Source organism: Trabulsiella guamensis ATCC 49490 (assembly GCF_000734965.1).
Taxonomy (GTDB): domain Bacteria; phylum Pseudomonadota; class Gammaproteobacteria; order Enterobacterales; family Enterobacteriaceae; genus Trabulsiella; species Trabulsiella guamensis.
The window spans coordinates 171,230-214,713 of the sequence record NZ_JMTB01000117.1 but is presented as its reverse complement, the minus strand read 5'-3'; the positions used below and the strand labels follow the sequence as shown (position 1 = coordinate 214,713).

General features: G+C 48.7%; 34 protein-coding genes and 1 pseudogene (1 of these 35 cut by a window edge). 21 read left to right on the top strand and 14 right to left on the bottom strand.

What is annotated here, in order from left to right; all coding sequences use genetic code 11:
• Positions 1-1,911: ESPR domain-containing protein (locus tag GTGU_RS25510; RefSeq protein ID WP_156964225.1), on the bottom strand; the 1,911-nt coding region annotated here is incomplete at its 3' end.
• 1,028 nt (positions 1,912-2,939) lie between these two features.
• On the opposite strand from GTGU_RS25510, the gene GTGU_RS21420 reads away from it, so the two are divergent.
• Together GTGU_RS21420 and GTGU_RS21415 are read left to right on the top strand one after the other, a co-directional pair.
• Complete coding sequence (locus GTGU_RS21420) at positions 2,940-3,710, top strand: winged helix-turn-helix domain-containing protein (RefSeq protein ID WP_038162150.1); 771 nt, start codon at positions 2,940-2,942, stop codon at positions 3,708-3,710.
• On the top strand, positions 3,697-4,179 hold the full coding sequence (locus GTGU_RS21415) for a hypothetical protein (protein WP_038162147.1): 483 nt from the start codon (positions 3,697-3,699) through the stop codon (positions 4,177-4,179). Before GTGU_RS21420 ends, GTGU_RS21415 begins: the two co-directional genes overlap by 14 nt.
• A 181-nt stretch (positions 4,180-4,360) precedes the next feature.
• Here the strand turns inward: GTGU_RS21415 and dosP are convergent, their stop codons facing one another.
• Positions 4,361-6,790 carry an oxygen-sensing cyclic-di-GMP phosphodiesterase DosP gene (gene dosP / locus GTGU_RS21410; RefSeq protein ID WP_051857411.1) on the bottom strand — a complete coding sequence of 810 codons (2,430 nt, stop codon included), beginning with the start codon at positions 6,788-6,790 and terminating at the stop codon, positions 4,361-4,363.
• A gap of 35 nt (positions 6,791-6,825) precedes the next feature.
• Positions 6,826-8,229, bottom strand: a complete 1,404-nt coding sequence (locus GTGU_RS21405; RefSeq protein ID WP_038162229.1) for a diguanylate cyclase — start codon at positions 8,227-8,229, stop codon at positions 6,826-6,828.
• Between the two features lie 1,511 nt (positions 8,230-9,740).
• On the opposite strand from GTGU_RS21405, the gene GTGU_RS25130 reads away from it, so the two are divergent.
• On the top strand, positions 9,741-10,259 hold the full coding sequence (locus GTGU_RS25130; protein WP_169741194.1) for a CaiF/GrlA family transcriptional regulator: 519 nt from the start codon (positions 9,741-9,743) through the stop codon (positions 10,257-10,259).
• 232 nt (positions 10,260-10,491) lie between these two features.
• Here the strand turns inward: GTGU_RS25130 and GTGU_RS25125 are convergent, their stop codons facing one another.
• From GTGU_RS25125 to GTGU_RS25115, 3 genes are all read right to left on the bottom strand, one after another.
• Complete coding sequence (locus GTGU_RS25125; RefSeq protein ID WP_072012040.1) at positions 10,492-11,112, bottom strand: phosphate propanoyltransferase; 621 nt, start codon at positions 11,110-11,112, stop codon at positions 10,492-10,494.
• Between the two features lie 164 nt (positions 11,113-11,276).
• A complete protein-coding gene (locus GTGU_RS25120) occupies positions 11,277-11,486 on the bottom strand; it encodes a CPCC family cysteine-rich protein (protein ID WP_425427529.1) in 210 nt (69 codons plus the stop codon).
• A gap of 488 nt (positions 11,487-11,974) precedes the next feature.
• Positions 11,975-12,610, bottom strand: coding sequence for a DUF2913 family protein (locus GTGU_RS25115; protein WP_038162137.1), 636 nt, complete (start codon positions 12,608-12,610; stop codon positions 11,975-11,977).
• Between the two features lie 2,456 nt (positions 12,611-15,066).
• On the opposite strand from GTGU_RS25115, the gene GTGU_RS21385 reads away from it, so the two are divergent.
• On the top strand, positions 15,067-15,684 hold the full coding sequence (locus GTGU_RS21385; RefSeq protein WP_038162134.1) for a hypothetical protein: 618 nt from the start codon (positions 15,067-15,069) through the stop codon (positions 15,682-15,684).
• 982 nt (positions 15,685-16,666) lie between these two features.
• Here GTGU_RS21385 and urtE read toward each other — a convergent pair.
• From urtE to atzF, 8 genes are all read right to left on the bottom strand, one after another.
• Entirely contained in the window at positions 16,667-17,365 is a 699-nt protein-coding gene (urtE, locus tag GTGU_RS21380; RefSeq protein WP_038162131.1) for an urea ABC transporter ATP-binding subunit UrtE, read from the bottom strand.
• 2 nt (positions 17,366-17,367) lie between these two features.
• Positions 17,368-18,159 (bottom strand): urea ABC transporter ATP-binding protein UrtD, encoded by a 792-nt coding sequence (gene urtD, locus GTGU_RS21375; RefSeq protein ID WP_038162128.1) that lies wholly within the window; start codon positions 18,157-18,159, stop codon positions 17,368-17,370.
• Positions 18,152-19,228 carry an urea ABC transporter permease subunit UrtC gene (gene urtC, locus GTGU_RS21370; protein WP_038162126.1) on the bottom strand — a complete coding sequence of 359 codons (1,077 nt, stop codon included), beginning with the start codon at positions 19,226-19,228 and terminating at the stop codon, positions 18,152-18,154. Before urtC ends, urtD begins: the two co-directional genes overlap by 8 nt.
• Positions 19,228-20,802 (bottom strand): urea ABC transporter permease subunit UrtB, encoded by a 1,575-nt coding sequence (gene urtB, locus GTGU_RS21365; RefSeq protein ID WP_038162123.1) that lies wholly within the window; start codon positions 20,800-20,802, stop codon positions 19,228-19,230. The genes urtC and urtB overlap by 1 nt, the downstream gene beginning before the upstream one ends.
• 94 nt (positions 20,803-20,896) lie before the next feature.
• Positions 20,897-22,168, bottom strand: a complete 1,272-nt coding sequence (urtA, locus tag GTGU_RS21360; RefSeq protein ID WP_038162120.1) for an urea ABC transporter substrate-binding protein — start codon at positions 22,166-22,168, stop codon at positions 20,897-20,899.
• A gap of 66 nt (positions 22,169-22,234) precedes the next feature.
• A complete protein-coding gene (locus GTGU_RS21355) occupies positions 22,235-22,936 on the bottom strand; it encodes a GntR family transcriptional regulator (RefSeq protein ID WP_038162117.1) in 702 nt (233 codons plus the stop codon).
• 11 nt (positions 22,937-22,947) lie between these two features.
• Entirely contained in the window at positions 22,948-26,565 is a 3,618-nt protein-coding gene (gene uca, locus GTGU_RS21350; RefSeq protein ID WP_038162114.1) for an urea carboxylase, read from the bottom strand.
• A complete protein-coding gene (gene atzF, locus GTGU_RS21345) occupies positions 26,558-28,360 on the bottom strand; it encodes an allophanate hydrolase (protein WP_038162109.1) in 1,803 nt (600 codons plus the stop codon). The genes uca and atzF overlap by 8 nt, the downstream gene beginning before the upstream one ends.
• 1,647 nt (positions 28,361-30,007) lie before the next feature.
• Between atzF and GTGU_RS21340 the strand changes: the two genes are divergently transcribed.
• From GTGU_RS21340 to GTGU_RS21260, 17 genes and pseudogenes are all read left to right on the top strand, one after another.
• Entirely contained in the window at positions 30,008-30,400 is a 393-nt protein-coding gene (locus tag GTGU_RS21340; RefSeq protein WP_038162106.1) for a lipoprotein, read from the top strand.
• Between the two features lie 69 nt (positions 30,401-30,469).
• Positions 30,470-31,528: a class I SAM-dependent methyltransferase gene (locus GTGU_RS21335; protein ID WP_038162103.1), complete on the top strand. Its 1,059-nt coding sequence runs from the start codon at positions 30,470-30,472 to the stop codon at positions 31,526-31,528.
• Positions 31,529-31,597: 69 nt separating this feature from the next.
• Positions 31,598-32,320, top strand: a complete 723-nt coding sequence (locus GTGU_RS21330; protein WP_038162101.1) for a beta-ketoacyl synthase chain length factor — start codon at positions 31,598-31,600, stop codon at positions 32,318-32,320.
• A complete protein-coding gene (locus tag GTGU_RS21325; protein ID WP_211252878.1) occupies positions 32,299-33,132 on the top strand; it encodes a lysophospholipid acyltransferase family protein in 834 nt (277 codons plus the stop codon). The genes GTGU_RS21330 and GTGU_RS21325 overlap by 22 nt, the downstream gene beginning before the upstream one ends.
• On the top strand, positions 33,113-33,370 hold the full coding sequence (locus tag GTGU_RS21320) for a phosphopantetheine-binding protein (protein WP_038162095.1): 258 nt from the start codon (positions 33,113-33,115) through the stop codon (positions 33,368-33,370). The genes GTGU_RS21325 and GTGU_RS21320 overlap by 20 nt, the downstream gene beginning before the upstream one ends.
• Before the next feature lie 13 nt (positions 33,371-33,383).
• Positions 33,384-33,635: an acyl carrier protein gene (locus tag GTGU_RS21315; RefSeq protein ID WP_038162092.1), complete on the top strand. Its 252-nt coding sequence runs from the start codon at positions 33,384-33,386 to the stop codon at positions 33,633-33,635.
• A 6-nt stretch (positions 33,636-33,641) separates the two neighbouring features.
• Positions 33,642-34,223 carry a COG4648 family protein gene (locus GTGU_RS21310; RefSeq protein WP_038162089.1) on the top strand — a complete coding sequence of 194 codons (582 nt, stop codon included), beginning with the start codon at positions 33,642-33,644 and terminating at the stop codon, positions 34,221-34,223.
• Positions 34,220-35,581 carry an AMP-binding protein gene (locus tag GTGU_RS21305; protein WP_038162086.1) on the top strand — a complete coding sequence of 454 codons (1,362 nt, stop codon included), beginning with the start codon at positions 34,220-34,222 and terminating at the stop codon, positions 35,579-35,581. The genes GTGU_RS21310 and GTGU_RS21305 overlap by 4 nt, the downstream gene beginning before the upstream one ends.
• Positions 35,568-35,921 (top strand): ApeI family dehydratase, encoded by a 354-nt coding sequence (locus tag GTGU_RS21300; protein WP_038162084.1) that lies wholly within the window; start codon positions 35,568-35,570, stop codon positions 35,919-35,921. The genes GTGU_RS21305 and GTGU_RS21300 overlap by 14 nt, the downstream gene beginning before the upstream one ends.
• Positions 35,912-37,604, top strand: a pseudogene (locus GTGU_RS21295) (glycosyltransferase family 2 protein). Before GTGU_RS21300 ends, GTGU_RS21295 begins: the two are co-directional and overlap by 10 nt.
• Before the next feature lie 3 nt (positions 37,605-37,607).
• Entirely contained in the window at positions 37,608-38,030 is a 423-nt protein-coding gene (locus GTGU_RS21290; protein WP_038162082.1) for an acyl-CoA thioesterase, read from the top strand.
• Positions 38,027-38,632, top strand: a complete 606-nt coding sequence (locus tag GTGU_RS21285; protein WP_038162078.1) for an outer membrane lipoprotein carrier protein LolA — start codon at positions 38,027-38,029, stop codon at positions 38,630-38,632. The genes GTGU_RS21290 and GTGU_RS21285 overlap by 4 nt, the downstream gene beginning before the upstream one ends.
• Positions 38,601-40,922, top strand: a complete 2,322-nt coding sequence (locus GTGU_RS21280; RefSeq protein ID WP_038162075.1) for an MMPL family transporter — start codon at positions 38,601-38,603, stop codon at positions 40,920-40,922. Before GTGU_RS21285 ends, GTGU_RS21280 begins: the two co-directional genes overlap by 32 nt.
• Positions 40,922-41,503, top strand: coding sequence for a DUF3261 domain-containing protein (locus GTGU_RS21275; protein ID WP_084222833.1), 582 nt, complete (start codon positions 40,922-40,924; stop codon positions 41,501-41,503). The genes GTGU_RS21280 and GTGU_RS21275 overlap by 1 nt, the downstream gene beginning before the upstream one ends.
• A 1-nt stretch (position 41,504) precedes the next feature.
• Positions 41,505-42,674 carry a beta-ketoacyl-[acyl-carrier-protein] synthase family protein gene (locus GTGU_RS21270; protein ID WP_038162069.1) on the top strand — a complete coding sequence of 390 codons (1,170 nt, stop codon included), beginning with the start codon at positions 41,505-41,507 and terminating at the stop codon, positions 42,672-42,674.
• Positions 42,671-43,147 carry a hotdog family protein gene (locus GTGU_RS21265; protein ID WP_038162066.1) on the top strand — a complete coding sequence of 159 codons (477 nt, stop codon included), beginning with the start codon at positions 42,671-42,673 and terminating at the stop codon, positions 43,145-43,147. The genes GTGU_RS21270 and GTGU_RS21265 overlap by 4 nt, the downstream gene beginning before the upstream one ends.
• Positions 43,144-43,484 carry the 5' end (the start) of a 3-ketoacyl-ACP reductase FabG2 gene (locus GTGU_RS21260; RefSeq protein ID WP_038162063.1) on the top strand. The gene runs 391 nt beyond the window's last position, so the window shows 341 of its 732 coding nt (coding positions 1-341); it begins with the start codon at positions 43,144-43,146; its stop codon lies off the right edge, out of view. Before GTGU_RS21265 ends, GTGU_RS21260 begins: the two co-directional genes overlap by 4 nt.

Genomic DNA, 43,484 nt, shown 5'->3' with positions numbered 1-43,484 from the left:
AGTACCCGAGGATGAAGCAATTCCGCCGCCGAAGGTATACAGACCTGTTCCGTTTGCACCGTTAAGGTTGATGGTACCGCCGTTATTCACGATACCTGAAGTGGCATTACTGTAGATGGCAGCATTACGCAATGGTGCGTTACCTGCGGCAACAGGGTAATTACCATTGTCGGTAATCACACCATCTTTACCCACAGTGACATTCACATTAGTACCGGTGGCGAAGATACCATAGCTTTGTTGCATGCCAGAGCCAATAATGATATTACCATCGTTAACAACGGTACTGTCACTATCTGCTTTGATTGCACTTTCACTAAAAGCGTGATTAACATCACTACCACCTCGTAAGAGAGGGTCTGAAGTTATATCCTTTGATGCTGCACGCCCAAGGTAAATAACGCCAGCGTAACCATTACTACTACCTGCAGCCCCCGCATTGATGAACGTTCCACCACTAGATATATAAACTACTGATGGGGCAGTATTTGCTGTAGCATTTGACGCGTCAATTGTCCCCCCCCAGTTGACTGCACCGTTGTTTGTTGCAGTAGCGCCGTTATTTACCTGTAGCCAGGTTGGTGAAGTGTTATAATTACCGACTCCATCAAGATTTACTGTGCCATAATTATTAAGTGTCGTTCCATTACCAGTATAGCTGTCACGTGATGTGTTCGTTGCGCTCTTTACCTCCAAACCATTATTAATAATATGTCCACCTGAATCCGCCGCCATCGCACCTGTATTACCAAACTTCACAGTTATCGCGCCATCATTGATAATAGTACCGCCATTAGAGGCTCTAAGCATCAATGCTCCTGATAAATTATCTGCACTCAGCGCCCCAGAAGAAGACACATGACCAAGAGCATTAGTACCATTAGCATATATAACGATCTGATTTCCTAAAGGAGCTAATAAACTATCGTCAGAGGCTATCGTTGGAGGAGTTACCTGATACGCTAAAATCTGATTTGAATATGCAAGAGACAGTGCATTATTATAATTGTTTTGAGCAGTATTTCCCGCTCCAAGCTTACCGGCAGCCAGTTGTTGTTGTAACCATGAGTTATAAGCCTGCAGGTCTGCCATATTATTAACAGTCTGATTTACAGAACTGCCATCAGAAAGCCGAACAGAAAATGAACCTGAGAAAACCGTATTGTTTAAGTTGATCACATATGGTTGTAATACTTCACTAGATGGGGCCATATTTGCAAATGTGACAGTATTTGACGAATTCCAGTTAGCCGTCCCATTTGTTATATTGACAAATATAGTATTCTTCGCCGTGGAACTACCAATAACGCCAGTTGCATTCATATTAAATGTCCCGCCACCAGATATAGCGGCGATCCCGGAGTCATAAAATTGTCCGCCACCAGCCGGAGTAGGCATATAAATACGATGCCCATTATTATCAAGTGCAAGAGAAAATGACGAACTATTATATGTTTTAATAGCAGAGGACACATTTGTATTTGGATCAGTTACAGTAATACCAGTAGTAGCCCCTCCCAGATTTATATAGTAAACCGAGCTTGGGTCTATTGACCCTGTCGCATAACCTGCATTATACAATTGCCTTATATTCATATCTTGAAAGGAATAGCCAACTGCATTTCTAAACAGTACTGCTGTATTAAGATTATAATTATCTGTATCATCAATGGAAAAAACCATACCACCATTGTTGGCTGTTTCTGGGGTATAAATCACGTTACTACAATCATTCGTGCCACACGGTGTAGTTGAAGCTGTTACAGCTGATGATGCAAATCCGGTCAGTCCCAGTACAACTGCTGCAGCGACAGCTGTCCGCCCACGTTTACCACGCGCTTTTGCAAACTCAGGAACGGCGACCCATGCCTGAGACGATTCGTTCCAGATGACTCTGTATGTCTTGTTCATATTAATCTCACTTACAGCATATCCTGGTGTAGATAATTGTTAATAATCAGTAAGAGTGAAATTAAGAAAGGCTTAATGCCTGGTGTTAGTGACCTGACACATGCCACTTGTTCCAGCTCTGACTAGTGACTTAGTGTCTCTTTAATACATCGCTGCTTATTATTTTTAAATATCCAGACGATACAGTCTCACGTCTAAAGCTGACTAATCCTAATGCATTAAATATTATTCCTAATCTAATAGAGATTAGCCTCTGATTGTTTATGACTAAAAACAAACCAATGCACGAACAAATAAAGACCATCCATATCACTTTGATTAATGGAGCGGACAATATTGCAAATGTGAATCTCCAGGATGGTTTTATGAATATCTATGCATTTTAAAATATAAAGCATCCATCAAATAACTTATATTTAAGATGTATAGCGAATTGTTTTTTTAATCACATTTACTATGTCAATAATTATTTTAACTCAGACCACGCTGATAGTCCTTTCCCTATGCATGTAACTCGGAGAATATTTAAACGATTTTATTAATTTACCATGATGAGAGAAAGTCAAAAAAATAATGAATAGCATTTCTAAGCGCATAAAAGAAAATATAAAGATGCATACACACTATAGATACCCTGACATTGCTCTGAATCTGTTGATACAACTTGTTCAGGTTTGTCTGACAGTGATATTTTCAATGAAACTGACACACGGCTCTACAAGATTGAAAATCCCATGGTTTAAATATAATACGGAAAACATGCTGATAACCACACCGTAGCAGGACGTATTACCACAAAGAAACAAAGGATATCTAATGATTACTTTCACTATTCACATAGTTATAACCAATTAATTACTAATGATTTTCCATTCATGACCACCAAAAGAACAATTGTTTAAACCACACACCTCAAAAATATTTTCTCTTGTGTACCACAATGGTATATAATGAATTGTATATTTTATGCACTTCTTTTAATACAAAACATAGCACAATACTCCGAATACTTGTCTGGTGGCACCATAATGAAAGGTTATCTTATAAATAACAAAATCGAGTTCTGGCCTGAAGATAATCTTCTTGTATTACACGCCGACCAGCGTGTTAACTACAATCTTACAGCACCCGCGTCGAGATGCTTTTTATTTTTATTGCTTAAAGCGCCGGAAATTGTCCCACAGAATGATATTTATAAAGCTGTCTGGGAAGACGAAAGCATTCTTGTACCACCCAATACATTGTACCAGAATATTGCTTCAATACGCCGTGGCTTAAAAACGCTATCTCAGGATGACAATATTATTATCACGATCCCCAAAAAAGGGTTTCAGATCCCCTCCAGCATCAATATACAGGAAATGACTTTACAGGATGCAATTACAGAGATCACAGCTTCGCCAACGACTCAAAGTCCGGTCAGAAAGCCAGTCTTAAAATCAAAAATTAGCGCATTAATATTTTCACTAATCTGTGTCCTGGCTTTAACTTTAGTTTTCTTCACTCTATATATTCCTGATAAAGCGAAAAATAACTTCTTTGCAAGTTTCGAGTTCGTTGGAAAAAAAAATGGATGTAGTTTTTTTCATAACAGCAATACGGCCGATATTAACTGGGAAAGAGAACTAACTTATACGGGAATAAAATTGAATTGCGATGCATTCCCGTGGGTATACATGACATCCTATAAATATACTCCATCCATATCAATAATTGGATGCAATAAACCATTTCAGAATAAAAATATCAGTTGCGTTTCATTTTTCTTCCGCGAGGTAAATGAAAATGAAAAAAAATGAAAAAAAGAAATATTCCTTGCTGTTAATAATTATTACTTTTATGATTTCAGCCTCCGCCTATCTATTTAATATCAACAAAAAAGAAAAATATGTCAATTGCATCGCCAGAATGGTTTATGTTCAGGGAGCAATAACACAACATCTTACTTTAAGCTTTATGTTTAACCGGGATGATTTATCAGGAGTTGTTCATATTGAGGGGGTACAACTTCAGAGCAATGTAAGTGAAGGATTTATAAATAGAAATATACATTTCAGTTATAAAAAGAATGAAGAGAATTTCATCCTAACCGCTACTGAAGTCAGAACGATTAAGGGTGAAAGTTTAAGCCAGGATGAAATCCAGAGAACCTTCCCGGCATTTTATTCAACAGCGAATAGCAAAATCACTTACACTATATCAGGACAAAAAAATGAAGGATATCTCTTTTTAATTGCAGGAACCCCGCGCTTCTTTTGTGAGAAGTAGACAAATGTTAACCAACATCCAGTGTCAGTCTGTAATTAATACAGACTTACATTGAGATATGAACAAGGGTTGATAGCGAATGACAGAAAGAACCCGTCGGAAAGGTTCGTCAGACGATTACTTTGAACTCCCACTTTCAATGTCACCACGCCCCGGCACAGCAGATGGCATAAGGTAGTTTTCAGAACTCATTTTCCGCATACAGCGTCAGCCAGTCAGGTACCATATCTGCCGGTAATGGACGAGAAAAATAATAACCCTGTATGACAATTTCCGAAGTACCGATTTTTTTCAGTAACTCAAGTTGATCTTTTGTTTCCACTCCTTCAGCAACTACAGACATCCCCATGCTTCTGCCAATACCAGTGATAGCTTTCACCAGAACAGCCACTTTCTCATCATACTGGAATCTGTCGATAAAACTTTTATCTATCTTAAGCTCTGTAACCGGCAGTCCTGTCAGACGCGAAAGACTTGAATATCCTGTACCAAAGTCATCAATAGACAGCCCCACGTCCAGGTCACGTATCTCCTGAATTCGCTTAAGAATACCGCTGTCGAACTCAAGCATGGCACTTTCTGTTATTTCAATGGTCAGCATATTACCAGGAAGATGATATTCCTTCAGAAGTCCGGCAATAACAGAAGGTAAATACGGACAACGGAAATTAAGTGCAGACAAATTGACAGATACCGAATGAATGCGGACACCGCTAAGTTTCCATTCGGCCATCTGCCTGCAGGCCTCTCTGATAACCCACTCCCCCAAAGCCTTAATGTCTCCTGTCTCTTCGGCCATAGTAATAAATTTATAAGGAGGCACTTCACCATAAGAAGGAGAATGCCAGCGGGCAAGAGCTTCAAAACCATAAACCGTATTATCGTCAGCACAAATCTGAGGCTGATATTCCAGCCTCAGCTCATTTCCTTCAATCGCCTCTTTCAGCGCTCGTTTCATCAGGATCCTCTCCCGGACCATTCGGTCAGTTTCATGATTGAAGAACTGCCAACGATTTCCTCCTGTAGCCCTGACATGCTCCATGGCCATTTTTGCACCGGATAACAATTCATCACGTGAACATTCCGGATAATGACTTATTCCGATACTGAATGTGATGCTGAAAGTATTTCCGCCAAGTACTACTGGTTTTTCTGCTATCTTCTCGAGATCCTGGGCAATCTTCGAAGACAATATAATGTCACATTCAGGCACAACAAGGATAAACTGTATTCCTTCTGTCCGGCTCAGGAAATATCCTGGTTCAAGAACTGACTGCAGCCGTATCACCATCAACAGCAACAGCTGATCAGCGACTGCGTACCCCATGCTGTCATTTATTTCGCTGAAATTATCGATACAAAAACTAAATGTCGAGAGCTGACTGACTGATGTGCTTTCAAATAATCGGTCAATATAATGATTTAAACTACTTCTGTTTGGTAACCCTGTTAGTGCGTCGGTTTGGATCAGGCGCTCTATTTGCTGCCGCTTTTCTTCCTGTTCCAGCGCGAGCACACAAAGGTGTGCACTGATGTCTGCGATCCGTGCAGTGTATAAATCAGCTTGTGTGTCATCACTGAAATTCAGTACCAGCTTTCCCATCAGTTGGTTATTATATGAACGAAGAGTCCATGTTTTCCTTTTTTTCCCCTGAATACCTTGTGGTCCATTATGACCACCGGATGAAGACGATTCCCCCCATAAGAGCAGTTGTTCACCTGAGTAAAAATACAATAACGCGGTACATCCATGGATAAGTGACTCAATACGACGACAAATTGCATCGCCTGTTTCCATCATGGATAAACTGCTGATTAAAATTGCAAGGATGTCCTTTTCATATTCGCGGATCTCACGTTCCCTTGTAATATCGGTCAACGCTAACACCTGGTTACGTAACTTCCCGTCGCCATCCGATACCGGATCTATTTGAGCTGAAAACCACATAACTGCCCCATCAGCACAACTGACAGGTATATCTTCCTGAAACCAGTCATTCTGTTTCAGTAATCTGGTGAAGCGGTCACTTATATTTTTATATTTCTTTTGCACAGGAAGCAGCGCCATTGCCTTTTTTCCGACAATGTCCGGAACAGAAAGGCCGGTAAGTGTGGTAAACGCTTTATTGACCTGAAGTATATGATGTTGAATGTCAAGCACTATAATCGGATGTACTGTATGATTAACAGCCAGCAGTAGCAGGCGGTTTTGTTCACGGGCTGCCACCTCATCACTGACATCCCTGGCCATAGCCATGTAATAGATCCTGCCGTTAACATCCACTTTAGAAAGGGAAAAAACAGCCCAAACTTTTTTGCCATCACTGCGTTCCAGCTGTAACTCCCTGTTCATACCGACAACGCGTGATTCAGCCCCCTCACGGTGACGCTGTATCCAAACTTTGTGATTGTACTGTAGTGATGGTGGCAACAGGATTTTCATATCCTGACCAACAACCTCTTCTCTGGAGAATTGCCAGAGCTTTTCTGCCGCTGGATTGAAAAAAACAATTCTGTTTTTTTCATCAACAAGTACAACAGCTATAATAGTCTGTTCAAGAGCAGGGAATAAAATATGTCCTGCATCCTTTATTATCTTCACTGGTTTCATACATCACCCCGGTTCCTGACATCAGCGCGTATGTTTCATCTGTCTTTATCAGCAGTATTACTATGCGGCCGCCATAACTCGACTCTGTTACGTCCAAGTGATTTAGCGCGATAAAGTGCTTCATCCGCTGACTGGATTAATCTTTCATAATCTGGATGCCCGTTGAACATTGCCGCGCCAATCGAAAGTGAAACAGATAATAAACTGCCATCAGGGGTATTCACTGCCTGCTTTTCAACTTTGCTGCGTATGCGTTCAGCCAGTCGCAAAGTTTCCGTTTCTGAAACTTCTGTCAGAACAATGAGAAACTCATCTCCCCCATATCTGAAAACATAATCACTGCTACGGACACTGTCATAAAATGCCTGTGAGACTTTTCGGAGCAACTCATCACCGATGTTATGTCCATACCCGTCATTAATTTCTTTGAAGTAATCAATATCAATGATAAGTACAGACAGAGGACAACCAGCCCTGTTAGCATGTACAATTTCTCGCTTAAATATTGTTGGCAGAAAACGTCTGTTAAGAAGCCGGGTAAGCACATCCATTCCGATCTCATGTCGTGAAACATCATCAAAGAGATCACGTAATAATGTTGTTATCTGGGAAAGGCTGTTATGTACCTGAAGTACATAGTTGATAAGCTTTTGCTTTTTTGAAGGTGATTTAGACTCATTCTTGATACTCTGAACAAACTCATCCAGTTCCAGCATCAGTTTTGAGATAGAACTGATACCAGTCAGACCACTGAAGTAATGTCGCCCCTTATGGTTAAACCAGAGACCAAATTCAGACCTGCTGAATGACTGGATACTACAGACTTCAGCGTCAAGCATGATTTTATAGACAATTTCGACTTCCCATGCCAGCAGACTTGATATCTGTCGTTCTTTTTCTTCTTCAGCATTCTCTAACAAAGAAAAAACCCGATAATTCTCATCCTCCCTTGATGACTGCGTATCACTGAATGAGAATGTACGAGACATCACCTCCATAGCGATATCGATACTTTCTGTCGTAAAGCCATGAAGTTTAAATTTTTCTTCTGCTGAACATTCCATGTCATTAATCAGCGGGAAAAGAAATTTTTTGAGCACCCTCGCACCCATCTCAACAACTTGTACAGGAATTCCTATCCTCGCATGCATTTGCCCGACATGCTGTTGCATTGCGATAAGCTGGTCTACATTCTCAGTGGTACCTGAGAGCACTTCTGTCACCCACTTTGCCAGTGCTTTTTTCAGGTGTCGTTCGACTTGTTCATTAGTCAGGAACTCTTCAGCCTGGGGGTCTGTCAGGACTGTATCATAAAATCGTTTGCTTATGGCTGAAGCATTTTTTGTAGCCAACTTTTGAGAAAGTGTAAGTACTCTTTTTTCAGTACGTGAAATCAGTACTGTCCATTCATGCTTCATTTTTTCAAGGAATGTCTGCATGCTGATAACCCTCACAACAACATAAATTTTATAAGATATGGCAAACCACTTTGCCAGACATAACACCCAACTTTTCTTTTTGTATTTATCACTTTCAGTTCTAAATTATGGTCATGATCTATTAAATATTCAACGCCAATCACCTTCATTAAAACATATACACAGTATAACTGTCATAGTAGCAATACCTATGTTCATAATATAATCTTCTGATGCTTTCTCCCCTATCCTCATAAGTGGCACAAGAGTATTAGTATTCTTACTTAAGTTATTCACTCAGTACAGCGAGAACCACCAGGATTACTCCAGCATACATTGAGAATAACCCACGCGATTAAATAATACACTCTGATAGTAACCATTCTGATAGCATATATATCAACATGATAAGGCCTCATTCAGGCTTGTTGAAAAAAACAACACTATAATGTTTCACATTAACAATTCCCGATATTATTTAACCATCCCATTGGGTATCGTCATGAGATATATTGAAAAAAAGATGAAGTATTTCTGCAAGTTGGTCAATACAATACACCATAAATATAATCCATGCACTTTCTCGACATATGGATTATTCTCACTGCCCTGATTCAGTATTCTCATTTACTGAATCGGCATATTAGCTCAAAATTAACCATGTATCCTGACTAAAGTCAAAATCATGAACTGAGAGTTAACCATGAAGATAATATCACTTTGCAACTACACTGAAATCGGAATTTACAACTTATTTATAAATAGTAAGTTGCCGGTCAGTGTTTTTGAAGAGAGTATTATCGCCATCGCGTTCACCTGGAATGACCTGCATTATGTCATTAAGGAAATTAATAATATTGAACCTCATGCCACAGGTAAAAGCCATCGTATTCACTTCTATCTTTCAACTCAACTTTATGATTATTATGAGTTTATTACATTTCTCATCACATGTAATTGCTATCTAAAGTTCCTGAAAATACAGTCTTTATATAAAAAAAACATAATCCACCCGCAAACAAACTGGATAAACAACCAATATAAAACACATAAAGTAAAATTCTCTAAATCAGAAATTTCTTATCTCAACGCAATTGCAGCACTTACTGCCGAGCGCATAAATAAAAAAAGATTGACATTGCCATACTTTTATTATAATGACATTTATATTGGACGAATGCGATATAATATAATTAATAAGCTTCGCATGAAGAGAAATAGATTTATATTATATAAAATGAGCGACATTATACTTGACAGAATAGCAACTGACTCTGCGTAATCATATAAATCAATCGCTTCGTTTTGATGTTGCTGATTATGTATATATCTGATTTATGCTAAGTGAAAAATGTATAAATTGATGTTATTCAGTAATAATATTTTATACCTCAACAGAGTCAAATATATGCAATAACACGACAACTTATTATGATTAAGTTTTATACATATATAAATATCAACAGACACGTATGGAGTACGGATGTTATTGTATATTAATATCCATCCATACATACAGTAACGCGATAATATTGAGCAAATTAGCAGAAAAGGGTTTTTATTTGATGGATAGAAAACGATCAGCATCTCCCAGAAAACCACAACCTTTCCGTACTCCACCTGAACTCAATGAAGAATCTTATGCCGGGCTTCCATTGTACATGCTTATTGCTCACTGGGCTCTGCTAAGAGGTGTTCCGGTTACAGTCAGAGATGTCCGTCTCGCCTTTGATATAACCCTGCGAAGAGCAAGTGACTTACTGGAATACCTGACAGAACAAGGTTCCAGAGTCGTCGAGGCAGAGTGCTACCTTGTTCCGTCACCACGTGGAGGTAAATGTATGTGCAGGGCATTTCGGGTAATTAGTATTAATGGAAAACTTGCGCGAATACATTCTATTTCCCCCCCTCATAATCGCGAGACAAACAATCAGTTAACACCTCTGGCTAACGCTGAGGATGAAGAATTACAGGATCTCCGTCGCTGGATTGCTCAGCGCCGGACTGGAGAAACTGTTCCTGAAGCTTTACAAAGCCCAGGAGATAAATAAATCATCTCAATTCTGTGTAAAATTACTTTATACGTAAAGCTGTCACATAAATAAATTAACTTTCAACACCACATCAATTTAATACAGGTAAATATGGAATGAGTATATATCCAAGTATACTTACTATATTCTCCTGGTAGTTATACTTACGTAGTTTACTTTGTATACATTAACTTCAGACTGGTTTCTATATTATTATGACATCCTCATTTATCTGTTATGAAAGTAACTTCTAATAAGCAAGTGTCACTAGTGACCCATTTTTCAGACCTGCAGCATTTGCTTCTTCTGTGTCAATGTGTAATTCAAGTTGAAAATCTTCATGAACTCGTACAATAACCTCATTAAAAGTCAGTTGACGATCACCGCCACTGCATACCTTCACTCTTTGTCCATCAGAAACATTCAGCAAGATGGCATCCTTTGGTGACATGTGTATATGTCTCCAGGCGCAAATTACCTGTGAATTAAGCATCACATGTCCCGCTGGTCCAATCAATAACGCACTAGCCGAATTATCCAGACAACCTGATTCTCTAACCGGGGCACTTATGCCGATAGATAAACAATCTGCACGTGAAACCTCCAGTTGTGAGACATCACGACAGGGTCCTAAGACACGAACATTAGTCAGAAAGCCTTTTGGTCCGGCGACATTGACACATTCATGTGCAGCAAACTGACCATGCTGGTTCAGAGACCTGAATGGCCTCAGGACATGATTTTTTCCAAACAACTCCTCTACATCATGCTGTGACAAATGTACATGCCGGTTAGACACACCAACTGGTATCAACGGAACAAAATTATCCCGGCAAGTGAGGTTTTGATCATGCAGCAAGTTAGTTTCCATCGTTTATTCCTTTCGCCAATACTCACTTATATCCTTGTTTTTCTCCTGACTGCCGTACAACATAAAACGAAAAGCAACAAGCAGAATCTTTTCAGGTAATTATGCTAACTTTTTTCACATACTTCTGACACGGGATTCTGTCCTTGCCACTGGCCAGCATGTCATTACATATTATTCTTATCTTTACCAGATGCTTTAAATATTTCTTTTGCCTCGTTCAGACTCATTGAGTTTGCCCCTTCTGAATAATCAGGGTCTGAAGACTGAACTGGATCATCCTGCCACTTGCATACACAGCATATCTGATAATGCCCTTTTTTATCTAAAGTTCGTTCACCACAACAGGGACACAAATAACGTTTTTCTATCATCATCTCTGTACTCTATGTTTTGGCTGAGTTAAACACTGCTCTGCACAATCTATTAAAACAGGCAACCATGCGATATATAATAAACTAACACTAAATTATTTACAGAGCCGTTCTTCCAGACTCATGCAACTAAAACTGAATCCTGCATGCTTTGCTGCCATATAATTCAATACATGCAACATATTTTTAACAAAATATTTTCCACAATAACCTTGAGAAAACCGTATGCTTTCCGTATCAGATGTTTTACATGATCGTTCAAGATTGAGTCATTAAAAATCATATTAATTATAAACATTTTTATAATAACATGAAATAAAGATACGTTATCCAGTTAGTTGAGCATTCCTGGCAACTGCTTGCCAATTCTTATGGCATCAAATAGTTTATTTTAAAACACCCCCCCCCAAAAAAGCAAAGCAAAAAAACAGCAATATTCTTTTACTATTTGATTATACAGAAGTTAATCAGATCGAGTAGTCTGCAACGTCTTATTGTATTTCAAACGCCACCTTTGGCCTCAGTGTGATAGTACACCATCCATGAGATTGTTCTTTAATGGTATATGAAAGAGCATATTTTTCCAGCGTCTCGCTTACTATGGCGATATGCCCCATAACCCAAAAATCAATTGGCCTTTGCAACCACCCTTCTACTGAAAAGTGTTGCACTAATTCAGATTTTTTCACCAGAAGTACCAGCATACCTGAAAACTCTGCTTGAAATGAATATGGTACCCACTCATTATCAGCCATAACAACGTTTTGCCAGCCCTGAGATTTCAGATATTCAATTGCATACGTCAGCCTGAATAAGTCAGACTGCTGATTGACAGCTTCAGAGCAGGACTTCCAGAGATAGACCAAACGATCATACAGGCACGCACTGTACCCTCGCTTACGCCCAAGAAGCAGTAACCCCTCAATGTCCTGCGCAACAGAACGTGGAAAACGACGTTGTTTCTGCGCTACTGTAAGCCATCTCATGAGAAAAATATGGATTGCCAGCGGAGTAAGCGCCTGACCGTCTTGTTGAGCAAGTCGCAGGCTGATCTGCGCACACCAAGCCAGATTTGCCAGGTCAGCAATGGTTTTTTCCGGATGTAATTGAGGGCTGTTTTTTTTCATCGGGTACTTGCATAACAATTTTAAAGATGATAACAAAAATTACTATCTCTGTTCGAATCGATATTACATGAATAAAGTCAATAATGAAAGTATAGTTCACAGTTTCGTTATTACAGAAATATTCGCCAGAAGCATTACATCATCAAAACTCATCATGTGCATCACAATAAAGCAAGATATTTCCCCGTTAAACCAGCAAAAATACTTACCACACATGAATGAAATATACATCCACAACACCCTTGCATAGGTATATATCACAGTGCAATTTCAAAAATACGACTCTTATTATTTTTTAACCAGGCTCCTATACAGCCAAAATAGTATTAAGAGAGCCACTTATAAAAAAGCCCATCATAGTTGACGGGCAAATCAGGAAATGACTGCAATAAGAACACTAAATTTCAGAACTACTCCACTGCAATATGGATCCGGATATGTAATCAGGCTAACCACAACTCACTACGATTATCAGTATGTAGGATTATTATCCCCTCATGGCAGATAGAGCCTCTTCAGGAATTAAATGATAAAACATATAATGCAGACAGCCAACCCCCAAACCAACATTTAAGATAATTCTCTTTTTTTTTGGAGAAACAACTTATACACGACTGCCAGCCAGCCATTGCAAATTAAGAGGATTCTTGGATTCTTTTAGCATGTATATATAAATCACCTATACAAACAGGTAAAAATCGACACAACGGCACATATCAGAATTTTCAGAAAACATATGCATCCTTTTGGTTTCTCTAAATCTTTAATAGTACACTCGTAGTTTCTTATCTGCGACGAGCTGTCTATTAAACACAAACTTTATGAGAGAAGATGCCGGCACGGACATACGCTACATAATTGATATCACAGCCAATAATAGAACACTACGAGCTCACTCTTGTACTGTTGCTACAGATAATACTGTTACGCGAAAAAAAAGGCCGCCATCAGTGGCAGCCTGTGTAAGGGAAAGAAAAATAAATAAAACAGTATGCAAATATAACGATCTATCTCTGGGTATGTGGTGCCGGGTGCCTCCCGGTGAGCCTTTGGCCAGCCACCATGACTCGCGCCTCTTGGCAACTCTGCGACCATCATTCCATGATGGGTGCTGTTTACGCCCCTCCGCTCAGGGGGATTCACCACGAATTTAATTTATGGCGTGGCAATACATGAAGTCAATAACCTTACTTATTTTATGGTTAGCAATTCGTGCTGTTATGCATTATTTTTTAAGATTTTTTCCATTTTAAGGTTATGAATTTGGAATGAGGTTCTGTTAAACAAACATGATTTCAGGCTCAGCGGTACACTAAGACATAGTTCTTTTTCTGTCTGTCCTGACTACTCTGCGGCAGTTATTCTACTCATGTCACGACGTTTTTATGACGCATTACCAGCCTGAAATAGTTTCTCGTGCTGTTCGCCATTCTCGGGTGATCTATATGGTAAAACGCAATAACTACAGCTGGCAGTATATGGCTGGTATACTGGATGACCTGACCTGTGTCGATGCTAATTATTCAGACGCAAAAGACTGCCCGGCAGTGTCAGTCAAGGGCTCTGCACCATGTTCCTGAAGGTGTTCCGGAGCAATAAGAAACTGACAAGAATGCCTCTGACTTTAAAGTGCCACTTAAAACCTTCTTAACAGTTGAGGTAAGCTACACTAGACATCTAACGATACCCGTTGTCCGATGGAAGCATCCTGTATCTGCTGGCCGACCACTACACTCTCTGGTGCGGCATTTTATCCGGAAGATGGTGTTATCAACGACAGGTGGAACTCCAGGCAAAAGCAGCACCGGAAGCTTAATGGCAAAATGTTTCTCACTACGACCTAACTGGCAATGCTGACAGAGTCATCGACCAGTAGCAATCCAAAAGCCAGTTTAGCTCACTGACGATGCAGTTAATCTGCCATGGTAATGAACCAGGTAAAATACCCGAATAAACAGCCAACTTCAGGGCTCTATTAATGTCCTTAAACGTCTTTTGCCGGAGACACAGGGTTAACTTCAGATTGCAGCAGCAATTGATGCTCATAATCGGAGTAGAGGTCAGGGAACAGACCGGAAAACCACCCCAGGTTTATCGGATGGCCTGTTCCCTGGATTTACAGTCCAATCATGTATCATGCTTTACGCTTCAGTAAAAGTGGCCTGGTCTATCAATTTGTCAATATCTAACATTTTTAACTGAGCTTTACATATTCACCCGGCGACTAAATTACCAGTTAAGATGGAGTTCGGAATCCTTCATAAATTCTATAGAAAATATACATAACACATTAGGATTAATCCTCTTTAAAATTCATATCGTATTATTGTTGCATATAATTAGCTAACTATCTCCATCAATAAGACACAAAATAATTAGTCAGGTAAGAAATGATGGGAACGTAGAAGGTTGTAACGTTTTAGTAACAATGGCCGTATATAATGCAGGTTTTCCTAATGATGAAAAATTACAGTCGTCCGATTCGTTGTATCAGTTGTGAAGTATCTTGTCAGTTATATCCTGATAAAACAGTAAGGTCAAGTTACTGTAGCTACGAAGTCTTTTCAATCTGGCCTGATGGCAATAACTTCCTGAAGTCAGGTATTATTTATTCGTTATTACTAAAGAATAAAAATCATTTATTATCACCTTTTGTTTTTGTCGACTTTTCGCTTCCAAATCTACGTTATTTTGTCGATCAGGAATGGATTGATTATCTGACAAAAACTGGAATGCGCATTGTCATTATCACAGATAATAGTCTGATTCCGTTGGCAAACTACTGGCTTGAAAAAAGTGACAACATTCATGGAGTAATCTATGCTGACGATGATGAATTAATTAGGGATAAAAAAATTAAGCAGTTATTTATGGGGCGACTTGTAAATAAAAAACGTGGTCGGACATTAAACTTTGAAGAAATTACTCTTCTCAACAGGTTTTTATCAGGAACAGATATCCAGCAGGCTATCGTTATTGATAATCTCGATGAGAAGAAAGTTTATGTCCATAAATTTCGTCTTGAGAAAAAACTTGGGCACAGTATCCGTAATATAATTTCTCATATTCTGTAGCGTACTCCGACTGATGTATTCTCTTAAAACAACAGAGAGTGATTGTATTGTAAGTACACCAGGAATGCCTGTATCATTTCCCGCATGTGTATTATCATATTTCAGTGCTTTAATCCGAATAGACTAGTTTACCTCTCGAAGGATTCTGCAATATCCAGATCATCAGTAACGTTACGGCCAACTCATCTTCCAATTGTATTTCAGTTCGCTGTCATCGTTTTATCTCAAGAAGGCTGTTTATTGTTGAAAAGGGATGCAGAAACTACACCTATACATTTTAGAAGAAAAGCATCAGTATGTTGCATGTCTGGCGTTCCAGTGGGTTTACCCGTCATCAGTACAGTGAACTTCACAACATCAAGTTTTCTACTTTCAGTGAATGACCTCTGGATACAAACCCCAGAGTCAGTAAAGTTCGTTCCGGGTTGATCCCCATACATATTGCAAAGAAGTCAGCTCACATGACGATACCCCCGGTTGTCAATGAACAAGTTATGCTCTTCCTGCCTGGCGGTATACGCATGAGTTTTCTGGTTTATCCCCTATATTTTCATACACTTATTATCACTTAACTCATTACTAGTCCGGCGCCGCAGTTATTCCTGCGGCGAAAGATATCCCAATGCACAATGAGGATACCATTCTTTATAGTGATTGAAGGCTTCCTAAAGGTTCTTCACTGCCGTTAACGCGTCAGGAGAAGCTCATTCATTTTACTGTTCACTATGATAATTTAGCCCAACCTGTAAGCCCCGGAGTTAGTCGAATACAATTTATGAAGCAATAATAACTCAGTCCGTGCTGCCCCCTGACACCTGTACTGGCAAATAAATAACTGGCGTAGTTAATATGCATATCAGCCCCCATCTGTTACACAACACTTCATCACAGTCTTATAACAACATTAGCGTGTTTCTGAACCACTCAGCAATGCTCTGTACTGCCAGTGAGTACCGGGGGTATCATCTGAGCAGATATATAATTATATTGCCACAAGTTGCCTGACGCCCTGAGCCTCCATCTTCTTACCAGGGCCATGCTGGATGATCGTACCCCGCGACATGACCAGATACTGATCTGCCAGTTCAGCAGCAAAATCATAAAACTGTTCTACAAGCAAAATCGTCATATCTCCACGACTGGCAAGGTTACGGATCACCGAGCCGATCTCTTTGATAACCGAGGGCTGAATCCCCTCCGTGGGTTCATCCAGAATCAGCAACTGCGGGCGGCAGGCCAGCGCCCGACCAATGGCGAGTTGCTGCTGTTGTCCGCCGGAGAGATCCCCGCCCCGCCGCTGTTTCATCTCACGCAAAACAGGAAACAATTCATAAATCTCCCCGGGCACGCTTTTTGCCTGACGACCAGGAAAACGCGACAATCCCATTAACAAGTTCTCTTCAACTGTCAGACGAGGAAAAATCTCCCGCCCCTGCGGTACATAGGCAATTCCCTGTTGCACCCGCTGGTGTGGTTTAAGGTGATTAATCGGCCAGCCATGCCAGTGAATGGTGCCGGATTTTGCCGGAATAATCCCCATCAGGCATCTAAGCAGCGTGGTTTTCCCCACACCGTTACGCCCCAGCAGGCAGGTAATTTCACCCGGAGGGGTTTCAAACGACAGACCACGCAAAATATGACTGCCACCGTAATACTGGTTTAACTCTTTAACCTGCAACATGTTTAGCGCCCCAGATACACATTAATAACCTGCTCGTTCGCCTGCACCTGACGTAACGAGCCTTCAGCCAGTACCTGCCCCTGATGCAGCACGGTCACATAGTCGGCGATAGACTCCACAAACCCCATGTCATGTTCCACGACCATCAGCGAGTGTTTCCCTGCCAGTGCACGAAACAGTTCGGCAATATACTCGGTTTCGGCATCTGTCAGCCCGGCGGCGGGTTCATCCAGCAGCAGTAAATGCGGTTCCTGAACCAGTAATATGCCGATTTCCAGAAACTGCTTTTGGCCATGGGAGAGTAACCCGGATGGGTGATGTCGGTATTCCGTTAAACGCAGTTGTTGCAATACCTCATCAATCCGATCCCGTTGCTCCCCGTTAAGCTTCGCCCGCAGGCTGGTCCACACCGACTTATCCATTTTTTGTGCAATTTCGAGGTTTTCCATCACGCTCAGGGCTTCAAATACGGTAGGTTTCTGGAATTTACGCCCAATGCCTGCGCGACTAATTTCCACGGGGGACATCCCAGTCAGGTCAATGTTCTGGTCGTAGGTTAACTTCCCGCTGTCTGGTCGCGTTTTACCGGTGATAATATCCATCAGTGTGGTTTTTCCAGCGCCATTTGGCCCGATAACACAACGTAATTCGCCGACACCAATCGATAGCGAGAGATCGGTCAGCGCACAGAACGAATCGAAAGTGACGTTGATTTTTTCCAGTTGCAGCACCGGATCAGTTGTTTTGCGGTAGCGATCCTGAAGTTGCGGCTGGGTAAACAATGAATCAGTCATGTTTCCTCCGTTTGATCAGGCCAGCCACGCCGCGCGGCAGAAAAAGCGTCACGAGGATAAACATGAGCCCGAGGAAAAATAGCCACATATCCGGGAAAGCCACGGTAAACCAACTCTTGGCACCGTTGACGATACCTGCACCCAGGATCGGCCCAATCAGTGAACCACGCCCGCCGAGCGCTACCCAGATTGCTGCTTCAATTGAGTTAGTCGGCGACATTTCGCTGGGGTTGATAATTCCCACCTGAGGTACATACAGCGCGCCTGCCAGTCCACACAGCACGGCAGATAACGTCCAGATAAAAAGCTTGTAGCCCTTTGGATCGTAACCGCAGAACATCAGTCTGTTTTCAGCATCGCGCACCGCAGTGAGCACCCGGCCAAACTTGCTGCGCGTAAGCATTATGCCGATAGCCAGTGAACCAGCCAGCAATAGTACTGTCGCCACAAACAGCGCAATGCGTGTCCCGGTAGCCGACACCGGAAATCCCAGTAGCGTAGTAAAGCCGGTAAAACCGTTATTGCCGCCAAAGCCCGTTTCGTTACGGAAAAACAACAGCATACTGGCATAGGTCAGCGCCTGGGTCATAATCGAGAAGTAGACATCTTTAATACGCGAGCGAAAAGCAAAGTAACCAAACACCAGAGCCAGCAGACCCGGCACGAAGATCACCAGACACAGCGCCCAGGCGAAATACTGCGTTCCGGTCCAGAACCATGGCAGCTCCGTCCACGAAAGAAACGACATAAACGCCGGCAGACTGTCACCGGATGCCTGACGCATCAGGTACATGCCCATCGCATAACCACCGAGGGCAAAAAACAGCCCGTGCCCAAGTGACAGCAACCCCGCGTACCCCCATACCAGATCCAGCGCTACCGCTACAATGGCGTAGCAGAGAATTTTGCCGATCAACGTCAGCGTGTATGTGGAAATCGCCAGCGGGTTGCTCGCAGGCAACAACGCGAGAAAAGGCAGGATCAGCAACATCGCAAGGAGCAACGCAGAAAGCGTGCATACCAGGCGCGGCGCGCGGCGAACAATAGTTAATGTAACTGGTTGGCTCATCAGTCAATTACCCGCCCTTTGAAAGAAAACAGCCCTTGCGGCCGTTTCTGAATAAACAGCACGATCAAGACCAGGATAGCGATCTTGCCCAGCACCGCGCCAATTTGTGGTTCGAGGACTTTGTTGAGTATCCCAAGCACCAGCGCCGCGACCACCGTCCCCGCCAGTTGCCCGACGCCACCAGTGACTACCACAAGGAAGGAGTCGATGATGTATCCCTGTCCCAGTTCCGGGCCAACGTTGCCCAGTTGCGAGAGCGCCACACCGCCCAGTCCGGCGATACCGGAGCCTAAACCAAAGGCCAGCATGTCGACGCGCCCGGTCGGCACGCCACAACAATCGGCCATCCGGCGATTTTGTGTCACCGCTCGCACATTCATCCCCAGCCGGGTTTTATTCAGTAGCAGCCAGGTGAGCGCCAGCACGCCGGTGACAAAAATAATCACCGCGATGCGGTTATACGGCAGTACCAGGTTTGGCAAAACCGACCAGCCGCCAGAGAGCCATTTGGGGTTAGCCACTTCAAGGTTCTGCGTGCCAAACAACACGCGTACCATCTGGATGAGCATCAGGCTGATCCCCCAGGTCGCGAGCAACGTCTCCAGAGGGCGACCATAGAGGTGGCGAATAATGGTACGTTCAAGCAACATGCCGATAGTGGCAGTAATAAAGAACGCCACCGGCAGCGCCACCAGCGGGTAGATAGCCAGCCAGTCTGGAGCGAGTCGCTGAAACAGGTCCTGTACCAGCCAGGTGGAGTACGCACCGAGCATCAACATTTCGCCGTGTGCCATATTAATCACGCCGAGCAGCCCGTAAGTGATCGACAACCCCAGTGCAGCCAGCAGAAGGATAGATCCGAGCGAAATCCCACTGAACGCCTGCCCCAGCCAGTCGCCCCATTTCAGACGTTGCTGTACCTGCTTAAGGCTCTCCATGGCAGCTTCCCGCATAGCGGAATCTGGCTCATTTTGCGACTGTGTCAGCCGCATCAGGCTGGCCTGCACTTGCGGGTCGGCGGCTTCGCCAAGCAGTTTGACCGCCTGCAAACGCCGCTCAGCTCGGCTGTCGGAAAGTTGTAAGTTCGCCACTACAATAGAGAGCGCGGTATGGACACGGTCGTTATTCTCTGCCGCAAGGCGCGCGCTGAGAAACGGCAGTTGGTCGGCCTGAGCGCTGTTTTGCAGGGCTATCGCCGCACGCAGCCGCACACTGTCATCCGGGCTCAGCAACTGGTGCGTTGCCAGCGCGCTGGCAACAAAACCGCGAATACGGTTATTCATAAACACTTTTTTCGTCGCGCCAGCGGGGACAGCATCACCTTCCAGCGCCACCTGTTTGCCATTCTGCTCGTTGAAAAGATGGCCGTTCACATCAGTGACCACCGTTTCGTCATTCAACGCCTGCAATAGCGGCAAACGCGATGCTTCCGGCGCGGCGGACCATTGTCGAAGCAATTGCACCTGTTGCGCGCTGCTGGCCTTACCATAATCAGCGGCAGGCCCTGCCATCGCGGAGGCGTTCATCAACAGGCAGCCGAAAAAGAGAAAACCCAAAACCGGGAATATTTTCATTGTGTCAGTGTCTTTTGATGGATATCCGGCAAGACCGGAACATTCAACCACTGCCAGGGGCAACAATCCTGCCCCTGGCGTTTACCGCGTGGGCTTATTTACTGCCAGTCTTCACCGGATAATCTGGTTTCGTATCATTACCGGTGATGTACGGACTCCACGGCTGCGCGCGGATCGGCTGATCGGTATTCCACACCACGTTGAACTGGCCATTCTCTTCAATTTCGCCAATCATCACCGGCTTGTGTAAGTGATGGTTGGTGGCATCCATGGTCAGCGTAAAGCCATCTGGTGCGGCAAACGTCTGCCCCGCCATTGCCGCCCGCACTTTATCCACGTCGGTGGTTCCTGCTTTCTCTACCGCCTGTGCCCACATATGGATGCCGACCCAGGTCGCCTCCATCGGGTCGTTGGTCACGACAGTGTCAGCATTCGGCAATTTGTGCGCTTTGGCATAGGCGCGGTAATCAGCTACAAACCTGGTATTCACCGGGTTGCTGACCGATTCAAAGTAGTTCCATGCCGCCAGATGGCCGACCAACGGTTTGGCATCAATGCCACGCAGTTCCTCTTCCCCCACCGAGAAGGCTACTACCGGAACATCAGTCGCTTTGATGCCCTGGTTGGACAGCTCTTTATAAAACGGCACATTGGAGTCGCCATTGATGGTGGAGATCACTGCGGTTTTGCCGCCAGCGGAGAATTTCTTGATACTGGAAACAATAGTCTGGTAATCGCTGTAACCAAACGGGGTATAGACTTCTTCAATGTCTTTATCCTGGACGCCTTTGGAGTGCAGGAACTCACGCAGGATCTTGTTGGTGGTCCGCGGATAGACATAGTCAGTGCCGAGCAGGAAGAAACGTTTTGCGCTGCCACCGTCTTCACTCATCATGTATTCTACCGCAGGGATCGCCTGCTGGTTTGGTGCCGCGCCGGTATAGAACACGTTCGGAGACATTTCTTCACCTTCATACTGCACCGGATAGAACAGCAGGCCATTCAGCTCTTCAAATACCGGCAGCACCGATTTACGCGATACAGATGTCCAGCAACCGAAAACAACCGCGGCTTTATCCTGGGTCAGCAACTGGCGCGCTTTTTCCGCAAACAGCGGCCAGTTAGATGCGGGATCGACCACTACCGGTTCCAGTTTTTTCCCCAGCACGCCACCTTTGGCGTTAATTTCATCAATGGTCATCAACGCCATGTCTTTCAGCGGCGTTTCTGAAATCGCCATGGTGCCGGAGAGGGAGTGCATGATCCCCACTTTAATGGTGTCTGCGGCGTACGCCTGTAACGACAAGCCCATGCTCAAAAAAGTGGCTGACAGGGCAAAAGCTTTCAGTAAAGAACGTCTTTTCATTACAAAACCCCTAAATGATATTGAGTAATTGATATTCCCCACCGCACGGGTGGGGCAGAACCTCGGCTACGGTGAAACAGGTTGTAAACTCGCCTGCTGAAGCATGTGTAAAGTGATTTTTCTGACCTCAGCTTTGCTCTGGGAAATATGCCCGGTCAGAATGCGCTGCGCCTCCTCTGTTTGTTGTTTCAGGATCGCCTGTAAAACACGGGCATGTTCGTTGTAAGTCGCGTCAACGCGGTCATCGCGGGTGAAATCGAGATGGCGAATGATGCGTATCTTCTCGGTTAATTCCACATGCACCCGTGCCATTTCACTGTTGCCGCTGGCGTGAACCAGCGTGGTGTGAAATTGCTCATCCTGAAGCGATAATGCTTTTCCCGGATCCATGCGCGGCAAATCAATCCAGAAGCTGACCAGCGGCGCCAGATGTTCTGAACATATGCCCGGAGGCATGCCACACAGGCGACGTACAGCTTCCCTTTCCAGCACGATACGGAAGTCGTACAATGTTTCGAAATAATTGAAATCAAATGGTTTTACTTGCCAGCCGCTGCGCGAATACACCTGGACATAGCCTTCATGCTCAAGCCAGAACAAAGCCTGACGTACCGGTGTACGGCTGGCGGACATCCGCTCTGAAATCTCGTTCTCGCTGAAATGCGCGCCCGGCATCAGGCGAAAATCGAAAATGTCATTTTTCAGCTCGTGATAGATGCGCTCCGCCAGACCTTCGGCTCGTTTTTTACCGCCCTTCTCGCTCATCATTACGGCCTCTCTTATTCCAGCCACAGCAACGTGTCACCGGGGCTGACCGGACGTCCAGGCTGGCAGGCGATGCGTTTGACTCTGCCGCTCTGTGGCGCCGTGATGGCAAGTTCCATTTTCATTGCTTCGACGATGACCAGCGGCTGACCTTCCGCCACGTCATCGCCCGGACTGACTACCACTTTCCAGATGTTGCCATTCATATCGGCACAGACCGGTGATGCATCGTCATCAATCTCTTCTACGGCTTCGGGAATCTGACTTTCCGCCGCCGTGACCTGATCTTCCTGCTGCCAACGCTCTACCTCCGCCTCGAAGGCTTCTGCCTGTCGCGTGCGGAAATCAGCAATCTCTGCGGCGTTGTCGTGCAGGAACTGCAAATGTTGGCGGAAATCAAACACCGTCTCTTCAATACGGATGGACGCGCGACCTTCGCGGAAATCATCACGCAGTTGCGTCAGTTCCTCTTCGCTCACCGGATAGAAACGCACCTGGTCAAAGAAGTGCAGCAGCCATGGCTGGCCTGCGGAGAATTGTTCGTTTTTGAGGAACTTGTTCCAGATAGGCAGCGTGCGTCCTACCAGTTGATAACCGCCGGGCGAGTCCATGCCGTAAATGCACATATACATCCCGCCGATACCCACAGTCCCTTCGGCGGTAAAGGTGCGCGCCGGGTTGTATTTGGAACTGAGCAACCGATGGCGCGGATCGAGCGGCACTGCGCAGGGTGCACCAAGATAAACATCGCCCAGGCCAAGGATTAGATAGCTGGCGTTAAAAATGGTCTCTTTCACCGTCTCACGGTCAGGTAATCCATTGATACGCTGAATAAAGTCGACGTTGTTCGGCAGCCAGGGTGCGGCAGAACGCACCGTGTCTTTGTAGCGGCTGACAGCATCAAGCGTGGCGCTGTCTTCAAAGGCCATTGGCATGTGCACGATACGTGATGGTACTTTCATCTGGCTGACATCGCCAATACGCCACTCCAGTTCCAGCAACAGCGCCACCAGTTCCTGCTGGTCGATCGCCAGACTGTCATAGCGAACCTGTAAGGAACGCACGCCTGGCGAGAGCTCTTTTACACCTGGATGCGCTCGCTTATGCAGTTGCTCCATCAGCAGGTGAACTCGCAGGCGCAGCGCCAGATCCAGCACGTTGTCGCCATATTCGATCAGAATGTAGTTATCGCCAGCCTGGCGATAGACAATCGCTGGAGCTCCGGCAGCTGCGGGTAGCGACACCAGCACGGTGGCTGAAACGCCGTCACGCTCGGCGAGCGAAGGCGTTGCGTACTCGCCGGGATGGCTCGCGTGCAACGTTTCAATACTGCGCTCCTGCGCTTTTTCCCGCGCCACGGCTTCCTCCACGCTGATCGGGTAGAAACGGATCCGATCGCCTGGTTTAACCTGTCCGACCTTCCATAACTCCGCTTTGGCGATGGTTACCGGGCAGACAAAACCACCAAGACTTGGACCATCACGGGTGAGGATCACCGGGAAGTCGCCAGTAAAGTTAATGGCTCCAATCGCGTATTCGCAATCGTGAACGTTAGAAGGATGCAGACCGGCTTCGCCGCCGTCTGGCCGTGCCCAGCCAGGTTTCGGACCAACCAGTCGAACGCCCAGACGATTAGAGTTGTAATGCACCTGCCAGTCACTGGCGAAAAACTCATCAATGGAGTCCTGGGTAAAAAAGTCCGGCGCTCCATGCGGCCCGTACAGCACGCCGATACGCCACAGCTCGCCATAGACCGGGATCAGCGACGGGCTTAGTGCCTGCGGTTCACTCACCGGGGCAGGCGTAGTGCAGGCGACCAGTTCCGGATTAGAAATCGACAGCAGATCGGCAACTTTCAGCGTGCGGCCAGCGTGACCGCCAAACTGCCCGAGTGCAAAGGTGGAACGGCTACCGAGATATTGCGGCACATCAATGCCGTTACGTACCGCCAGGTAGGCGCGACAACCGTTCTGCACGCGGCCACAGGCCAGCGTCTGCCCCGCTTTCACAGCGACTGGCTGCCACAAAGGTACGGTTTCGCCATCCAGAGTAGCCAGGCAATCTGCGCCGGTCAGGGCGATCACTGCGTCGCTGTGAAACTGTAATACCGGGCCCTGCAGCGTGAATTCCAGACCCGCCGCTGCTTCGTGATTACCGACAATGCGGTTAGCAAGGCGAAAAGCAAAATCATCCATCGGCCCGGAAGGCGGCACGCCGATATCCCAGTAACCGAGTCGTCCCGGATAATCCTGAATACTGCTCCAGGTCCCCGGTTGCAGAACTTCAATCACCGCAGAGTGGGTGACATAGCTGTCGAGCATCCGTGTCCAGACGTTCCCGCGCTGAAAAGCGTTGCTGGCGGTAATTTGTCGCAGGTAGTCGAGGTTAGTGGTGATGCCATGCAGACGGGTGGCATCCAGCGCCGCCTGTAATTTCTCCTGAGCCTCTTCGCGGTTTTTCCCCTGAACAATGAGTTTGGCGATCATCGGATCATAAAATGCTGACACTTCACTGCCGGTAGTGACGCCGGTATCAACACGCACGCCTTCCGGGAAAGCAACCTCGGTTAATACGCCAGGGCCTGGCTGGAAGTTTTTCAGCGGGTTTTCTGCGTAGATGCGCACTTCGATAGCCGCACCCTGTGGCGCTTGTTGCAGGCGCTCCCAGTCAATCGGTTCATTCGCCGCTACGCGCAGCATGCACTCCACCAGATCCAGCCCGGTGACGCACTCGGTAACCGGATGCTCAACTTGCAGACGGGTGTTCACTTCCAGAAAGTAGAACACATCCAGTTCAACGTCATAGATATATTCCACGGTGCCCGCGCTACGGTAACTGACCAGCTTACCGAGCTGCACGGCGGAGTTCAGCAGCGCCTCACGAGTGGCGGCAGGCAAATGCGGCGCAGGAGTCTCTTCCACTACTTTCTGGTTACGACGTTGCAAAGAGCAGTCACGTTCCCCGAGCGCCACTACATTGCCTTTACCATCGCCAAATATTTGCACTTCAATATGGCGGGCACGGTCAATGCAGCGCTCGACAAACACCCCGTCGTCACTGAAAAAATGCTCGCCCAGCCGACGTACACTTTTCCACGCCAGTTGAAGACCCTGAGCATCCGCGCAGCGCGTCAGGCCAATACCGCCGCCGCCCGCAGTGCTTTTGAGCATTACCGGATAGCCAATCTTCTCCGCTGCTTCCAGCGCCTCATCCAGTGTGTCAAGCAGCCCGGTGCCCGGCGTCATCGGTACGCCCGCCTCGGCGGCCAGTTCGCGCGCACGGTGTTTCAGACCAAACTCGCCAATCTGCTGTGCGGTTGGCCCGACAAACACAATTCCGGCCTGTTCGCAGGCGGCGGCAAACGCCACGCTCTCAGACAAAAATCCGTAACCCGGCCAGATAGCCTGTGCCCCCGTTTCCAGCGCCGTATCAATAATTTTGTCGATGCGCAGATAACTGTCACTTGCCTTCTCTCCGCCCAGTGCAATAGCGATATCCGCCTGTTTTACATGCTCAGCGTTTTTATCCGCGTCGGAATAAACCGCCACACTTTTGATGCCCAGACGTTGCAATGTGCGGATGGCGCGACAGGCGATTTCGCCCCGGTTGGCAATCAGTACGGAATTAAACATGTTCGTTCTCCCGGCTGGCAATCCAGTTACGCCAGCCTTTGAATTCAGTAATATCGGTGGCATTGATCAACGCTACCGGTTCGCAGATAAAACCTTTCACCCAGCGTCCGTCGGACAGTTCCAGAGAACCGATGCCCAGCGGAGCGGGAATTTCCGCGACAAATTCGCCAAATCGCGCAAGTGGAATGTCCCACAGTTCCACTTCAATGGCTGCACCTGACGCCTGGCGCACAATTCCTGGCTTCGCTGGCTGCGTATCCGCCAGTGCGTACAGCCGGTAACATGGCGCCGTTTCGGTCGTTTCGACAAAAACAGCGTCACGCGTGGTGAGCTGGAAATTAAGTGGCATATCGCGCAGGTGTGCGCCAGCCACCGCTACGCGCATGTGACAGGGAGAGACGGGAAGCAAAACGTTTGAGGGGGTAAAATCCTGACCTGTTGCCCCCAGCGGCAGTGCCTGTTGTTGCTGCCAGCGCAGGCCAAACTCAGCCAGCGCACGGTCATGCCATGCCTGAGCAATAAGGGTGATGCCTGCCGGTAGCCCGTCCAGGCGAAACGCGGCAGGTAGCGCCAGCGCACTCAGATCGGCAAGGTTGGTAAAGTTGGTATAGGTGCCAAACTGAGAGTTAAAGAGGATGGGTTCCTGTTTCATCTCTTCAATGGTGTGAATTGTCGGCGAAGTAGGCACCACCAGCGCATCGACATCGTTTAAAGCATTCTGGATCTGCAATGCCAGTTCGGCACGCAGGTACTCCGCTTTAAAGACATCCACGGCGCTGTAGTTCAGCCCGGAAGAAATAATAGTGTGGACGGTAGGATCCATCTGCTCTGGTGTTTGCAACATCCCACCAACGGCCACAGTGCGCTCAGCCACCCACGGCCCCTGATAGAGTTGTTCGGCGAGCTGGTAAAACGCGGTGAAATCGATAGGTTTAAGTGTTGCACCACTGGCCTTCAGCGCCTCCAGCGTATTTTCCCAGGCGTTTTGCGCCTGCATATCGCCAAAGAATTTCATCTCTGCGGGGATGGCGAAAACCGGATTTTGCGGTAACGCAGCTGGCGCGGTGGCCGGATTAGCGCGGGAATAGGCGTCCTGCACATCTTCTCCCCCCGCAAGCGTTGCAATGTAAAAGGCATCTTCCACGGTGAGTGCAAAGATGGAGAGTGTGTCGTTGAGACGGCAGGCAGGAACCACGCCTTTTGCGGACAACCAGCCCTTGGTGGGTTTTAACCCGACAATGTTATTAAACCCGGCCGGTACGCGCCCGGAACCGGCGGTATCAGTGCCAAAGGCAAACGGCACCAGGCCGCGGGCTACTACTGAGGCCGACCCGGAACTTGAACCGCCGCTCACCCAGGCGCTATTGAAGGTGTTTGGTACTGTGCCAAACGGTGAGCGGGTTCCTGAAAGCCCCGTGGCAAACTGATCAAGATTAGTTTTTCCAATCAGCACAGCGCCAGCGGCTTTGAGCCGGGCAACAGCGGTTGCATCATGTTCAGCAATGTAGGTAAAGGCCGGACAGGCTGCACTGGTCGGCCAGCCAGCGACATCAATATTGTCTTTTACGGCAAAAGGAATGCCGAATAGAGGAAATGCATCTGGATTATTACGATAAAGCGGAAGCAGATAATCTAATTGTGTTTGTAACTGCGCTTCACTGGCAATAACAAGCCATGCGTTATCATCAGTAGAAAGCGAATCAACACGCTCTTTTAAGAGAGCAAAAACTTCATTACTGTTCCGCCTGATTTGTTGCTGCCATGCCGCCAGTGTTTTTCCTGTCATGAATGCCATCTTTGAATTCCTGCTGGTATACAAGATAGAATTCAAATAGCAACACACATGCCAGATATGTAACGCATTGTTTTGCATAATCAAAACAAAAGCAAATATAACCAAAAACAACCAGATGCACTATTTCAGCGCAATAAAGCATTATTACAGTGCAATTTGCCATTAAAAATACATATTTAATTCATAAACAACATAACAATATATTATGAAAGTTAAAAACTACTTCAAGGTGCTAATCAAATATATCCTCCACTCGGCAACGCACCAGTTGTGGCGCACCAGTTGAGACCAGTATTATAACTGCTCATGGTGAAGCAAAAAAAACAATGACAACATATTCTCGTTTATAAAGTGTATCTTAGCGCTACTATTTTTAGAGACTCAGGCAAAAAGTCAATGACCTCTGGTATCGGCGGCAGGTACTAACCTTCGGATGGTTCAGTGATATGATTACCTGTGGCTACGGATGGTGTACTCAGCGTATACCGTCAGATTTTCGAAAAATGCGAGCAAAAGGGGAAAAATAGAGGTAGACATACGCTTACTTTCGCTTTCTTTGTAACAATAAAAAACGACGGAATAGTTTCAGAAGCCAGCTACTCTGGTATTACCTGTGCGGCGACTACATTCGTCAATAACGGCACTGAAGGTAGTTCCTGATGTTCATGTATGAGCGGGAAAATGCCATGGTACCATAGACAACCTTCAGATAACTGCCATGTCACTGTCCCTATGCTGTGGGGTTATGTCATTTTTCATATGACTCCATGGCTCAGGGCACGCACAAGAAAATTTGCAGGTTAGAGGACAAAGAAACATCTACACGGCAGACAACGATTGGGAGTACCACAACGATATGGTCAGCATGGACTCGTAAATTACCGTCAGCAACCGAGCAAATTAGTGAAGAAGGTCAGGCAGGTCTCCGGAGAGAGCACATTTTAGCGGTTTTCATGCTTCATTTTCATCGTTGAAACGAAGTTATGTCACGCCAACAGGACAACAGTCCTCATTTGTAAAAGAAACCACCAAAAACGAGCAGTCAACTCATTTCAAAATTACGCCTGAGCGGTCTCAGGATTGATGATGATGCCGCAGTAACAGCACTGATATTTATCGGCTACTCGCCAAACTATAAGCCCGGTCCTTTCTGCTTGCGTTTTGCTCTGCCGATGGATGACAGGCATCATTTATTGGATTTTTCTGAGAATTAACTATGGATGCTCATAGAAAGCTGGTGAATGATGTTAGGTTTATTTCTCCAGGTATTTGTGGTTTGTTGTAGTTAAGGCAGTGAATCCCGCTATGCGCAGGGGCTATACGGAAAAACTTGTTAGTTACGATTACACCTATTGCGGGATACTTCGTCCGTTGGGTATCTCACCAGGAAGCACCTGGCACTGCCTTTTTTCCTTTATTATCCAATTTATTTCGTTTATTACATGGAGTTTACGGTGCTCTGGCAGATTTCTGGGATGAACCCTCACAAACAGGACAGTTAACCTAAAGCAAATTGTCTTACATCCTTTTTTCCGCTCCAGGTCGTATTCTCCATCGAAAAAAGATTTTCCGTGTTTGTATATTCAGCAAACCGGATTCAGGGGTAGCAACGTAATTTAAGTTAGTTTTCGACTGAATGGAGTATGTATGAAAAAGATCGTTAAGTGGTTAGCGGCATTTGCGGTAGTGGGGGCATTGGCAGGCTGTGCACGCACGGTGCCTGTCGATAACGTTCATTCTACGGTCAGTGCTGGACACACCGCAGAACAAGTGAAGGCAGCCATCCTCAAAGCCGGGCCACAACGTCAGTGGATAATGAATGAAATCTCCCCTGGGGTGATTAAAGCGCGCCAACAGTCAGCCGGACATATTGCTGAAGTCCGAATTAATTACACAGCGACCGGTTATTCGATCAACTACGACAGCAGCGTGAACCTGATGGCTTCTGGCGGGAAGATCCATAAAACCTACAACCGCTGGGTACGTAACCTGGATAAAGACATCCAGATTGCACTTGCCTCAGAAGCGCCGCTGAAATAAGCGTTTCCGCTGACATCGGGCCATCCGTGGCCCGATAAATAACATTTTTACTCAACAGGCAGCCCTTTCATGTACGAACAGGACTCACTCAGTGCGTTGGATGCCATCACGGAAGCCCAACGAATTGCCTTTGCGCCAATGCTGTTTCAAACCGCACTATGCCTGCGTAATGCAGGAATACTGGCGTATCTTGATGACCAGAGAAAACTCGGGGCGACGCTGGATGACATCGTCCCGCACAGTAACCTGAATGAGTATGCTGTCAGTGTCTTACTGGACATGGGATTAAGTGGTCGCATTATCACCTGCAAGGAGGGGCGCTATCGTCTGTCCAAAGTGGGGCATTTTCTCCAGCATGACACCATGACCCGTGTGAATATGGATTTTACCCAGCATGTTTGCTATCAGGGATTGTATTTCCTGGAAGAAGCACTGAAGTCGTCGAAACCCGCCGGGCTCAAAGTCTTTAGCGATGCCGAAACGATTTACCCGGTGTTGTCGCAACTCCCTTCTCCGGCCTGTGAAAGCTGGTTTGCGTTTGATCATTACTATTCAGATGCTGCATTTACCGCCGCTTTGCCCTTTATTTTCGCCAGACGGCCTGAAACCCTGTACGATGTCGGCGGCAATACAGGTAAGTGGGCACTGCGCTGTTGCCAGTATGATGGAAATGTCACCATTACGCTTCTCGATCTCCCGCAGCAAATTACGCTGGCGCGGCAAAATATCGAAAATGCAGGTTTATCTCATCGTATCGACTTCCATGCTGTGGATATGCTTGGTGACGCGCCGCTACCTGGAGACGCCGACGTCTGGTGGATGAGCCAGTTTCTTGACTGTTTCTCACCTGAGCAGATTATCGCCATGCTCAGTCGCATCGCCAGCGTCATGAAACCGGATGCCCGTTTGTGTGTCATGGAGCTGTTCTGGGATGCACAAAAATTTGAAGCCGCCTCGTTTAGCCTGAATGCCTCGTCGCTTTACTTCACCTGTATGGCAAACGGTAACAGCCGTTTTTATAGCGTGGATAAGTTTTATCGCTATCTGGAGGCTGCAGGTTTCCAGGTGGAGCAACGTATCGATAACCTCGGCGTTGGGCATACATTACTGGTATGCAAGAAGTTTTAATATCCCAGCAGATTTGAGGGCCAGTAACGGCCAGAATACTCGCTGCTGATTTACCGCGGATGCGCGTTGATGAAATTTGCATTAAACCTGATCGACTGGCTGGCCAGAGCGCCTGGAATAAGTGAAGCGTCACAGTGGCAACAATGGTCACTGGCGCCGTATGCCATCGATCCCAACGGTGCTCAGGCGAAACTCACTGAGCTGCCGATGATGACCGCCAGACGGTTAAATTCCGGTAGTAAGCTCGCCGTCGACTGTGGCCTGACGATGCTGCGCAGGCATGACATCGACGCGGTACTTTACACCAGTCGCCATGGTGAGCTGGAGCGTAACTATCGCATTCTCCAGGCGCTGGCAACGGGGCAGTCAGTCTCACCGACCGATTTCGCCATGTCCGTCCACAATTCTGCGGTGGGTAACCTGACCATTGCCGCGAAGCATCCGGTGGTCACCTCCTCGCTGTCTGCAGGAATGGATACCTTCCATCAGGGGCTCTGTGAAGTCATTTGCCTGCTTCAGGGGGGATATCAGCGGGTATTGATGGTGGATTTCGACGGTTTATTGCCTGATTTCTATCATCCAGGGCTGGATCCAGAAATGCCGACATGGCCGTTCGCCGTTGCGCTGGTGTTTGAAGCCGGCGAAGAATTGCAATGTGCAACGCAAAGCGGAAGCGAGGGTACAGAAGCACCGCTGCCGCAAAGTCTGCAATTTTTGCAGCACTACCTGAGCAACGCCTCCGAATTCAGTATTCCAGGAGAGAAAGTTCACTGGCGCTGGAGTCGCGCATGATCCGCTCACTCGCCTCTCCTGAACGCCTGTGGCGTCTGCTCATGACCGGACTGTGCTTTGTGCTGTTCGGTCTGGGCGGTCTCCTGCTCTCTCAGGTCTGGTTTAACCTGTTGCTGTTGTGCGTCCGTAATCGGTATACGCGCAGACGTCTCGCCAGACGCAGCATTTCCGTCAGTTTCCGTGTTTTCCTGACCATCGCCAGAACTGTCGGTGCGCTGGATTACCGCATTTACAACGCCAGAACATTGCGTGAGGAACAGGGCTGCCTTATTGTCGCCAACCATCCTACGCTACTCGACTATGTGCTGCTCGCCTCGGTCATGCCGGAAACGGATTGTCTGGTGAAAAGTTCGTTGCTGAAGAACCCGTTTCTCAGTGGCGTGATCCGCGCGGCGGATTATCTGATTAACAGCGAGGCTGATGCCCTGCTGTCGCAAAGTCAGACCCGACTTGCCCATGGCGACACCATTATGATTTTTCCCGAGGGCACACGCACGCGTCCCGGGGAGAAAATGACACTGCACCGCGGCGCGGCCCACATTGCCGTGCGCTGTCACTGCGATATCCGTACTGTGGCTATTCGCTGCAGCGAACATCTGCTCGATAAACAAAGCAAGTGGTATCACGTTCCCCCCACCAGACCGCTGTTCGAAGCCACGCCTGGCGAGCGCGTGCAGATTGACCATTTTTGTGATGTTAACGAACAAGAACCGGCACGGGCAGCAAGGCAGCTAACCCGGCATCTTTTATTGAAATTACAATCAGTTGAATCAACTTTTTCAGGACTTAATGATGCAAGCGCTTTATCTTGAAATAAAAAATCTCATCATCAATACGCTAAATCTGGATGAACTGACGGTCGATGACATCGATACGAACGCCGCCCTGTTCGGTGATGGTTTAGGCCTCGATTCTATCGACGCGCTTGAACTGGGTCTGGCCGTAAAAAACCAGTATGGCATCGTACTCTCGGCGGAAAGCGAAGAGATGCGTCAACATTTTTATTCGGTGGCGACGCTTGCCACGTTCATTCATTCCCAAAGCGCCTGATAACGAGTTTGCTATGACACAAAAACAAGACATTTTCGACGAAGTGTCCGCGCTTCTGATCAAACTGTTTGATGTTGCCCGCGAAGATATTACCCCCGAGGCGCGTCTGTATGAGGATCTGGAGCTGGACAGTATCGATGCCGTAGACATGATCGTGCACCTGCAAAAAAAGACCGGTAAGAAGATCAAGCCGGAGGAGTTTAAAGCCGTGCGGACGGTGCAGGATGTTGTCGATGCGGTTGACCGCCTGATGCGTGAAGCGTAATCGCTCATGGGTGGCTCCAGGACGTTGCCAGTAATACCCATCGTGACCGGGGCGATACTGTTGGCCTGGCCATTTGTCGTGTGGTTCGGCCTGATGCACAACAGTCTGCAATGGCTGCTTCCGGTAATGGCACTCATGTTGATGCTCCGTTTACACCAGGCGCGAAAAAATGCCGGGCCGATGCGTTTTGTTATGCAAAGCGCGGCGCTGGCAGGCATCGTGCTATGCATCGCCAGCGCGCTTCTGAAAACGCACCAGCTTCTGCTGTTCTACCCGGTAGTGGTGAATATGGTGATGCTGACCGTGTTTGGCGGCTCACTGTGGACTGCCATGCCGCTGGTCGAGCGACTGGCGCGCCTGCATACACCTGAGCTCCCTCCTGCTGGTGTCCGCTACACGCGTCGCGTTACGCAAGTCTGGTGTTTCTTTTTCATCGTCAACGGCGCGATCGCGCTTTTTACTGCGCTGCGGGGCGATATGCGACTCTGGACAGTCTGGAATGGCATGATTGCCTATCTGCTGATGGGGTCGTTAATGGCAGGTGAATGGCTGATTCGCCGCCGGTTCATTATGCGAGATTTACCATGAATCAGACGCTGGCGCTGGCGCAGTGGCTCGACACATCCCGGCCTGATGAGACTGTTATCGCCTGGCTCGGCGATCATACCTGGACGCTGGGACAGCTTCGCTATGATGTGGCGTTACTGGTAGAGGAATTACAGCGACAGGAAGGCGAGCGATGGGCGCTCTGTTTTGAAAATAGTTACCTGTTCATTGTCGCCCTGCTGGCGACATTAACGAGTGGGAAAACGCCGGTTATTCCTGGCCACAGCCGTGTTTCGCTTCTTGAAGAGCAGCAATCGTTGTTCAACGGCGTATTGAGCGATAAACCACTGGACTGGCGGGGCCGGTATCTGGTAGTCAGTTCTGCGCGAAAGCACGATGCCGCACTTCCCCCTCTTCCTCCGATAGCGGAAGGCGGGTTCATCGAATTGTTTACTTCCGGCTCGACAGGGCTGCCGAAGCGGGTGGTGAAAAGCATCGCCTCACTCGACAAAGAAGCATCGATGCTGGCTGTACGTTTTGCCACACGGGTGGCGGGGTGCCGGGTGATTGCTTCAGTCGTACCGCAGCATCTGTATGGTCTGACATTCCGCATCTTTTTGCCGATGTCGCTGGGATTGCCGCTACATGCCGCCATGCTGTATTACGCAGAACAACTGGCCGCCGTGGAGCATGGCCATCGCTATTTGTTCGTCAGCAGCCCGGCGTTTCTCAAACGACTGGATGCGCAGCTTACTCCGCCCCCCGTGTCAATTATCCTTTCAGCAGGCGGCATGTTGCCCTGGCAGGATGTCATCGATACGCAGGCGTGGCTCAATGTCTGGCCGGACGAAATTTACGGCAGTACTGAAACCGGTATTCTCGCCTGGCGTTATCGCCAGCAGGATGATGTCTCATGGTTGCCCTTTCCGGCGGTCAGCATAACGCCTGAGGGAGACGCGTTCCGCGCAGTTTCACCGCTTATCGCTCAGCAAACCGGGCTGTTGCTCGATGACATTTTGCATTTTGAGGATAACGGAACGTTTCGCCTCATCGGGCGACGGGGCCGGGTCGTGAAGATCGAAGAAAAACGCATTTCGCTCAGCGAGATTGAACAACGTCTGGTGGCGCTGGAAGGTATTCGTGACGCTGCAGCACTGCCCGTTTCGCGTGGGGGTCGCCAGGGTATAGGCGTCCTGCTGGTGCTGGACGACCCGTTACGTCAGACATGGCGGGAAACCCACAGCAAGTCGCTGGAACTGTCATGGCGGCGCGCGCTGCTTCCCTGGCTTGAACCGGTCGCCATTCCTCGTTACTGGCGGGTGCTCGACGAGATCCCGGTCAACAGTATGAACAAGCGTGTCTATGCGCAACTGCAGGAGTTATTCAATGAAACCCCATGAAATGGCGCGGTATCAAACAGCCCCCGATCAGATCGACATCATCCTGAATCTCGAGCCGACGCTGTTCTGGTTTCAGGGACATTTTGCCGTGCAACCGCTATTGCCCGGTGTTGCGCAGCTTGACTGGGTCATGCACTACGCCACGACATTACTGGCGCCCGGTTTTCGTTTTCACAGCATTCAGAACGTGAAATTTCAGGCCCCGTTGTTGCCAGAAAACACGGTAACTCTGACACTGAACTGGCAGGAAGCGCGGCAAATACTCACGTTCAGCTTTCAGCGCCATGAGGGTGATGCGCGCCATACGGCCAGCAGTGGGAAAATTCGCTTATGCCGCTGACTTTCGCACCCTGTGTGGTGATCCCCTGCTATAACCATGGTGCGATGATGTCGCGTGTACTGGCGCGTCTTGCGCCACTCGATCTGCCCTGCATCATCGTCGATGATGGCAGTGATGATGCAACCCGGCAGGTGCTGGAAACGCTCGCGGCCCACCACCCGACGCTGACGCTGATTCGGCTGACGCAAAATGCAGGCAAAGGCACGGCGGTCATCTGCGGATTGCAGGCGGCGCACAACGCAGGCTTCACCCATGCCGTACAGGTCGATGCGGACGGGCAACATGCGATTGAAGACATCCCTGAGTTGCTCGCACTCTCGTCCCGATACCCTGGCGCATTGATATCCGGGCAACCCCTTTATGATGATTCCATTCCCCGTGCGCGGTTGTATGGCCGCTGGGTGACGCACATCTGGGTCTGGATTGAAACACTCTCACTGCAATTAAAAGACAGCATGTGTGGCTTTCGTGTTTATCCCATCGCCCCGACGTTATCGCTTGCCAGCCGTGTCTCTCTTGGCAAACGAATGGACTTTGATACGGAAGTGATGGTGCGCCTCTACTGGCAGGGCAACACCAGCTACTTCGTGCCGACCCGCGTCACCTATCCGCAGGATGGTTTATCCCACTTTGACGCCCTGAAAGACAATCTGCGTATCTCGCTGATGCACACACGTCTGTTTTTTTGGCATGTTGCCACGCATCCCCACACTATTGAGGCGTCGCCGGACGCAGCACTGGGCGAAACAGCAGGAAGTCAAAGGATTATGGGGAATGCGCCTGATGCTGACCGTCTGGCGGTTACTGGGGCGTCAGGCTTTTTCGCTGTTGCTCTGGCCCGTCACCGGGGTTTACTGGTTGACAGCCAGCACGGCGCGTCGTGCTTCACAAAACTGGGTTGCACGCGTACGTGAACAGCTTGTGGTCCGCCAGTTACCCGTGCCGCCACACCTCAACAGCTACCACCATTTCTTACGCTTTGGTCACGCCATGCTCGATAAAATTGCTGGCTGGCGTGGCGAGATCCAACTGGGGCGGGACATGGTGTTTGCTCCTGGCGCTGAAGCCGCGCTGAGCCCTGAAGATCCTCAGGGCAAATTGATTCTGGCCTCGCATCTGGGCGATATCGAAGCCTGCCGCGCCATTGCTCAACTGAAAGGTGTGCGAACGATTAATGCGCTGGTGTTCAGCGATAATGCGCAACGTTTTAAACAGATCATGGAAGAGATGGCCCCACAGGCGGGACTTAATCTGTTGCCAGTGACCGATATTGGCCCGGAAACCGCCATGCTGCTGAAAGAGAAACTGGATCGCGGCGAATGGGTGGCCATTGTCGGCGATCGCATTGCGGTTAACCCACAGCGTGGCGGTCACTGGCGGGTGACATGGAGTCCCTTCATGGGGCAACGAGCCCCCTTTCCGCAGGGACCATTTATACTCGCCTCGATTTTGCGCTGCCCGGTGCTGCTGCTTTTTGCTCTCCGCCAGCAGGGCAAGCTGCATATTCACTGCGAGCCGTTTGCCGATCCGCTCCTGTTACCCCGGGCTGAACGCCAGGCAGTACTTGAACATACCATCCATCGTTATGCCGAACGGCTTGAACATTATGCGCTGATATCACCGCTGGACTGGTTTAACTTTTTCGATTTCTGGCAGTTGCCTGACGCTGCAGATAAGGAGTAATGGGTGCTTGATGATCCCCGCTTTACCGCAGAAGTAGAATTGACCGTCCCGTTTCACGATGTGGATATGATGGGTGTCGTGTGGCACGGCAACTATTTTCGTTACTTCGAAATTGCCCGCGAAGCCCTGCTGAACCAGTTCGATTATGGTTACCGCCAGATGAAAGCCTCAGGCTATCTCTGGCCGGTGGTCGATACGCGAGTGAAATACCGTGATGTACTGACTTTCGAGCAGCGTTTTCGTGTACGCGCGCAACTCGAAGAGTACGAAAATCGCCTTCGGATCAGCTATCAGATTTTTGATGCCATCAGCGGTAAACGCACCACTACAGGTTACACCATTCAGGTCGCCGTGGACGAGAAGAGTCGGGAGCTTTGTTTTGTCAGCCCTCCCGTCCTGTTTGAACGCATAGGAGTTGCACCATGAAATTCTGGCCCGTTGTTATTCTGCTGCTCAGCCCCTGGAGCCACGCCGTCACGCTCGATGAACTTCAACAGCGCTTTACTGAACAACCGGTGATCCGTGCCCATTTCGCCCAGACACGGACCATCAAAGATATGCCGCAACCGCTGCGCTCGCAGGGGCAGATGCTTATCGCACGCGATACCGGGCTGCTCTGGGATCAAACCTCGCCTTTCCCGATGATGTTGATGCTTGACGACACCCGCATGGTTCAGAGGATCAACGGCCAGTCACCGCAGGTGATCACTGCAGAAAACAATCCGCAGATGTTTCAGTTCAACCACCTGTTGCGGGCACTCTTTCAGGCTGACAGGAAAGTGCTGGAGCAAAACTTCCAGGTCGATTTTCAGGACAAAGGCGACGGTCGCTGGACTCTGCGCCTGACGCCGATCACCACGCCACTGGATAAGATTTTTGCCACCATCGACCTGGCAGGAAAAACATATCTGGAGGCGATCCAGCTTAACGACAAACAGGGCGATCGGACGCATATCATCCTGTCACAACATCAACTGACGCCAGCCCAACTGACCGATGACGAACGCCAACGCTTTGCCGCCCAATAATGCCAGGCGCCTTGCGCTGCTCTGGGGTGTTACCTGCGCGCTCATGCTGGGCGCGCTACTGTTGCTTTTGCCGCAAACCAGACTGAACAGCAGTGTGCTGGCGATGTTGCCGAAACAGGCGCTGGGCGCCATTCCACCCGCCCTGAATGATGGATTTATGCAGCGCCTCGACCGGCAACTGGTCTGGCTGGTAAGCCCGGGGAAAACAGCGGATCCAACGGCGGCGCAGGCGTGGCTCGCGCAGTTAAAAACCACACCAGCGCTCGCCGGTGTGAAAGGGGCAATGAATGCCAGCGATCAGCAGGCGTGGGGCGCGTTCTACTGGCAGCATCGCAACGGACTTATCGACGCTGCCACTCGCGAACGGCTGCAACACGGAGGAAACGCGCAGGCGCAATGGATCCTGTCACAGCTCTACTCCGCTTTTTCCGGCGTCAGCGGTAAAGAATTGCAAAACGATCCGCTGATGTTAATGCGTGGTTCACAGCTGGCGATGGCGCAAAACAGCACGCGTTTGCGCCTGATGGATGGCTGGCTGGTCACTCAGGACGAGGACGGTAATTTCTGGTATCTGCTGCATGGCGAGCTGGCGGGTAACTCTTTCGATATGCAGCAAACCCACCAGTTGGTGAGCGAACTGAACGACAGGGAAACCGCCTTCAAAACCCGTTTCCCCCAGGCGCAGCTTCTGTCGCGCGGTACCGTATTCTATAGCGATTACGCCAGCCAGCAGGCAAAGCGCGATGTCTCTACGCTGGGTGTGGCAACGATCCTTGGGGTGATCCTGCTTATCGTTGTGACATTCCGTTCACTGCGACCACTACTCCTTTGTTTAATTTCCATTGGCACCGGTGCGCTCGCGGGTTCGGTAGTCACGCTGCTTTTGTTTGGCGAGTTACATCTGATGACGCTGGTGATGAGCATGAGCATTATCGGTATTTCCGCAGACTATACGCTCTATTATCTGACGGAACGGATGGTGCACGGCGCGGAATCATCACCGTGGCAAAGCCTGCAAAAAGTGCGAAACGCCCTGCTGCTGGCACTGCTAACAACGGTGGCGGCGTATCTGATCATGATGCTTGCGCCGTTCCCTGGCATTCGCCAGATGGCGGTGTTTGCTGCTGCCGGGTTAAGCGCCTCCTGCCTGACCGTCCTGTTCTGGCATCCGTGGTTATGTCGCGGCCTGCCGGTTCGACCGGTTCCGGCAATGACAGTCATGCTACGCTGGCTGGCCGCCTGGCGGCGAAACAAAACACTGTCCACAGGGCTTCCTGTGGTACTGGCGATCCTTTCGCTTGCAGGTCTGGCGACACTGCGCGTGGATGATGATATTTCCCAGCTACAGGCACTGCCGCCCACTATTCTGGCGCAGGAAAAAGCGATTACCCGTCTGACCGGACAGAGCGTCGATCAGAAATGGTTTGTGGTTTATGGCGATACACCAGAGCAGACGCTGACCCGCATGGAGGCGTTTATTCCGGCACTGGAGAAAGCGCGTCATGACAAACTGCTCGCGAATTTCCGCACCCTGCCACTTAACTCACTGGCGCGCCAGCAGCAGGATTTGCAACTGTTGCGCGAGGCAGCGCCGACGGTCAGCCAGGTGCTGGCCAATGCGGGGATGACAGCGGTGAAACCCGATCTCAGCGCCATGCCGGTTTCTGTTGACACCTGGCTTGCCAGCCCGGCCAGCGAAGGCTGGCGTCTGATGTGGCTGACGCTGCCTGACGGAATGAGCGGCGTGCTCATTCCCACCGAAGGCGTTAAAGAGAGCGCGGCGCTGAATGCGCTGGCGAAGTTACACCCTGGTGTAGCGTGGGTCGATCGCAAGCAAACATTTGATTCCCTGTTCGGCCTGTACCGGACGATTTTAACGGTACTGCTGGGCGTGGCGCTGGACGTGATTGCCTGCGGAGCCATCTTCCGTCTGGGCTGGCGCAAGGGGTTCATTAGCCTGATTCCCTCGGTGCTCTCACTGGGATGCGGGCTGGCGGCACTGTCACTAAGCGGGCACACCATCAACCTGTTTTCATTACTGGCGCTGGTACTGGTATTAGGGATCGGTATTAATTACACGCTGTTTTTCAGTAACCCGCGCGGAACGCCGTTAACGTCGCTCCTGGCGATTACGCTCGCGATGATCACCACCCTTCTGACGCTGGGTATGCTGGTTTTCAGCGCCACGCAGGCGATAAGCAGCTTCGGCATTGTGCTGGTGAGCGGCATTTTTGCCGCATATCTGCTGTCTCCACTGGCAATGCCTGACAAAAAAAGAGAAAAACGATAATGAGGATGTCCTTCTGGCGTGCTACCGCCCTGTTCACTGTCATGCTGCTTGCCGGTTGCAGCCATTCAACCCAGGATAGCACCGGGCGTCCGCAGGCCTGGCTGGAGCCGGGTTCCCGCGTTACGTTGCCTGCACCGGGTATTACCCCCGCTGTAAGTTCGCAACAACTGCTGACCGGCACTTTTAAAGGTAAAACGCAGTCATTGCTGGTGATGCTCAACGCCGACGATAAGAAAATTACCCTGGCGGGGCTTTCATCTGTGGGGATCCGTCTTTTCCTCGTCACCTATGATGACCGCGGCCTGCATACCGAGCAGTCTATTGTGGTGCCACAACTGCCGCCTGCCAGTCAGGTGCTTGCGGATGTCATGCTGAGCCACTGGCCCATCGCTGCCTGGCAGCCGCAGTTACCAAAAGGCTGGACGCTGACCGACGCGGGGGACAAGCGTGAACTGCGCAACGCGCGTGGCAACCTGGTCACAGAAATCATCTACATGCAGCGAGAAGGCCAGCGCGAACCCATCAGCATCGAGCAGCACGTTTTTAAATACCACATCACCATTCAATATCTGGGTGACTGATATGATTTATATTTCTGCCATCGGCATGATTAACGCTCTGGGAAATGACAACGCAGAGATAGCCCGTAACCTGACGCGCGGTACGGCGCCAGGAATGCGAGCGCGTGCCGGCTGGTTGCAGGGCTATCCCACCGCCATACTCGGCGGTGTGGACAGCGAATTGCCTGCCATCCCGGCATCATATTCCGGGCATCACACCCGCAATAACCAACTGTTGCTGGCGGCGCTGGCGCAAATTCAGCCACAGGTTGACGCTGCCATTGCGCATTATGGCCATGACCGTGTTGCAGTGATAATGGGTACCAGCACTTCCGGACTGAACGAAGGCGATGAGCACGTTCATCTGACGCTCAATAACGCCGCCAGCCCGCGCTGGCAATATTCGCAGCAGGAGCTGGGCGACCCGTCACGTTTTTTGAGTCACTGGCTGAAGCTGGAAGGCCCGGCATTTACGCTTTCGACGGCCTGCTCATCCAGCGCACGGGCAATCATCAGCGGTCGTCGCCTGATTGAGGCCGGGCTTGCTGATGTCGCAATCGTGGGAGGCGCGGACACCCTGAGCCGGATGCCAGTGAACGGTTTTAACAGTCTGGAGGCGCTCTCTCCTTCGCTCTGCCAGCCCTTCGGCCGGGATCGCTGCGGCATTACGATCGGCGAAGGAGCCGCATTGATGATGCTGACCCGCGAGCCTCAGCCGCTTGCGCTACTGGGTGTTGGAGAATCCAGCGATGCCTGGCACATCTCAGCACCGCATCCACAGGGAGAAGGCGCGATCCGCGCCATCAATCAGGCACTGAACGATGCAGAACTTCAGCCGGATGATGTCGGCTACATTAACCTGCACGGCACCGCCACCACGCTTAACGACCAAATTGAATCTCAGGTAGTACATGATCTGTTCGGCGATCGGGTTCCGTGTAGCTCAACCAAACACCTCACCGGCCATACGCTGGGTGCCGCAGGGATCACCGAAGCCGCCCTCTGTGCGCTCATCCTGCAATATAACTTACCGTTACCTCCGCAGGATTTTAGCGTCTCGCCACCTGATCCGACCCTGGCGACCTGCGGCATTCTGCACCAGGCTCAGCCGCTGGCACGCCCGGTGATCCTGTCGAACTCTTTCGCTTTTGGCGGCAACAATGCCAGTATTTTATTGGGAAAAAGTGTATGAATCACTATCTGCCACCTGTTGAATATCTGCCGCATGATGCGCCGATGCTGCTGCTTGAAGAGGTCGTCAGTGTTACAGAAAGCAGTGCACATTGCCGGGTTGCAGTCACCCGCGATGGTGTTCTGGCGCCCTTCATTGATGCGCAGGGAAACTTACCCGGCTGGTATGCGCTTGAGCTGATGGCGCAAACCGTTGGGGTCTGGTCTGGCTGGCATCGTCACCAGCAAGGGCAAAACGCAATTACGCTGGGCATGGTGCTTGGCGCACGTGAGCTGGTATGTGCCACTGGAGCGCTGCCTGGCGGCGCACGGCTCGACGTTGATGTCAGGTTGCTGATGCAGGATGAACGTTTCGGCAGTTTCGATTGTACGATTTTTACCGATGGCGACAGCGTTGCAACAGGCCGCATCAACACATTCCAGCCCACGGCAGAGGAATTAGTTTCACTTTTCAGGCAGGGAGATACGGCATGAACCGTTCCGTTCTGGTTACCGGCGCCAGTAAAGGCATTGGACGCGCTATTGCCCGTCAGCTTGCCGCCGATGGTTTTACCGTTGGCATCCATTATCATCGCGACAAAATCGGTGCAGAAGAGACGCTGTACAGCATTGAACAGGCGGGAGGCCAGGGACGTCTGCTGAGTTTTGATGTCAGCAATCGCCAGCAATGCCGCGAGATACTTGAGCAACAGATCGAACACTATGGCGCCTGGTACGGCGTAGTCAGTAACGCGGGTATTGCCCGCGACGGTGCCTTTCCGGCGCTCAGTGAAAGCGACTGGGATAGCGTGATCCACACCAACCTCGATAG

Coding starts and splice junctions, on each gene's coding strand:
- GTGU_RS21285 (WP_038162078.1), top strand. CDS start 38,027: ATGAAATTCTGGCCCGTTGTTATTCTGCTGCTCAGCCCCTGGAGCCAC.
- GTGU_RS25120 (WP_425427529.1), bottom strand. CDS start 11,486: ATGATGATAGAAAAACGTTATTTGTGTCCCTGTTGTGGTGAACGAACT.
- GTGU_RS21330 (WP_038162101.1), top strand. CDS start 31,598: ATGAAATTTGCATTAAACCTGATCGACTGGCTGGCCAGAGCGCCTGGA.
- GTGU_RS21415 (WP_038162147.1), top strand. CDS start 3,697: ATGAAAAAAAATGAAAAAAAGAAATATTCCTTGCTGTTAATAATTATT.
- uca (WP_038162114.1), bottom strand. CDS start 26,565: ATGTTTAATTCCGTACTGATTGCCAACCGGGGCGAAATCGCCTGTCGC.
- GTGU_RS25125 (WP_072012040.1), bottom strand. CDS start 11,112: ATGGAAACTAACTTGCTGCATGATCAAAACCTCACTTGCCGGGATAAT.
- urtA (WP_038162120.1), bottom strand. CDS start 22,168: ATGAAAAGACGTTCTTTACTGAAAGCTTTTGCCCTGTCAGCCACTTTT.
- dosP (WP_051857411.1), bottom strand. CDS start 6,790: ATGAAACCAGTGAAGATAATAAAGGATGCAGGACATATTTTATTCCCT.
- urtE (WP_038162131.1), bottom strand. CDS start 17,365: ATGTTGCAGGTTAAAGAGTTAAACCAGTATTACGGTGGCAGTCATATT.
- urtB (WP_038162123.1), bottom strand. CDS start 20,802: ATGAAAATATTCCCGGTTTTGGGTTTTCTCTTTTTCGGCTGCCTGTTG.
- GTGU_RS21385 (WP_038162134.1), top strand. CDS start 15,067: ATGATGAAAAATTACAGTCGTCCGATTCGTTGTATCAGTTGTGAAGTA.
- GTGU_RS21270 (WP_038162069.1), top strand. CDS start 41,505: ATGATTTATATTTCTGCCATCGGCATGATTAACGCTCTGGGAAATGAC.
- GTGU_RS21310 (WP_038162089.1), top strand. CDS start 33,642: ATGGGTGGCTCCAGGACGTTGCCAGTAATACCCATCGTGACCGGGGCG.
- GTGU_RS21320 (WP_038162095.1), top strand. CDS start 33,113: ATGCAAGCGCTTTATCTTGAAATAAAAAATCTCATCATCAATACGCTA.
- GTGU_RS21315 (WP_038162092.1), top strand. CDS start 33,384: ATGACACAAAAACAAGACATTTTCGACGAAGTGTCCGCGCTTCTGATC.
- GTGU_RS21420 (WP_038162150.1), top strand. CDS start 2,940: ATGAAAGGTTATCTTATAAATAACAAAATCGAGTTCTGGCCTGAAGAT.
- GTGU_RS21335 (WP_038162103.1), top strand. CDS start 30,470: ATGTACGAACAGGACTCACTCAGTGCGTTGGATGCCATCACGGAAGCC.
- GTGU_RS21340 (WP_038162106.1), top strand. CDS start 30,008: ATGAAAAAGATCGTTAAGTGGTTAGCGGCATTTGCGGTAGTGGGGGCA.
- urtC (WP_038162126.1), bottom strand. CDS start 19,228: ATGAGCCAACCAGTTACATTAACTATTGTTCGCCGCGCGCCGCGCCTG.
- GTGU_RS21280 (WP_038162075.1), top strand. CDS start 38,601: ATGACGAACGCCAACGCTTTGCCGCCCAATAATGCCAGGCGCCTTGCG.
- GTGU_RS25115 (WP_038162137.1), bottom strand. CDS start 12,610: ATGAAAAAAAACAGCCCTCAATTACATCCGGAAAAAACCATTGCTGAC.
- GTGU_RS21355 (WP_038162117.1), bottom strand. CDS start 22,936: ATGATGAGCGAGAAGGGCGGTAAAAAACGAGCCGAAGGTCTGGCGGAG.
- GTGU_RS21305 (WP_038162086.1), top strand. CDS start 34,220: ATGAATCAGACGCTGGCGCTGGCGCAGTGGCTCGACACATCCCGGCCT.
- GTGU_RS21265 (WP_038162066.1), top strand. CDS start 42,671: ATGAATCACTATCTGCCACCTGTTGAATATCTGCCGCATGATGCGCCG.
- GTGU_RS21405 (WP_038162229.1), bottom strand. CDS start 8,229: ATGCAGACATTCCTTGAAAAAATGAAGCATGAATGGACAGTACTGATT.
- GTGU_RS21300 (WP_038162084.1), top strand. CDS start 35,568: ATGAAACCCCATGAAATGGCGCGGTATCAAACAGCCCCCGATCAGATC.
- urtD (WP_038162128.1), bottom strand. CDS start 18,159: ATGACTGATTCATTGTTTACCCAGCCGCAACTTCAGGATCGCTACCGC.
- atzF (WP_038162109.1), bottom strand. CDS start 28,360: ATGGCATTCATGACAGGAAAAACACTGGCGGCATGGCAGCAACAAATC.
- GTGU_RS21275 (WP_084222833.1), top strand. CDS start 40,922: ATGAGGATGTCCTTCTGGCGTGCTACCGCCCTGTTCACTGTCATGCTG.